At 69.7% G+C, this 50,075-nt stretch carries 48 protein-coding genes (1 of these 48 only partly in view); 21 read left to right on the top strand and 27 right to left on the bottom strand.

Annotated elements, in window-relative coordinates; genetic code table 11:
* The 3 genes from lptF to ACSVC7_RS20035 all read left to right on the top strand — a co-directional run.
* Positions 1 to 288, top strand: the end of a protein-coding gene (gene lptF, locus ACSVC7_RS20025; RefSeq protein WP_448206146.1) for an LPS export ABC transporter permease LptF. Its footprint begins 861 nt before the window's first position; the window shows 288 of its 1,149 coding nt (coding positions 862-1,149); its start codon lies off the left edge, out of view; it ends in the stop codon at positions 286 to 288.
* 15 nt (positions 289 to 303) lie between these two features.
* On the top strand, positions 304 to 1,260 hold the full coding sequence (locus tag ACSVC7_RS20030) for a glycosyltransferase family 9 protein (protein ID WP_448206145.1): 957 nt from the start codon (positions 304 to 306) through the stop codon (positions 1,258 to 1,260).
* Between the two features lie 213 nt (positions 1,261 to 1,473).
* Positions 1,474 to 2,010, top strand: coding sequence for a flagellar biosynthesis regulator FlaF (locus ACSVC7_RS20035; RefSeq protein WP_448206144.1), 537 nt, complete (start codon positions 1,474 to 1,476; stop codon positions 2,008 to 2,010).
* A 42-nt stretch (positions 2,011 to 2,052) separates the two neighbouring features.
* On the opposite strand, the gene ACSVC7_RS20040 is transcribed toward ACSVC7_RS20035, so the two are convergent.
* From ACSVC7_RS20040 to metX, 3 genes are all read right to left on the bottom strand, one after another.
* On the bottom strand, positions 2,053 to 2,649 hold the full coding sequence (locus tag ACSVC7_RS20040; RefSeq protein ID WP_448206143.1) for a PRC-barrel domain-containing protein: 597 nt from the start codon (positions 2,647 to 2,649) through the stop codon (positions 2,053 to 2,055).
* A gap of 82 nt (positions 2,650 to 2,731) precedes the next feature.
* Positions 2,732 to 3,382: a methionine biosynthesis protein MetW gene (metW, locus tag ACSVC7_RS20045; RefSeq protein WP_448206142.1), complete on the bottom strand. Its 651-nt coding sequence runs from the start codon at positions 3,380 to 3,382 to the stop codon at positions 2,732 to 2,734.
* Positions 3,383 to 3,399: 17 nt separating this feature from the next.
* On the bottom strand, positions 3,400 to 4,620 hold the full coding sequence (metX, locus tag ACSVC7_RS20050; protein ID WP_448206141.1) for a homoserine O-acetyltransferase MetX: 1,221 nt from the start codon (positions 4,618 to 4,620) through the stop codon (positions 3,400 to 3,402).
* Positions 4,621 to 4,755: 135 nt separating this feature from the next.
* Between metX and ACSVC7_RS20055 the strand changes: the two genes are divergently transcribed.
* Both ACSVC7_RS20055 and hisC read left to right on the top strand, forming a co-directional pair.
* Entirely contained in the window at positions 4,756 to 5,664 is a 909-nt protein-coding gene (locus tag ACSVC7_RS20055; protein ID WP_448206140.1) for a chorismate mutase, read from the top strand.
* Positions 5,665 to 5,672: 8 nt separating this feature from the next.
* On the top strand, positions 5,673 to 6,764 hold the full coding sequence (gene hisC / locus ACSVC7_RS20060) for a histidinol-phosphate transaminase (RefSeq protein ID WP_448206139.1): 1,092 nt from the start codon (positions 5,673 to 5,675) through the stop codon (positions 6,762 to 6,764).
* A gap of 9 nt (positions 6,765 to 6,773) precedes the next feature.
* On the opposite strand, the gene ACSVC7_RS20065 is transcribed toward hisC, so the two are convergent.
* Entirely contained in the window at positions 6,774 to 7,088 is a 315-nt protein-coding gene (locus tag ACSVC7_RS20065; RefSeq protein ID WP_448206138.1) for a CcdB family protein, read from the bottom strand.
* The gene (locus tag ACSVC7_RS20070; RefSeq protein WP_448206137.1) at positions 7,088 to 7,264 is read right to left on the bottom strand and encodes a type II toxin-antitoxin system CcdA family antitoxin; all 177 of its coding nucleotides are present in this window, start codon (positions 7,262 to 7,264) and stop codon (positions 7,088 to 7,090) included. The genes ACSVC7_RS20065 and ACSVC7_RS20070 overlap by 1 nt, the downstream gene beginning before the upstream one ends.
* Before the next feature lie 156 nt (positions 7,265 to 7,420).
* Between ACSVC7_RS20070 and ACSVC7_RS20075 the strand changes: the two genes are divergently transcribed.
* Positions 7,421 to 8,326: a prephenate/arogenate dehydrogenase family protein gene (locus ACSVC7_RS20075; protein ID WP_448206136.1), complete on the top strand. Its 906-nt coding sequence runs from the start codon at positions 7,421 to 7,423 to the stop codon at positions 8,324 to 8,326.
* Between the two features lie 3 nt (positions 8,327 to 8,329).
* Here ACSVC7_RS20075 and ACSVC7_RS20080 read toward each other — a convergent pair whose 3' ends face one another.
* Positions 8,330 to 9,343 (bottom strand): DUF2125 domain-containing protein, encoded by a 1,014-nt coding sequence (locus ACSVC7_RS20080; protein WP_448206135.1) that lies wholly within the window; start codon positions 9,341 to 9,343, stop codon positions 8,330 to 8,332.
* Between the two features lie 107 nt (positions 9,344 to 9,450).
* On the opposite strand from ACSVC7_RS20080, the gene ACSVC7_RS20085 reads away from it, so the two are divergent.
* On the top strand, positions 9,451 to 10,116 hold the full coding sequence (locus ACSVC7_RS20085) for a gamma-glutamylcyclotransferase (protein WP_448206134.1): 666 nt from the start codon (positions 9,451 to 9,453) through the stop codon (positions 10,114 to 10,116).
* Between the two features lie 41 nt (positions 10,117 to 10,157).
* On the opposite strand, the gene ACSVC7_RS20090 is transcribed toward ACSVC7_RS20085, so the two are convergent.
* Positions 10,158 to 11,030 carry a LysR family transcriptional regulator gene (locus tag ACSVC7_RS20090; RefSeq protein WP_448206133.1) on the bottom strand — a complete coding sequence of 291 codons (873 nt, stop codon included), beginning with the start codon at positions 11,028 to 11,030 and terminating at the stop codon, positions 10,158 to 10,160.
* Positions 11,031 to 11,154: 124 nt separating this feature from the next.
* On the opposite strand from ACSVC7_RS20090, the gene ACSVC7_RS20095 reads away from it, so the two are divergent.
* From ACSVC7_RS20095 to hypD, 4 genes are all read left to right on the top strand, one after another.
* Positions 11,155 to 12,129 carry a quinone oxidoreductase family protein gene (locus ACSVC7_RS20095; RefSeq protein ID WP_448206132.1) on the top strand — a complete coding sequence of 325 codons (975 nt, stop codon included), beginning with the start codon at positions 11,155 to 11,157 and terminating at the stop codon, positions 12,127 to 12,129.
* 38 nt (positions 12,130 to 12,167) lie between these two features.
* A complete protein-coding gene (locus tag ACSVC7_RS20100) occupies positions 12,168 to 14,102 on the top strand; it encodes a M1 family metallopeptidase (RefSeq protein WP_448206131.1) in 1,935 nt (644 codons plus the stop codon).
* A gap of 96 nt (positions 14,103 to 14,198) precedes the next feature.
* On the top strand, positions 14,199 to 14,837 hold the full coding sequence (locus tag ACSVC7_RS20105; protein WP_448206130.1) for an SH3 domain-containing protein: 639 nt from the start codon (positions 14,199 to 14,201) through the stop codon (positions 14,835 to 14,837).
* Positions 14,838 to 14,953: 116 nt separating this feature from the next.
* Positions 14,954 to 16,099 (top strand): hydrogenase formation protein HypD, encoded by a 1,146-nt coding sequence (gene hypD / locus ACSVC7_RS20110; RefSeq protein WP_448206129.1) that lies wholly within the window; start codon positions 14,954 to 14,956, stop codon positions 16,097 to 16,099.
* A 243-nt stretch (positions 16,100 to 16,342) separates the two neighbouring features.
* Here hypD and ACSVC7_RS20115 read toward each other — a convergent pair whose 3' ends face one another.
* Together ACSVC7_RS20115 and rnhB are read right to left on the bottom strand one after the other, a co-directional pair.
* On the bottom strand, positions 16,343 to 17,428 hold the full coding sequence (locus tag ACSVC7_RS20115; protein ID WP_448206128.1) for a site-specific DNA-methyltransferase: 1,086 nt from the start codon (positions 17,426 to 17,428) through the stop codon (positions 16,343 to 16,345).
* 91 nt (positions 17,429 to 17,519) lie between these two features.
* Positions 17,520 to 18,194, bottom strand: a complete 675-nt coding sequence (gene rnhB / locus ACSVC7_RS20120) for a ribonuclease HII (protein ID WP_448206127.1) — start codon at positions 18,192 to 18,194, stop codon at positions 17,520 to 17,522.
* A 125-nt stretch (positions 18,195 to 18,319) separates the two neighbouring features.
* Between rnhB and ACSVC7_RS20125 the strand changes: the two genes are divergently transcribed.
* Complete coding sequence (locus ACSVC7_RS20125; protein ID WP_448206126.1) at positions 18,320 to 18,820, top strand: YchJ family protein; 501 nt, start codon at positions 18,320 to 18,322, stop codon at positions 18,818 to 18,820.
* Positions 18,821 to 19,044: 224 nt separating this feature from the next.
* On the top strand, positions 19,045 to 19,611 hold the full coding sequence (locus ACSVC7_RS20130; RefSeq protein ID WP_448206125.1) for a cold-shock protein: 567 nt from the start codon (positions 19,045 to 19,047) through the stop codon (positions 19,609 to 19,611).
* Between the two features lie 306 nt (positions 19,612 to 19,917).
* On the opposite strand, the gene ACSVC7_RS20135 is transcribed toward ACSVC7_RS20130, so the two are convergent.
* From ACSVC7_RS20135 to ACSVC7_RS20180, 10 genes are all read right to left on the bottom strand, one after another.
* Positions 19,918 to 21,354, bottom strand: a complete 1,437-nt coding sequence (locus ACSVC7_RS20135; RefSeq protein ID WP_448206124.1) for a S41 family peptidase — start codon at positions 21,352 to 21,354, stop codon at positions 19,918 to 19,920.
* A 334-nt stretch (positions 21,355 to 21,688) separates the two neighbouring features.
* Positions 21,689 to 22,411 carry a sugar transferase gene (locus tag ACSVC7_RS20140; RefSeq protein ID WP_448206123.1) on the bottom strand — a complete coding sequence of 241 codons (723 nt, stop codon included), beginning with the start codon at positions 22,409 to 22,411 and terminating at the stop codon, positions 21,689 to 21,691.
* 151 nt (positions 22,412 to 22,562) lie between these two features.
* Positions 22,563 to 23,609: a hydrogenase expression/formation protein HypE gene (gene hypE / locus ACSVC7_RS20145; protein ID WP_448206122.1), complete on the bottom strand. Its 1,047-nt coding sequence runs from the start codon at positions 23,607 to 23,609 to the stop codon at positions 22,563 to 22,565.
* A 13-nt stretch (positions 23,610 to 23,622) separates the two neighbouring features.
* Entirely contained in the window at positions 23,623 to 23,865 is a 243-nt protein-coding gene (locus ACSVC7_RS20150; protein WP_448206121.1) for a HypC/HybG/HupF family hydrogenase formation chaperone, read from the bottom strand.
* 14 nt (positions 23,866 to 23,879) lie between these two features.
* Entirely contained in the window at positions 23,880 to 26,276 is a 2,397-nt protein-coding gene (locus ACSVC7_RS20155; protein ID WP_448206120.1) for a carbamoyltransferase HypF, read from the bottom strand.
* Positions 26,273 to 27,256 carry a hydrogenase nickel incorporation protein HypB gene (gene hypB / locus ACSVC7_RS20160; protein ID WP_448206119.1) on the bottom strand — a complete coding sequence of 328 codons (984 nt, stop codon included), beginning with the start codon at positions 27,254 to 27,256 and terminating at the stop codon, positions 26,273 to 26,275. Before hypB ends, ACSVC7_RS20155 begins: the two co-directional genes overlap by 4 nt.
* Positions 27,256 to 27,597 (bottom strand): hydrogenase maturation nickel metallochaperone HypA, encoded by a 342-nt coding sequence (gene hypA, locus ACSVC7_RS20165; RefSeq protein ID WP_448206118.1) that lies wholly within the window; start codon positions 27,595 to 27,597, stop codon positions 27,256 to 27,258. Before hypA ends, hypB begins: the two co-directional genes overlap by 1 nt.
* 4 nt (positions 27,598 to 27,601) lie before the next feature.
* Positions 27,602 to 28,777: a nickel-dependent hydrogenase large subunit gene (locus ACSVC7_RS20170; RefSeq protein ID WP_448206117.1), complete on the bottom strand. Its 1,176-nt coding sequence runs from the start codon at positions 28,775 to 28,777 to the stop codon at positions 27,602 to 27,604.
* The gene (gene hybE, locus ACSVC7_RS20175) at positions 28,774 to 29,463 is read right to left on the bottom strand and encodes a [NiFe]-hydrogenase assembly chaperone HybE (RefSeq protein WP_448206116.1); all 690 of its coding nucleotides are present in this window, start codon (positions 29,461 to 29,463) and stop codon (positions 28,774 to 28,776) included. Before hybE ends, ACSVC7_RS20170 begins: the two co-directional genes overlap by 4 nt.
* Positions 29,460 to 29,735: a HypC/HybG/HupF family hydrogenase formation chaperone gene (locus ACSVC7_RS20180; protein ID WP_448206115.1), complete on the bottom strand. Its 276-nt coding sequence runs from the start codon at positions 29,733 to 29,735 to the stop codon at positions 29,460 to 29,462. The genes hybE and ACSVC7_RS20180 overlap by 4 nt, the downstream gene beginning before the upstream one ends.
* Before the next feature lie 218 nt (positions 29,736 to 29,953).
* On the opposite strand from ACSVC7_RS20180, the gene ACSVC7_RS20185 reads away from it, so the two are divergent.
* Together ACSVC7_RS20185 and ACSVC7_RS20190 are read left to right on the top strand one after the other, a co-directional pair.
* Complete coding sequence (locus tag ACSVC7_RS20185) at positions 29,954 to 30,556, top strand: HupE/UreJ family protein (protein WP_448206114.1); 603 nt, start codon at positions 29,954 to 29,956, stop codon at positions 30,554 to 30,556.
* A gap of 188 nt (positions 30,557 to 30,744) precedes the next feature.
* Complete coding sequence (locus ACSVC7_RS20190; RefSeq protein WP_448206113.1) at positions 30,745 to 31,740, top strand: MBL fold metallo-hydrolase; 996 nt, start codon at positions 30,745 to 30,747, stop codon at positions 31,738 to 31,740.
* Between the two features lie 51 nt (positions 31,741 to 31,791).
* Here the strand turns inward: ACSVC7_RS20190 and ACSVC7_RS20195 are convergent, their stop codons facing one another.
* The 7 genes from ACSVC7_RS20195 to ACSVC7_RS20225 all read right to left on the bottom strand — a co-directional run bounded on the left by ACSVC7_RS20195 (position 31,792) and on the right by ACSVC7_RS20225 (position 41,498).
* Complete coding sequence (locus ACSVC7_RS20195; RefSeq protein WP_448206112.1) at positions 31,792 to 33,468, bottom strand: methyl-accepting chemotaxis protein; 1,677 nt, start codon at positions 33,466 to 33,468, stop codon at positions 31,792 to 31,794.
* Between the two features lie 135 nt (positions 33,469 to 33,603).
* Positions 33,604 to 34,083, bottom strand: coding sequence for a HyaD/HybD family hydrogenase maturation endopeptidase (locus ACSVC7_RS20200; RefSeq protein ID WP_448206111.1), 480 nt, complete (start codon positions 34,081 to 34,083; stop codon positions 33,604 to 33,606).
* Between the two features lie 161 nt (positions 34,084 to 34,244).
* Positions 34,245 to 35,951 (bottom strand): nickel-dependent hydrogenase large subunit, encoded by a 1,707-nt coding sequence (locus ACSVC7_RS20205; protein WP_448206110.1) that lies wholly within the window; start codon positions 35,949 to 35,951, stop codon positions 34,245 to 34,247.
* Between the two features lie 18 nt (positions 35,952 to 35,969).
* Positions 35,970 to 37,166, bottom strand: coding sequence for a Ni/Fe-hydrogenase cytochrome b subunit (gene hybB, locus ACSVC7_RS20210; RefSeq protein WP_448206109.1), 1,197 nt, complete (start codon positions 37,164 to 37,166; stop codon positions 35,970 to 35,972).
* A gap of 9 nt (positions 37,167 to 37,175) precedes the next feature.
* Positions 37,176 to 38,243, bottom strand: a complete 1,068-nt coding sequence (gene hybA / locus ACSVC7_RS20215) for a hydrogenase 2 operon protein HybA (RefSeq protein ID WP_448206108.1) — start codon at positions 38,241 to 38,243, stop codon at positions 37,176 to 37,178.
* 8 nt (positions 38,244 to 38,251) lie between these two features.
* Complete coding sequence (locus ACSVC7_RS20220; protein ID WP_448206107.1) at positions 38,252 to 39,415, bottom strand: hydrogenase small subunit; 1,164 nt, start codon at positions 39,413 to 39,415, stop codon at positions 38,252 to 38,254.
* 400 nt (positions 39,416 to 39,815) lie between these two features.
* On the bottom strand, positions 39,816 to 41,498 hold the full coding sequence (locus ACSVC7_RS20225; protein WP_448206106.1) for a methyl-accepting chemotaxis protein: 1,683 nt from the start codon (positions 41,496 to 41,498) through the stop codon (positions 39,816 to 39,818).
* 287 nt (positions 41,499 to 41,785) lie between these two features.
* On the opposite strand from ACSVC7_RS20225, the gene ACSVC7_RS20230 reads away from it, so the two are divergent.
* The 4 genes from ACSVC7_RS20230 to ACSVC7_RS20245 all read left to right on the top strand — a co-directional run bounded on the left by ACSVC7_RS20230 (position 41,786) and on the right by ACSVC7_RS20245 (position 45,910).
* Positions 41,786 to 42,232 (top strand): hypothetical protein, encoded by a 447-nt coding sequence (locus tag ACSVC7_RS20230; protein WP_448206105.1) that lies wholly within the window; start codon positions 41,786 to 41,788, stop codon positions 42,230 to 42,232.
* A gap of 85 nt (positions 42,233 to 42,317) precedes the next feature.
* Complete coding sequence (locus ACSVC7_RS20235) at positions 42,318 to 43,232, top strand: DUF1176 domain-containing protein (protein ID WP_448206104.1); 915 nt, start codon at positions 42,318 to 42,320, stop codon at positions 43,230 to 43,232.
* 79 nt (positions 43,233 to 43,311) lie between these two features.
* A complete protein-coding gene (gene ade / locus ACSVC7_RS20240; protein WP_448206103.1) occupies positions 43,312 to 45,021 on the top strand; it encodes an adenine deaminase in 1,710 nt (569 codons plus the stop codon).
* A 184-nt stretch (positions 45,022 to 45,205) separates the two neighbouring features.
* Positions 45,206 to 45,910 carry a hypothetical protein gene (locus ACSVC7_RS20245; protein WP_448206102.1) on the top strand — a complete coding sequence of 235 codons (705 nt, stop codon included), beginning with the start codon at positions 45,206 to 45,208 and terminating at the stop codon, positions 45,908 to 45,910.
* On the opposite strand, the gene ACSVC7_RS20250 is transcribed toward ACSVC7_RS20245, so the two are convergent.
* Positions 45,907 to 47,013: a serine hydrolase domain-containing protein gene (locus tag ACSVC7_RS20250; protein ID WP_448206101.1), complete on the bottom strand. Its 1,107-nt coding sequence runs from the start codon at positions 47,011 to 47,013 to the stop codon at positions 45,907 to 45,909. The genes ACSVC7_RS20245 and ACSVC7_RS20250 overlap by 4 nt on opposite strands.
* A 226-nt stretch (positions 47,014 to 47,239) precedes the next feature.
* Here ACSVC7_RS20250 and yddG point away from each other — a divergent pair, with 226 nt between their 5' ends.
* Positions 47,240 to 48,139, top strand: a complete 900-nt coding sequence (gene yddG, locus ACSVC7_RS20255; RefSeq protein WP_448206100.1) for an aromatic amino acid exporter YddG — start codon at positions 47,240 to 47,242, stop codon at positions 48,137 to 48,139.
* Positions 48,140 to 48,230: 91 nt separating this feature from the next.
* Positions 48,231 to 49,976, top strand: a complete 1,746-nt coding sequence (locus ACSVC7_RS20260) for an ABC transporter ATP-binding protein/permease (RefSeq protein WP_448206099.1) — start codon at positions 48,231 to 48,233, stop codon at positions 49,974 to 49,976.
* Positions 49,977 to 50,075: the final 99 nt, after the last annotated feature.

A 50,075-nucleotide genomic window follows, 5' to 3' on the forward strand; every position in this document is an offset into this window, starting at 1 on the left:
TACACCATGGTGGCGCTGGCCTGCCTGCTGTCGGGCGAGTTCAACCGGCGCGGCCAGGCGTCGCGCGTCACCACGGCGGTCCTGATCGTGATGGGCATCCAGTCGGCCGTGCTGGGCCTGACCAGCCTCGCCGCCAAGGTGATCGTGCTGGTCCCGCTGCTGTACCTGCTGCCGCTGCTGGCGCTGGGGCCGGCGGCCTGGGTGCTGTCGCGCAACCTGAGCCGGCGCCCCCAAGGCGGCGGTCCAGGCGGCGGTGAGGTCGGCGCCGGCGGTGCGACGGCTGGGTAGGGACGGCGGACGGCCTTGCGCATCCTGTTCATCACCTCAAACCGCCTGGGCGACGCGGTGCTGTCCACCGGCCTGCTCGGCCATCTGGTGGACTCGTATCCGGGCGCCCGGCTGACGGTGGCCTGCGGGCCGCTGCCGGCCCCGCTGTTCCGCGCGGTGCCGGGGCTGGAGCGGTTGATCCCCATCCCGAAACGCTCCTTCGCGCGGCACTGGTTGGACCTGTGGCGGGCCTGCGTGGGCACCCGCTGGGACCTCGTGGTCGATCTGCGCAACTCCGCCGTGGGGCGCCTGATCCCGGCCAAGCGCCGCTTCTTCCACGCCCGCGCGCCCGAACTGCACAAGGTGGAGGAGATCGGCTGCGTGCTCGGCCTGTCGCCGCCGCCGTCCCCGCGGCTGTGGATCGACTCGGCGGCCGAGGCGGAGGCCGACCGGCTGCTGCCCTCCGGCGCCGTGCCCTTCCTGGCGGTGGGGCCGACGGCGAACTGGCCCGGCAAGGAATGGCCGGTGGAACGCTTCGCTGAGCTTGCAACGCGCCTGACGGCGCCCGGCGCCGCGCTGGCCGGCGCCCGCGTCGCCGTGCTGGCCGCCGGACCGGAGCGCGAGCGCGCCCTGCCGCTGCTTAAGTCTCTGGGCGCCCGCGCCATCGACCTGACGGGGCGCACCGACCCGCTGACCGCCGCCGCCTGCGTGCGGCGCGCGGCGCTGTATGTCGGCAACGACTCCGGCCTGATGCACATCGCCGCCGCCGCCGGCACGCCGACGCTGGGCCTGTTCGGGCCGGGCTTCCCGGAAACCTACGGCCCCTGGGGCGACCGGGCGCGGCTGGTCACCAGCACGGTGCCGCGGGCGGAGCTGCTGGCCCGGCAGAAGGCCGACCCGAAGGCCAGCGGCCTGATGGACGGCATCGCCGTGGACGCGGTCGAACGGGTCGCGCTGGAGCTGCTGGAGCAGGTCGCGCCGGCCTGCGCCTGAAGCCGCCGTCGCGGCCCGCAAGGGCCGAAGCCTGCTTGGCGTGTGAACGCAGCGGCCCGAATTTTTCGGACCGCGCCTAAGTCGTGACAAAGTCTCGCTAAACTCCCGAAATAGTCCGGTCAAGTTGACAAAATCGGGGTAATCGCCGACAATCCGGGCACTCGCACCTGAGCGAACATACCTTTGTCCGACAGGCTGCCCCGAGGGTTTGGAATGAAGCCGACACCGACATACGCAAACAAACCGACCTCGGACAATCCTCGCGATGTCGAGGCTTGGGCATTGGCGGAGGCGGCGCGCCGCCTGATCGAGGCCGGTCGCAATCCCGATAATGTCGAGGCGCTGCGCGCGGCGTTGCAGCTGAACCAGCGCCTTTGGACGATCTTCCAGGCCGCGATGACCGAAGAGGACTGCGGCCATCCGCCGGAGGTCCGGACGAACATCGCCGCCCTGTCGCTGCTGGTGGACCGCGAAACGGTCGCCCGCCTCATCGACCTGGACGTGTCCAAGCTGGAGACGCTTGTGGCCATCAACCGGTCGGTGGCCAGCGGCCTGACGGCGCGCCCCGACGCGGCCCAGGCGGCTGCCCAAGCCCCTGCCCCTGCCCAGCCGGCGGCTCCGGCCCCGCAGCAGGCGGCTCCGCAAGCGGCCCCCTACGGGGCGGCGCCGAACCGCCCGCCGATGGCTCCGCCGGCCCCGCCCAAGGACGGCCCCCCGGCGCAGCGCCAGTCGCTGAGCATCTCGATCTGACGAACGAAAAAGCCGGCGCCCTTCAGGGGCGCCGGTTTTGTTTCAGGGCTTGCCGACCAGGGTCTTCTCGTCGTCGCGGTAGGTGTATTCCGGGGCGCGGGCGAGGTCGCCGGAGGGCACGTCCAGGGTGACGGCCGCGGGCTTGCTGCCGTCCGACGTGCCGGCGGCAAGATCCGTGCGCAGCATGCTCAGGGGCACCGACAGCAGCTTCTTGTCCGTACCGACCTCCGCGTTCGGCGCCAGGATGATGCGGTTGACCTGACCGTCCGCGTCGCCCAGCGTGAAGTCCTTGATCTGCCCGCCGGGCTGTCCGTCGCGGGTGCGCACCTCCCGCCCGACCAGAGTGCGCGCCTCGTCGGCGGTGAGAAGGTGCGGGACGGCGGCGACCGAGGGTGCGGGGCGCTGCATCTCGTCGGACGGGGCGTTGCCGCTGACCCCGGACGGCGAGGTCGTCGGCTCGGTCGTCGCCTTGTCCTCGGGGCGCGGCGCGGTCATCAGCGGGGGCTGCGACGCGCCGGACGTGCCTTCGGTGACGGTGGGCTGGGGTGGCGGGGCGGTGGTTTGGGCCGGCGCCGCGGTCGCCAGGACGGCGGCGGCCAGGGCGGTGGCGGCCGATGCGGCCAGGGTGGCGAGGCGCATGGTGCAAAGCTCCCGTTGGACGGACCTTGCCCTTAAACACCACCGGTGGGGTTTGGGTTGCGTGGAACCGCGCTGCCGGGGTTTAAGACCGGCGCAGCAGGAAGACGCCCTGCTCGCCCAGCAGGTTGGCGAAGCCGGAATGGGCGCGGCCGGTGATGCGGCCGGCGCGGTCCACGATCAGGCAGCGCTCGATGGCGATGCCCATCTCCTCGGTCAGGGCCACCAGATCCTTGATCGTGCAGAAATGGATGTTGGGCGTTTCCCACCACTGATAGCCCAGCTTTTCCGTCACCGGCATGCGCCCGGTCACCAGAAGCTGCAGCCGGATGCGCCAATAGCCGAAGTTCGGCACCGACACGATGGCCCGCCGGCCGATGCGCGTCAGGTTCTCCAGCACCGTGCGCGGCTCGCGCATGGCCTGAAGCGTCTGGCTGAGGATGACGTAGTCGAAGGCGTGGTCGGGATAGTCCTTCAGGTCCGTCTCGGCGTCGCCCTGGATGACGGGCAACCCCTGCTTCACGCAGCGGTGCACGCCGTCCATGCTGAGTTCGATGCCGCGCCCGTCCACGTCCTTCTTGTGGGCGAGATGGGCCAGCAGCGCCCCGTCGCCGCAGCCGACGTCCAGCACGCGGCGTCCCGGCTCGACCATGTCGGCGATCAGCTTCAGGTCGAGGCGGATCCCGTTTCCATTGGCGGGGCGGATGGCGGCGGCGGTGTCGTCGAGGAGGCTCATGGGAGTTCGATGCTCGTTCAACGGGCCGCGGTCAGGCCCCGGTGCAGGCCCCGGTGCTCCGCGCAGCCTTCCAGGAAGCCGCGGATCACCTGATGGAACTCCGGCTCGTCCAGCAGGAAGGCGTCGTGGCCCTTGTCGGTCTGGATTTCCACGAAGCTGACGTTGGCGGCCACCGCGTTCAGCGCGTGCACGATGGCCCGCGATTCCGACGTCGGGAACAGCCAGTCGCTGGAGAAGCTGGCGAGGCAGAAGCGCACCGGCGTGCGCCGCCCGTCCTTGATGAAGGCATTGGACAGCGTCCCGCCCCCGTGATCCGCGGCGAGGTCGAAATAGTCCATCGCCCGCGTGATGTAGAGGTAGGAGTTGGCGTCGAATCGCTCCACGAAGGTGATGCCCTGGTGGCGCAGGTAGCTTTCCACCTGGAAATCGGCGTCGAACCCGTAGGTGACCGCCTGCCGGTTCTGCAGGGCGCGGCCGAACTTGCGGTGCAGGGCCGGCTCCGACAGGTAGGTGATGTGCGCGGCCATGCGCGCCACCGCCAGCCCGCGGTGCGGCCGCGTGCCGTCCAGCAGGTAGTTGCCGCCGCACCAGTCCGGGTCGGCCATGATGGCTTGGCGTCCGACCTCGTGGAAGGCGATGTTCTGCGCCGAATGGCGCGCGGCCGTGGCGATGGGCACGGCGGAATAGACCGACTCGGGATAGGCGACCGCCCATTGCAGCACCTGCATGCCGCCCATGGAGCCGCCGACCACGCAGAACAGCTGCTCGATCCCCAGATGCTCGACCAGCAGCTTCTGCGCGCGCACCATGTCGCCGATGGTGATCACCGGGAAGTCCAGCCCGAAGGGCTTGCCCGTCGCCGGGTTGACCTCCTTCGGGCCGGTGGAGCCCATGCAGCCGCCGATCACGTTGGAACAGATGACGAAATAGCGGTCGGTGTCCACCGGCCGGCCGGGGCCGACCAGCATCTCCCACCAACCGGACTTGCCGGTGATGGGGTGCTGGTCCAGCACGTAATGGTCGCCGGTCAGCGCGTGGCAGACGAGGACGGCGTTGGACCGGTCGGCGTTCAGCGTGCCGTAGGTCTGATAGGCGATCTGGAACGGCCCCAGCTCCGCCCCGCTGTCGAGGCGCATCGGCCGGTCCACGCCGAGCGTCACGCGGTGGCCGGGCAGGGACCCCCCGTCTGCCGCCATGGCGTCGGCAGGCGCGGCGTCGGCGGGATTCGACGCGGACATGGCGGTTCGCAGGACCTTTGGAAAACGGGAGCGTATAGCTACGGAGCAAGGCTCGGAGGTGTCAACGTTTTCTTTGATTTTAGGGAGCATGCGGACTACTACTATCCGGCTTTGGATTCGATGGTTCCCCGCCCCATGCCCGCGCCCAAGTCCCCGCTCGATGATCTGCGCCGCGAGATCGATCACATCGACGACGCGATTCACGACCTGCTGATGCGCCGCGCGGCCGTCGTGGAGCGCGTCGGCATCGTCAAGGGACAGATCGACGCCCAGAACGGCGTGCCGGCGGGAACCCAGCCGATCTTCCTGCGCCCCGCGCGCGAGGCGGTGATCCTGCGCCGCCTGATGGCGCGCCACGCCGGCTCCTTCCCTGCCCAGGCCATCGTCCGCATGTGGCGGGAGATGATCACGGCGCTGACCCGCATCCAGGGGCCCTTCGCCGTCGCCGTCTACGCGCCGGAGGACCGGCGCGGCTTCTGGGACGTCGCCCGCGACCATTTCGGCAGCGTCGTGCCGATGAGCGCCGTCAACACCCCCGTCGCCGCTATCCGCGCGGTGTCGGAGGGGAACGCCACGGTGGGCGTGGTGCCCTACCCGGCGGAAGACGACGCCGATCCGTGGTGGCGCTTCCTGCTGTCGTCCGACGCGCGCACGCTGCGGGTCGTGGCGCGGCTGCCCTTCGGCGGGCGCGGCAACGCCCGTGGCGAGGACCGCGACGCGCTGGCCGTGGCGCTGGTCCCGCACGAGCCGACCGGCGACGACCGCTCCCTGCTGGGGATCGAGCTGGGCGGCGACCTCAGCCGCGGCCGGCTGAAGGACCATCTGGAGACCTGCGGCCTGCCGCCCACGGGCTTCTGCACCTGGCACGCCAAGGACCCGTCCGGCCCGTCCGTCCATCTGGTGGAAATCGCCGACTTCGTCGATTCCACCGACCCGCGCCTGTCCGCCTTCGCCGAACGGCTGGGCGAGATTCCGGTGCGGGTCACCATCGTGGGCGGTTACGCCGTCCCGCTTCACCTTTCCCAAGACGCCCGCAAGGTCTGAGACCCGTCATGACCCAGTCGAACGGCCCGGCTCCCCGCCCGGGGATTCTCGATATCGCCGCTTATGTCGGCGGCGAGCACGCGGGGCACATCCGCCTCGCCTCCAACGAAGGCGCGCTCGGCCCCAGCCCGCGCGCCGTGGAGGCGTACAAGAGCGTCGCCGGAGAGCTGCACCGCTATCCCGACGGCGGCTCGGCCCAGCTGCGCAAGACCATCGCGGCGCGCTTCGGCCTGGACGCGGAGCGGATCGTCTGCGGCGCCGGCTCCGACGAGCTGATCAGCCTGCTCATCCGCGCCTACGCGGGGCCGGGCGACGAGGTTCTGTACCCCGAGCACGGGTTCCTTATGTACCCGATCGGCGCCAAGTCGGTCGGCGCCACCCCGGTGAAGGCGCCGGAGACGAACCTGACCACCGACGTGGACAACCTGTTGGCCCGCGTGACGCCGCGCACCAAGCTGGTCTTCGTCGCCAACCCGAACAACCCGACCGGCACCTACATCACCGCCGACGAGATGGCCCGCCTGCACGCCGGGCTGCCGTCCAACGTGCTGCTGGTGATCGACGCGGCTTACGCCGAGTACATGAGCCGCAACGATTATTCGGCCGGGCAGGAGCTGGTGGACCGCCACCCCAACGTGGTGATGACCCGCACCTTCTCGAAGATCTTCGCGCTGGGCTCGCTCCGCCTCGGCTGGGCCTACTGCCCGGCGGCGGTCGCCGACGTGCTGAACCGCGTGCGCGGCCCCTTCAACGTCTCCGCCGCGGCCCAGGCGGCCGGCGTGGCGGCGTTGGAGGACACGGAGTTCCTGGAGCGCTCCCGCACCCACAACGAACAGTGGCGGACGTGGTTCGCGGCGGAGGTCGAGGCGCTGGGCCTGAAGACCCACCCCAGCGTGACCAACTTCATCCTGGTGGACTTCGCCGGCCAGACGCCCGGCAAGGACGACGCCGAAGCGGCCCGCCAGTTCCTCAAAGGGCGCGGCATCCTGGTCCGCCAGATGCCCTCCTACGGCCTGCCGAGCTGCCTGCGCGTCACCATCGGCACGGAGTCCGAAATGCGCGAGGTCGTGACGGCGCTGAAGGACTTCCTGGCGGCGTGAGCGATCCCGCTACACGCCGGTCAGCAGCAGGTCCATGGCCGCGATGATGTCGTGACGATGCTCGGCGAGGTTGACAACGACCTCGCCGAGGTCGCGTTTGGACACGCCGGCGATGGCGTTGGGCATCATCACCACGTCGATGTTCTCGACCCTGAAGCGCGGGTTCAGGCGGCCGATGCCCTGGCGCAACTCATCCGCCCGGCGCAATGGAACCACGGCAATCGGTTCCAGGCCGGCCAGCAGGTCGCATTGGACGATCAGCACATAAGGCGTGGTCGCGCGGGTGCGCGGCGATGGATTGCGCCGGACGTCGAATTGCGCCATCAGAAGGAACGCAGATCGTCGCCGAAGGCGCCTTCGTCTTCGACCAACCGGTTCTGATAAGTGATGGCCTCCGCGTTCTCGGCAAGCCACGCGGCTTCGTCCGGCCGGTAGGGCTTCGCGGGCGTCTCCGTCCGGCCGGTGAGCGGCACGGGTTTGCGCGGAGGAAGGGCGTTCATCGGTCGGCGCCTGAGGTCGCAGCGGATGCCCTTACACTATGCTCAGGGCACCCGCACGGCAAGTGGGAGGCGCGCGGCAAACTTTCGCTTGGTCATGGGCTGCCTTGGTGCTTTATAGCGGGGCGCTTTGCAACCATTCCGCAATCGGTGCCTACCATGAGCGACACCGCCACTCCCCTGGCTGCCCCCCTGTTCGATCGCGTTGCCATCCTCGGCATCGGCCTGATCGGTTCCTCGCTGGCGCGGGCGCTCTCTCATTATGGGGTGGCGCGGCATGTGGTCTGCGCCGACCGCAGCGCGGAGGCCTGCGCCAAGGCGATGGAACTGGGCATCGTGGAGCGGGCGACGACCGATCTGGCGCAGGCGCTGGACGGGGCCGATCTGGTCATCCTGGCCACGCCGGTCGGCAGCTTCGCCGAGGTGGGCGAGCGCATCGGCCCGCTGCTGCGTCCCGGCACCATCGTCACCGACGTCGGTTCGGTGAAGCAGGCGGTGCTGCGCGACGTCGGCCCGCACATTCCCGACGGCGTGCACCTGATCCCCGGCCACCCGGTCGCGGGTACGGAGCATTCCGGCCCCGAGGCCGGCTTCGCCACCCTGTTCCAGGGCCGCTGGTGCATCGTCACCCCGCCGTCCGGCGCGCAGGAGGCGGCGGTGGAGAAGGTCGTCGAGATGTGGCGCCGGGTCGGCTCGACCGTCGAGATCATGGATGCGAACCACCATGACCGTGTGCTCGCCATCACCTCGCACCTGCCGCACCTGATCGCCTACACCATCGTCGGCACCGCGTCGGACCTGGAGGACGACACCAAGTCCGAGGTCATCAAGTTCTCGGCGGGCGGCTTCCGCGACTTCACCCGCATTGCGGCCAGCGATCCGGTGATGTGGCGCGACATCTTCATGAACAACCGGGAAGCCGTGCTGGAAATCCTCCAGCGCTTCACGGAGGACCTGACCGCGCTTCAGCGCGCCATCCGCTGGGGTGAGGGGCAGGTGTTGCAGGACCACTTCACCAAGACCCGCGCCATCCGACGTGGCATCATCGACGCCAAGCAGGCGTGAGGATCACCACACGACCGGCGGCAGTGCTGCGACCTTCAGCGGCCCGAGGAACAGGGAGCGGTTCTGCACGGTGACCGGCGCGGTCAGCACCGGCTCGCCGCCGGGTTCGGCGGGGCGGGCGAGCATGGTCAGCATGGTGCGGGCCAGCGCCAGTTCCTTCGGGCGGAAGAAGCCTTGCAGGGCGTCCAGCACCGCCTGGAAGCCGCGCACCTCGGCGGTCAGGGCGGCCTGTGGCTGAAGCGTGCCGTCCAGCGCCAGCGTGCCGTTCATCGCCAGCTTCAGCGGCCCCCAGTCCAGCTTCAGGCTGTCCAACTCCACGGTTCCGCCATCGCGGCTCCAGGCCGACAGGCTGGCCGGCTCCGGCTTCGGCGGGCGGCCGAGCACGCGGGCGGACAGCAGCGCCTGCTCCACCTTGCGGCCGAGCGAGCCGGGCGTGTCCTCCGGCAGGGTCACGCCGCTGGCTGTCAGGGAAACGGACAGGCCGGTGTCGGTGTGGCCGGCGGGCGGTTCGGGCGGCTGGGTCGCGGTCAGGTCCAGCGCCGCGACGGGCAGCGGCATCGCGTTCGGCTGCGCGACGAGGTCGGTGAAGCCCAGGCGAAGCTCCACCGGCTGGCCGGCGAGCGTCAGCAGGACATGGCCCTGCCCGCCGCCCTTGGCCAGCAGGTCCAGCGGCGGCTGGCTGGCCGAGACCAGCGACAGCTTTTGCTCGCCGGGCAGGGACAGCGCGATGCGGGTGTGGTTCCAGGGCGGCGCCTCGGCCACTAGCCGGGTCCCCTGCCACTCCGCACCGCGCGTGGCGAGGTGCGGGGCCTCCAGCGCGGCGCGGATCACCAGGGGGTAGCCGCCGACGGTCAGCCCGCGATGCTCGACCAGCGCGCCGTTGGCCCGCTGGTCCTCGATCCAGGCGAGCACGCCGCGTTCCACCGCCGACGCGGCCTGCCACCACCAGACCGAGTAGGCGCCGACCAGGACTGCCAAGGCGGCGAGAGCGAAACCGAAGACCTTACCGATGCGCATGTGTGGCATTTCCGTTGGATGATCCCCACCTTATAGCGGGCGGTGGGGGACCGTGCTAGGCTTCACCGGGTCGGCGCAAAGTCGCGCCTGCTGCTTTGTTTTGGGACATGCTGCTCGATACGCAATCTCCTGTTGCCGAGCTTCCGGTCGCCGCGTCGCCGCACGCACCGGCATCCGCTACTCCCTGGTCCAAAGATCTGGGGTTCAAGGATCTGGGGTCCAAGGATCTGGCCGTCGCGCTCGGCGCCGACCTGTGGGTCTTCGCCTACGGCTCGCTGATGTGGAATCCCGGATTTCCGTTCCTGGAGAAGCGTCCGGCGGTCATCGGCGGCTATCACCGGCGCTTCTGCGTGTCCTCGCACCGTTACCGCGGAACGCCGGAGCGGCCGGGGCTGGTGCTGGGCCTTGACCGTGGCGGCTCTTGCCGGGGCATCGCCTTCCGGGTGGAGACCGCCCATGTGCCCGCGACCCTCGACTATCTGTGGGAGCGGGAGATGATCAACCGCGTCTACCGGCCCAAGCTGCTGCCCGTGCGGCTGTGCGACGGCGGGGATACGGTGACCGCCTGCACCTTCGTGGTGGACCGCGAGCACCGGCAATATTGCGGTTGCCTCGACGAGGCGACCATGGCGGAGCGCATCGCCGGCTGCTGCGGCGAGCGCGGCCCGAACCTGGAATACCTCGCCAACACCGTCGCGCATCTGGAAGAACTGGGCATCCGCGACAAGCGCCTCTCCAGCCTGCTGAAAGCGGTGAGGGAGAGGGTTGGCTGAGGTATGGGTTGGGTTTCGCTTTCGCTTTCGCTTAACCCGACCTACCGGTCTCCTTCCAAAAGCTCCCTGTTTCCGTCGATCATCGCGATCAGCGTGTCCATGACCGCGCGCACCCGGCCAGCGCGGCGGAGGTCGTTGTGGACGAGCAGCCACAGCTCCCGCCCCCCCGGCGCCGGTTCGGTGGGGACGTGGACCAGGCCCGGGTCGGGCCGGCCCAGGAAATGGGGCAGGGCGGCGATTCCCAGCCCGGCGCGGGCGGCGGCGGCGAGGCTCGCGAGGTCGTTGGCGCGGAAGACAAAGGGGCGGCCCGCCGCGACGCCGCGCAGCCAGCGCTGCTGCGGAACATGGTCCAGGCTCTCGTCATAGCCGACGAAGCCCCAGTCCGCTTCCGCGCGCTTTTCCAGATAGGACGGTGAGGCGTAGAGGCCGTAGCCCATGGTGCCCAGGCGGCGGCTGACCAGCCCTTCCTGATCCGGCCGGTTCAGGCGGACGGCCAAGTCGGCCTCCCGCCGGGTCAGGCTGGCGGCGCGGGCATCGCCGACCAGTTCCAGCACGATCTGGGGAAAGCGCTCGCGAAACGGCCCGAGCCTGGGCGCGATGAAGGCGCTGGCGAAAACGGGCGGGGCGGACAGGCGCACCGTTCCCGACGGCTCTCCGGGCTGGCCCTGCGCGAAGCGCTCGATGGCGAAGGCGTCCTCCTCCAGCCGGGCGGCCAGGGCCGCGACCTCTTCCCCCTCCGGCGTGAGGGCGTAGCCGCGCGGCAGGCGGTCGAACAGCTTTATTCCCAAGCGGGATTCCAGCGCCGCGACCCGGCGCGCCACCGTGGTGTGATCGACGCGCAGCCGCCGCGCGGTGGCCGACAGGCTGCCGTTGCGCGCCAGCTCGATGAAGAAGCGCAGGTCGTCCCAGTCCATGCTCCGCTTCCATGCTCCGCTCTGTGGAAAAATGCTCAGAAGGTGGGGGAGTTTGCCGGATATCCGTGCGGAAAGCCACGGGGTAGCGTCGGGCCATCGCACATCGCTTTATGGAGACAAGGCCATGACCCGCGCCATCCGCCTGCACCGCCCCGGCGGCCCGGAACACCTGCATCTGGACCGCATCGACCTGCCCGCTCCCGGACCGGGCGAACTGCGCATCCGCCACGCGGCGGTGGGGGTGAACTATGTGGACGTCTACCACCGCACCGGCCTCTACCCGCTGCCGGCCCTGCCCGCCGTGATCGGCGTCGAGGGCGCCGGCGTGGTCGAGGCGGTCGGGCCGGGCGTCGCCGGTCTCGCGGCGGGCGACCGCGTCGCCTGGGCCGGTCTGCCGGCCGGCGGCTATGCCGATGCCCGCATCCTGCCCGCCGAGCGCGCCGTTCCGCTGCCGGACGGGGTGGAGGAGGTCACCGCCGCCTCCCTGCTGCTGCGCGGGATCACGGCGCACATGCTGGTGAACCGCGTCTGGCCGGTCGGGCCGGGGACGACCCTGCTGGTCCACGCCGCCGCGGGCGGCCTCGGGCTGGTGCTGACGCAGTGGGCGAAGGGGCTGGGCGCCACCGTCATCGGCACGGTCGGCAGCGCGGAAAAGGCGGAGATCGCCCGCGCCCACGGCCTCGACCACGCCATCCTCTACCGGGAGGAGGATTTCGTTGCCCGGACCCGCGATTTGACCGGCGGAGCGGGGGTGGACTTCGCGGTGGACGGCATCGGCGCCGACACCTTCCGCCGCACGCTGGACGCCGTCCGCCCCTTCGGCATGGTGGCGAGCGTCGGGCAGGCCGGCGGTCCGGTGGCTCCGGTCGAACTGGCGGAGATCGGTCCGCGCCGTTCGCTCAGCCTGTCGCGGCCCAGCGTCTTCGCCTACATGAGCGACACCGCCACCTACCGCGCGGCGGCCACGGAGGTCCTGCGGCGTGTGGCGGACGGCTTGCGCGCCGGACCGGTCAACACCCTTCCGCTGGAGCAGGCCGCCGAGGCCCACCGTGCGCTGGAAAGCCGCAACACCGCCGGCGCGCTGGTGCTGGTGCCGTAATCCTGGCGCTGAAGCTGGGGGGCCTTATATGGAAGGGCATGCGGACTCCCCTGCTTGCCCTTCTGGCTCTGCTCGCCGCCGCCCCCGCCTGGGCCGCCGGCTTCCACCACGACCTGGACGTGACGCTCGACCCGCCCGCGCGGCGGCTGGAGGCGGTGGACCGGCTGCGCCTGCCGGCGGGGACGCATGTCCTGCGCTTGGCGCCCGGTTTGACGGTGTCCGAGGCGACGGCCGGTGGAAAATCCCTGACCGTGGACCGGCGCGGCGAGGCGTTGCGCCTCATCGTGCCGGAGGGGGCGGGGGAGGTGGTGCTGCGCTACGCCGGCACGCTGCTGCCCCTGTCGCAGGAGGGACGCGGCGACGGCCCGATGGCGGGCGAGGAGGGCGCCTATCTGCCGGGCGGCAGCGGCTGGCTGCCCTCCGGCGGGGACGAACCGCCGACCTGGCGGCTGGCCATCCGCGTTCCGGCCCCCTTCACGGCGGTGGCGACCGGCCGGCTGGTCGAGGAGATGCGCGAGGGCGGGTACCGAGCCGTCTTCACCGAGGACCGCCCGGTCGAGGAGCCATCCCTCTTCGCCGGGTCCTGGCAGGTGGCGGAACGCATGCACGGGGACCTGCGCCTGCGCGCCTATTTGCACCCCGAACAGGCCGGGCTGGCCGACGACTACCTGGACCTGACCGCCCGCACCATCGACGAGCAGTCGCGGCGGATCGGCCCCTATCCCTTCGCGGGCTTTTCCATCGTGTCGGCGCCGCTGCCGGTGGGGCTGGGCTTTCCGGGGCTGACCTACATCGGGCGTCCAGTGCTGCCGCTGCCCTTCATCCGGGCGCAGTCGCTGCCGCACGAGATCCTGCACAACTGGTGGGGCAACGGCGTGCGGGTGGGCGAGGGCGGCAACTGGTGCGAGGGGCTGACCACCTTCATGGCCGACTACGCCGCCGCCGAGGCGCGCGGACCCGACGCGGCGCGGGCGATGCGCCTGGACTGGCTGCGCGACTACGCCGCCCTGCCGGCCGACCGCGATTCCGCCCTGACCGCCTTCCGCGCGAAGGTGCACGACGCCTCGCAGATCGTCGGCTACGGTAAGGCCGCCATGCTGTTCCACATGCTGCGCGCGGAGATCGGGGAGGACGCTTTCCTGAGCGGCATCCGCCGCTTCTGGGCCGACCAGCAATTCAAGGACGCGGGCTGGGCCGACCTGCGGGGGGCTTTCGAAACAGCGTCGGGCCGCGACCTCGGCCCCTTCTTCGACCAGTGGCTGACCCGCACCGGCGCGCCCACGCTGCGGCTGGAGGGCGCGAAGGCGGAGGGCAACGCCGTGACCGTCACCCTGCGCCAGGGCTCCCCCACCTACGCGCTGACCGTGCCCGTGGACGTGGAAACGGCGGCGGGCGTGGAGCGCCACACCGTCCGCCTCGACGGGCGGGAGGCGACGGCCACCCTACCGACCAGCGCGGCGCCGAAGGCGGTGTCCGTGGACCCCGGCTTCGAGCTGTTCCGCCGGCTGGCGCCGGGCGAGGCGCCGCCGATCCTGCGCGACGTGACGCTCGATCACGCCACGAACACGGTGCTCGCCGCCGACGGGGCGGCGGGGGAGGCCGCCCGCGCGCTGGCCGAGCGTCTAGCGGACGGCAAGCTCCGCATTGTCGCCCCGGACCGCACCAGTGCCACCGCTCCGCTCGCCCTGATCGGCACGACGGAGGGGGTGGAGCGGCTGCTCGCCCTCTACCGCCTGCCGCCCGTGCCGGAGACCCTCGCCAAGCGCGGCACGGCGCGGGTCTGGGCCTTCCGCACACCGCAGGGGCGGGCGGTGCTGGCCGTGGCGGGGGATGACGCGACGGCCTTGCAGGCTCTGCTGCGTCCGCTTCCCCATTATGGCCGGCAGAGCTGGCTGGTGTTCGAGGGCGCCAAGGCCGCCGACCGGGGCGTCTGGCCGGCCGGGGAGAGCCCGCTGCGACTCTCCTTGGAATAGGCATCTTTCGAACAGGCACCTTTGGACCATACACCCCTCCTCGCGTGTTGATGGGGGAAACGGCGCGCGTGGCGCGCGCTTTGCGGGAGGATGGTCATGTCACGGACAGCGAAGGTTTTTGGACGTGCCCTGTTGGGCGTCGGCATGGCGGCGATGCTGGCCCTGCCGGCGGCGGCGTCGCCCGGCGACATTCACACGGTGACCGGCGAGAAGGTGAACCTGCGCGCCGCCCCGTCGGACGACGCCTCGATCCGCTCCACGGTCGGGCGCGGCGACGAGGTGATCGAGTTGAAGCAGGAGGGCAACTGGCTCGGCGTGCGGTCCCTGCGCACGGGCGAGGAGGGCTGGGTCTTCGCCGACCTCGTCAAGCGGCGCACGCCCAGCACCCTCAGCGGTGCCGTCGCCCCGTCGGAGGCCGGGTTCGGGCGCATTTCGTCCGGCTTCGACAATCTGCTGGCGAACATCAACAGCCAGCTCGGCTACCGCTTCGCAGAGCGGGTGGAGCAGACGGCCAACGGCGGCCTGCGCGTGATCCCGACGCAGGAATGGCTCTACAACACCAGCCGCGAGGCCAAGATCTACGCGGCCCTGGCGCTCTACGAAATGTGGAAGAACCATAACAACGGGCGCCCGGTGAACGTGGCGCTGGGCTCCCCCAACGCCTCGGCCATCGGCATCGAGGACACCAACCGCGGGCCGGAGCTGGCCTTTCCCATGATGGGCGCCTCGCGGTAGCGCGGACCGGCGCGGGGGGCGTCGCGTCCCCCGCGCCGTTCATTTTTGATCCGCATCAACGCTGTCCCCGCCCCAACGCGGCCAAATGCCGCGGAACGATCGAACGGGCGAGGGCGATGAAGTACGTCGAAGAATTCCGCGACGCGGGGCTGGCCCGCGGCATCGCCGCCGCCATCGGGCGCGAGGCGGCGACCGGCCGCTCCTATCACCTGATGGAGTTCTGCGGCGGGCACACCCACGCCATATCCCGCTACGGCATCCCGGATCTGCTGCCGGCCAACGTCCGGATGATCCACGGGCCGGGCTGCCCGGTCTGCGTGCTGCCGGTGGGGCGCATCGACGACGCGGTCTTCCTCGCGAAGCAGCCGGGGGTGATCCTGTGCACCTACGGCGACGTGCTGCGCGTGCCGGGGTCGGGGCGCGTCAGCCTGCTGAAGGCCAAGGCGCAGGGGGCCGACGTGCGCATGGTCCTGTCCACCATGGACGCCCTGCGCGTCGCGGAGGAAAATCCGGGCCGCGAGGTCGTCTTCTTCGCCATCGGCTTCGAGACCACGACCCCGCCCACGGCGCTGGCCATTCGCGCGGCGCAGGCGAAGGGCCTGAAGAACTTCAGCGTCTGCTGCAACCATGTCCTGACGCCCTCGGCCATCCAGGGCATCCTGGACAGCCCGGAGGTGCGGGACCAAGGCTCCCTGGCGCTGGACGGGCTGGTCGGGCCGGCCCACGTCTCCGTCGTCATCGGCAGCCGCCCGTATGAGCGTTTCGCGGCGGACTACCGCAAGCCCATCGTCGTCGCGGGGTTCGAGCCGCTGGACGTGCTCCAGGCGATCCTGATGCTGGTGCGTCAGGTGAACGAGGGCCGCGCGGAGGTGGAGAACCAGTACACCCGCGCCGTCACCCCCGAGGGCAACCGCAAGGCGCAGCAGATCGTCGCCGACGTGTTCGAGACGCGGCCGAGCTTCGAATGGCGGGGTCTCGGCTCCATTCCCCACAGTGGCCTGCGCATCCGGGAGGCCTACGGGGCGTTCGACGCGGAGCGGCGCTTCGCCGTCCCCGGCCTCGCCGTGCCCGACCACAAGGGCTGCGACTGCGGGGCGATCCTGCGCGGGGTGAAGAAGCCCAGCGACTGCAAGCTGTTCGGCACGGTCTGCACGCCGGAGAGCCCCATGGGCTCCTGCATGGTGTCGGCGGAGGGTGGCTGCGCGGCCCACTACACTTACGGGCGCTTCCGCGATCACCGGACGGCGGAGGCTGGTGCGTGATGTTCGAAAGCAACAAAAAAGCCCTTCTCCCCTTGGGGGAGAAGGGTTGGGATGAGGGGTCGTTACCGCTCGAAGAGCGGGAAAAGACCGGCCGGCATTCGCCGGCTGCCACCCTCACCCCACCCCCTCTCCCCTCAAGGGAGAGGGGCTTTTCGTATTAGGATCAGGTGCTTACCGTGCTCAAAAAACTGTGCGTTTCTTTGGACGCACGAGAGAACATAGAAGCCGTCAGACGGCCACTCTTTACAGCGGCGCTTCGGAGCGGATGCGCTCGCGCAGCACGTCGATGGGGCGCAGGTCGTCGCCCTCCTCGTAGTGCCAGAAGGTCCAGCCGTTGCAGGCCGGCAGGCCGGCCATAGCCGCACCCACCTGATGGATGGAGCCGCGATGGTCGCCGCGCGGGCCGGAGCCGATCAGTGTGCCGTCGGCGCGCACGCGGGCGGCGAGGCGGCGGCGCTGGTCGAACAGTGTGGTGCCCGGGCGCAGCAGCCCACGTTCCACCACCCAGCCGAAGGGGATGCGCGGGGCCGACCGTTTCGGCGGCGTGTCGAGCACGGACAGGTCCGGCGCTTCCTCCACCGCCGCGATGCGGGCCGTGGCGGCCTTCACATAGCTGTCGTCGCGCTCCAGCCCGATCCAGTTGCGGCCCAGCCGCTTGGCGACGGCGCCCGTGGTGCCGGTGCCGAAGAAGGGATCCAGCACCGTGTCGCCCGGCCTCGAGGAGGACAGCAGAACGCGGTAGAGCAGCGCCTCCGGCTTCTGCGTCGGGTGGGCCTTGCGGCCTTCCTCATCGCGCAGGCGCTCCGCCCCGTTGCAGATCGGCAGCAGCCAGTCGCTGCGCATCTGCAGGTCGTCGTTCAGCGCCTTCATGGCGTCGTAGTTGAAGCGGTAGCGCGCGTCCTTGTCGCGCGACGCCCAGATCATCGTTTCATGCGCGTTGGCGAAACGCGTGCCGCGGAAGTTCGGCATCGGGTTCGTCTTGCGCCACACGATGTCGTTCAGAATCCAGAAGCCCAGATTCTGCAACGTCGCGCCGACACGGAAGATGTTGTGGTAGCTGCCGATGACCCACAACGATCCCTCGGGCTTCAGGATGCGCCGCGCGGCGGCGAGCCAGTCGCGCGTGAAGCGGTCGTAGGCCTCGAAATCCTCGAACTTGTCCCAGTCCTCTTCCACCCCGTCCACACGGGAATGGTTCGGCCGCAAGAGTTCGCCCCCCAATTGGAGGTTATAGGGCGGATCGGCAAAGATAAGATCGACCGATTCGGCCGGCAATTCATTCATCAGGGCGATACAATCGCCCACGAGAATTTTGTTCAGGGGGAGCATTGACGCAACCAACAGCAGCGACTCACTCGCTGGGACAATGATTCGGCGCCGAGTCGCCGTCAACTGGTTTCTTGCCTCGAAATTGCGGCGGTCAGCCCTCCAGGGCTTTTTGCGCCCGCACTGGTGCAAAACTGACTCGGTGGTGCGGGGTGACGCCATGCCGGCGCAGGGCCTCCAGATGCTCCGGCGTGGGATAGCCGGCGTTGCGGTCCCAGCCGTACTGCGGGTGCCGTTCGGACAGCCGGGCCATCTCCCGGTCGCGCGCCACCTTGGCGATGATGGAGGCGGCGGCGATGGACTGGCTGCGCCCGTCGCCCTTCACGATCGCCTCCGCATGGCAGGGCAGGTCCGGCTTGAACTTGCCGTCGATCAGCGCGACGGCCGGCGGCTCGCCCGGCAGCGCCTCGTAGGCGCGCTTCATGGCGAGCAGCGTCGCCTTGTGGATGTTGAGCGCGTCGATCTCCTCGGCGCTGGCCTCGGCGAGCGCCACGGCGAGCGCGTGGGCGCGGATCTGCGGCTCCAGCTCCTCGCGGGCGCGCGGGCTCAGCGCCTTGCTGTCGTTGATGGCGCGGGCGAGTTGCTCCGGCAGGCCCTCCGGCGGCAGCACCACGGCGGCGGCGACCACCGGGCCGGCCAGCGGACCGCGCCCCACCTCGTCGATGCCACAGACCCGCCGCCCCTGGCCGAGCGCCGTTTCGAAGGACAGGTCGGGCTGGGGGCGGGGCGCCTTGGTACGAGAGGCTTTGGGGGCGGCGTTCTTGCTCATCGGTCGGTCTTCGTTCCGGGTCGCGGGTGCGGGGCGGCGCAGTCTAGCCCAACGGCCTACGGATAGTCTTGGCGTCTGCGGGCGGCTGCGCTATGCATGGCGCCCTCAAGACGAGAGGCCCTGACATGACCGCCGTTTCCACGACCGATTGCCCCTGCCGTTCCGGCAAGGCCCTGGACGCCTGCTGCGGCCCCTACCTCGACGGCACCGCGCCCGCGCCGACGGCCGAAGCGCTGATGCGCTCGCGCTATTCGGCCTTCGCCACCGGCAGGATCGACTACCTGCAGGAAACCCTGCTGCCGGAGACGCGCGAGGACTTCAACCGCGAGGAGATCGAGGCCTGGGCCAAGAACAGCGTCTGGACCGGCGTCGAGATCCGCTCCACCGAAGCCGGCGGGGTGGATGACGAGGAGGGCGTGGTGGAGTTCGTCGCCAACTTCACCACGCACGGGAAGCCGCAGAAGCACCACGAGACCAGCCGCTTCGCCAAGCGCGACGGCCGCTGGTTCTATGTGGACGGCGTGCTCGGCGCCCGCCCGCGCAGCGGCCCCAAGGTCGGCCGCAACGAGCCCTGCCCCTGCGGCAGCGGCAAGAAGTACAAGAAGTGCTGCGGCGGGGCGGCCTGACGCCGGCCCGACGCTGGACTGCCTCCCGAGTCTCGCCGAATTTCCCGGCAATTGAGACATTTTTGGTCGTTTGGCGGCGCTGAACGGCCATTCGGGGGAGGGTTTGTCGAATCTTTCGTGCCCGACCGCCGTTCTCAATTGAAAAGCACGGCGGAACGGATCATCTTCGAGGCGCCGTGTCTCGTTCGGTGGGACACGGCCTATCACGACAGATGAGACCACGTATGTTCGACCGTCCGCAGCGCAACAACTTCCGCGCTCCCGAGATCACCCAGCGCAACATCCGCGCCACCGTCAAGTGGTTCAACGCGACGAAGGGCTTTGGCTTCGTCACGCCCGACGACGGCACCCCGGATGCTTTCCTGCATTCCACCGTTCTGCAGTTCTGCGGACACGACAGCCTGCCCGAAGGTGCCACCATCACCTGTGACCTGTCCCGTGGCCCGAAGGGCCCGCAGGTCGCCACCATCCACGACGTCGACACCTCGACCGCCAGCGAATCCCCGCGTCCGTCCCGCGCTCCGCGCAGCGACAGCTACGGCGGTGGCTTCAGCAGCGGCGGCGGCTACGGCGGCGGTGCGGAAGAGACGGTCGACGGCACCGTGAAGTGGTTCAACGTGTCCAAGGGCTTCGGCTTCATCGCCCCGTCCACGGGCGGCAAGGACATTTTCGTGCACATCCGCGCCCTGGAGCGTTCGGGCCTGGACGTGCTCGCCGACGGCGAGCAGGTTCGGGTGACCGTCCGTCAGGGCGTCAAGGGTCCGGAAGCGCAGCGCGTCGAAGTGGTCTGACGTCGAACAGGCCGGTCCGGCGGGGAAGGGGCGGACCTTTCCCGGCCGGCCGGCCCGCGGAAGCATCTCTTCTTTGAGTGCCGGCCGATCCGTTCACAAGGGTTCGGCCGGACGTTGCCAAAAGAAAAGCCCCCTGCTCCGGTCGAGCGGGGGGCTTTTTTTGTTCGCGGTTCGGGCTTCGCTGCTTCGTAGCGTCGTAGGTTGGGTCAAGCGAAGCGCGACCCAACACGCTTCCCAACGGGGGAATGTTGGGTTTCGCTTGGCGCTCAACCCAACCTACAACTACGGTTTACGCCGCCTCAGGCGTTACGGCCGGCCGATCAGGGTGCCCATCAGGCGGGTGCGGATCGCGGCGACGGCGCATTCCAGGGGGCGGTCGGAGTCCGGCTTGGGCGGGGTGACGGCCACGTCCGGGCACAGGTCCTCCATCTTCCACGCGCGTGCCGGCGGCGGGGGCGGGGCGTTGGGGTCGCAGGTGGCCGGGTCGGGGTGGGTTTCCTCGGCGTTGTCGTTGGCCGGCTTGATCTCCAGGTTCGGCGACACGCCGAAGCAGTCGACCAGCGCGCCCGACGGGCGGAAATAGCGCGCCGTGGTCAGGCGGATGCCGATGTCCCCGGTCAGCGACGAGATGGTCTGGACCGAGCCCTTGCCGTAGCTGCGCGTGCCGAACAGCAGCGCCCGGCTGTGGTCCTGCAGGGCGCCCGCGACGATCTCCGACGCCGAGGCCGAGCCGCTGTTGATCAGCATCACGATGGGCAGCCCGGCCATCAGGTCGCCCGGCGTGCCGGTGTAGCGGCGGTTCTCGTCCGGGTCGCGGCCCCGCACGGACACGATGTCCACCGCCTCCAGGAAGCGATCGGCGACGTTCACCGCCTGATCGAGCAGACCGCCGGGGTTGTTGCGCAGGTCGAGCACCGCGCCGGCCAGCTTGCCGTTGGTCTGGCGGCGCATGTCCTCCACCGCCTCGTCCAGCGCGTGGGAGGTCTGCTGGTTGAAGGCGGCGATGCGGATGTAGGCCACGTCGCCCTCCAGCCGGTAGCGCACCGGCTGGATCTTCACCACCGCGCGCGTCAGCGACACGCGGAAGGGCGAGGGCTCGGCCCCGTTGGCCCCCCCGGTGGACCCGTTGCGGCGCATGGTCAGGGCAACCGAGGTGCCGACCGGGCCGCGCATGCGGGCCACGGCGTCGCGCAGGTTCATGCCCTTCACCTGCGTGTCGTCGATCTTGGCGATCAGGTCGCCGGTGCGCAGGCCGGCGCGGGCGGCGGGCGAGCCGTCGATGGGCGACACGACGCGGATCAGCCCGCTGTCGTCGTCCATCGTCACCTCGATGCCCAGGCCGCCGAACTCGCCCTGCGTCTGTTCCCGCATGTAGCGGAAATGTTCGGAATCCAGGAAGCTGGAATAGGGGTCGAGCGAGGACAGCATGCTGTCCAGCGCCGCCTCCGTCAGGACGCGGTCGGTGGCGCCCGGCTCGTCCTTCTTCTTTTTCTGAAGGCCGACCACCGCCTTGTCCACCAGCGCCTGCGGCGTGGAGGGCTTCACATGCTCCGCCAGCACGCGGCGCATCACATCGGCGAACAGGATGTAGTTGCGGTCGGACGTGGAGGGGGGCGCCGTGGTGCCCTTCACCTTGGCGAATTCCTGGCGGTACCGCTCAAGCGCCGCGCTGGTGTCGGCGCGGGACGAAGGCGCCACGGCGCACGCCGGCCCCATCGCCACCATCAGCAGCAACAGTGCCATCAGCACCTTCGCCATCCTGCGCCCCTCTCGACAGGCCGGCCCGGCCGGCAGATTCACAGACATCGAGCCTACTATACCAGGGGTTTCGCCTGCCGGAAGTTCAAGGCCGCAGCGTACGTACTTCCGGATGGCATGGAACAGCCTTCCGGCCGGCCCTTACGGCCGCCGCCCCGCAACCTAGCACGTCGGTCAAGCAATCTCAAATTCTGCCCCGAGCGACCACCGCCCGCGATCCGCGGCGATGGACCGTTCGCGTGAGAACGGATATGGGCGTCGCTGCGGCTCCGCCCATTCCCCCTTGCGGGGGAGGGGCATGACGCTGTGATTCTACACCTTAATAGGCACCTTTCCCGCTGACCATCACGCCGACGGTGCGCAGCAGGATGCGGATGTCGCCCCACAGGCTCCAGCCCAGCAGATAGGCGGTGTCGAGTTGCACCCGGCGCCCGTAGTCCACGTCGTTGCGCCCGCTGACCTGCCACAGCCCCGTCAGGCCGGGACGGCACTGCATGTAGAAGGGGAAGCAGGCGTGGTAGCGGGCCACCTCCTCCTGCACGATGGGGCGGGGGCCGACGAGGCTCATGTCGCCGGACAGCACGTTCAGGAGCTGCGGCAGCTCGTCCAGGCTGGTCCGCCGCAGGAAGCGGCCGATCCAGGTGATGCGCGGGTCGTTGCGCAGCTTGCGCGTCGCGGCCCATTCGGCGCGGGCCTCGGCGTCGCGGGCCATGAGACTGTCGAACACCTCATGCGCGTTGACGACCATGGAGCGGAACTTCCAGCAGGTGAAGTCCCGCCCGTCCGCCCCCACGCGCCGGTGCCCGAACACGGCCGGGCCGCCGTCCATCACGATGAACAGGGCGACCAGCAGCATCAGCGGCCCGAACATCAGCAGGAGGGCCACGGCCCCCACCACGTCGAAGGCCCGCTTCACCCGGTTGCGGTGCAGCGGCGCGCCGATCGGCAGCCGGGCGACCAACTCCGCGGCGGAGGCGGTGCCGGCGAGCGCGCCGGGCTCCAGCGGAGTTGCACCCAACTGGACGGACTGCGGAATTCCCATGGCTTCCTCGTGCACGCAAAGGCCGGTGTTCGGCCGTGGCAACAGGCGGAAGCGCGTCAGGGGTCCGTCGCATCGACACGGGGAGGCCAAATCCGTGGCGGTACGTCGGCGGGCAGGGGAGGGCCGATCGGAGCAACCCGTCCGAAAACGGTCAGCAAATCCGGGGAAGCTGCTCGCCCGACAACCAGTCGACGATGCGCTTGCCGCCGAAGCGCGTTTCCATCTGCACGAAGCGGTGGCCGTCCTCCACCACCGTCCCGACGGCGGCGGCCTCGGCCCCCAACGGGTGGGCGCGCATGGCGGCGAGCAGCCGGTCGGCGTCCTCCGCCGCGCAGATGGCGATCAGCTTGCCCTCGTTGGCGACGTAGAGCGGGTCGAGGCCCAGCAGCTCGCAGGCGGCGGCGACCTCCGCCCGCATGGGGATGTCGGCCTCGCGCAGCATCATGCCGACGCCCGACTGGTGGGCGATTTCGTTCAGCGTGGTGGCGAGCCCGCCGCGCGTCGGGTCGCGCAGCACATGCACGTCCGGCACCGCCGTCACCATTGCGGCGACGAGGCCGTTCAGGGCGGCGCTGTCCGATTGGATGGCCGTCTCGAAGCTCAAATTCTCGCGGGTGGACATGATGGCGACGCCGTGGTCGCCCATGGTGCCGCTGACCAGGATGACGTCGCCGGGCCGCGCCCGCTCGCCGGACGGCGCCACGCCCGGCGGCACCACGCCGATGCCCGTGGTGGTGATGAAGACGCCGTCACCCTTGCCGCGCTCCACCACCTTGGTGTCGCCGGTGACGATGGACACGCCGGCCTCGCGCGCCGCATTCGCCATGCTGTCCACCAGCCGCTTCAGGTCGGCCAGCGGAAAGCCTTCCTCCAGGATGAAGCCGGCGGTCAGGTACAGCGGTTTGGCGCCGGCCATGGCGATGTCGTTCACCGTGCCGTGCACGGCCAGCGACCCGATGTCCCCGCCGGGGAAGAACAGCGGCGACACGACGAAGCCGTCCGTCGTCATGACCACGCGCCCGGCCGGCAGGTCGAAGGCCGCCTGATCGTTGCCCTGGTCGAGCAGCGGGTTGGCGAAGGCCGCCGCGAACAGCTCCCGCACCAGTTGGGCCATGGCCTTGCCGCCCGACCCGTGGCTCATGTCCACGGCCCCGTTGGCGAGGTCGAGCTTGCGGGTGAACAGGCGGCGGTCGGACATGATGGGGTTCCCGTTATTCGGCGGCGGTCATTTCGGAGGGCAGGGTGCCGGCCTCGGCGAGCGCGGCGAGCGTGCGTTCGGCCTCCTCCGGGTCGAGCTTGGAGAGGGCGTAGCCGACGTGGACGATCACGTAGTCGCCGACCTCCACCCCCTCCACCAGGGACAGGGAGCAGGCGACCTTCACCCCGCCCAGGCTGACGGTCGCGCGGTCGTCGTCCAGCAGCTCCACGACGCGGGCGGGCACGGCAAGGCACATCGGCGTGATCCTCTCTACAGCAGCGTTTGCGCGGCGACCCAGGCCTGGCCGAGGCTGAGGCCGCCGTCGTTGGCCGGCGCCCGGCGGGGCAGCAGCGCCGTGATCCCGCGCGCGGCGAAGCCGGCCGTCAGCCCCTCCGCCAGCACCGCGTTCATCAGGCAGCCGCCCGACAGGGCGATCCGGTCGAGGCCGCGCGCTGCCAGCTCGGGCATCGCCCAATCCACCAGCGCCGCGGCCAGGGTGCCATGGAACCGGTCCGCACCGTCCTGCGCATTGATCTGCAACAAACTTTCCAGCAGGGGGGTGAGGTCCAGCACGCTGTTCGCGATCTGCCAGCCGTCTTCCAGCACGGTCGGGCTGCGGACCAGCGATTCCAGCACCATGGGCGCCTCGCCCTCGAAGCCCGCGACGGGGCGGACGCCCAGCAGCCCGCAGGCGGCGTCGAACCAGCGTCCGCAGGAGGTCGTCTGCGGCGCGTTGAACCCCGCCTCGATCATCCGCCGCACGCCCTCCGCCGGGCCGTGCTCCTGAAGGCGCGGAGCGATCTCGTCACCACGCCCCATGCGGGCCAGCGCCGCCGCCGCCATGCGCCAGGGCTGGCGGGCGGCCACGTCGCCGCCGGGCTGGGCGAGCGGCGCGAGATGGCCGATCCGCTCGCAGCGGGGGCCGTCCGCCAGCAGCATTTCCCCACCCCAGGAGCCGCCGTCGCTGCCCAGCCCGAACCCGTCGAGCGCGAGGCCGAGGACCGGACCGTCAATTCCATGCTCCGCCAGCACGGCGGCGACGTGGGCGTGGTGGTGCTGCACCGGCACGGTCGGCAGGGCGAGGCTTTCGGCGAAGCGGCTGCTCTGGAAATCCGGATGCAGGTCGTGGGCGACGGCCACCGGCTCCACCTCCAGGATGCGGCGCAGATGGGCGACGGTCTCCTCCAGGAAGTCCAGCGTGGCGGCGTTGTCGAGGTCGCCGATGTGCTGGCTGAGGAAGGCCTCGGCCCCGCGCGTCAGGCAGACGGTGGTCTTCAGGTGCCCGCCCACGGCCAGGACCGGCGGAACGGGGCGCGGAAGGCGGATCGGCACCGGCACATGCCCGCGCCCGCGCCGCAGGAAGGCCGGCGCGCCAGCCACCACGCGCATCACGCTGTCGTCGGCGCGGACGAGGATGTCGCGGTCGTGGTCCACGATCAGGTCGGCGATGCCGGACAGGCGCTCCCGAGCCTCCGCGTTGCCGATGGCGAGCGGTTCCCCGCCGGGGTTAGCGGAGGTCATGACCAGGGCGAGGTCCTGGGGCTCCTCCAGCCACGCGGTGCCGTTCGGCCGGCCGGCGGCCTCGTGGAAGAGGAGATAATGGATCGGCGTGTAGGGCAGCATGACGCCCAGCCACGCGAGGTCCGGGGCGATGGCGGGGGGGAGTTGTGCTGCGTGTTGCCCCCTCCCTCCCACGGCTTCGCCGCGGGTCCCTCCCTCCCCCGCTTCGCGGGAGAGGGCAAGTTCACTCCCTCTCCCGCGAAGCTCTCGCGCAAACCTTCGGTTTGCGCTGACGCGGCAGGCGGACCTTCGGTCCGCTGAGAGCGGGGGAGGGTTGGGGAGGGGGCATTCCCGCCGACGCAGCAGCACGATCGGCCGCTCTACCCCCTCCAGCAGCGCGCGCTCCACCTCCCCAACCTCCGCGAACCGCTCGGCCGAAGCCGCGTTGGCGACCATCAGGGCGAAGGGCTTGCCGTTGCGCTGCTTGCGGGCGCGCAGCCGCTCGACCGCCGCCGCGTCGAAGGCATCGCAGGCGAGGTGGAAGCCGCCCAGCCCCTTGATGGCGACGATCTTCCCGGCGCGCAGGGCGGCCAGAATTTCCTCGATGGGGTGGGACAGGGTCGGGCCGCAGGCGGGGCAGGCGGTCGGCTGGGCGTGGAAGCGGCGGTTGGCGGGATCGGCGTACTCGGCGGCGCAGTCCGGGCACAGGGGGAAGCCCGCCATCGCGGTGTGCGGCCGGTCGTAGGGCAGCCGGCGCGTGATGGTGAAGCGCGGGCCGCAGTGGGTGCAGTTCAGGAACGGGTAGCGGTGGCGGCGGTCGCGCGGGTCGAACAACTCGGCAAGGCAGGCCGGGCAGACGGCGGCGTCGGCGGTGACGCCGGTGGTCACGGCCCCGCCCTGGGAGGCACGGATGATGAAGCCGCTTTCCCCGTCCCGGCCGGCGATGTCCGAGACCTCCACCGTGTCGATGCGGGCGAGCGGCGGGGCCTCGCCCCTCAGGGCGGTCAGGAACGGGGCGAGGGCGTCGCCTTGCACCTCGGCCAGCACGCCTTCGCCGTCGTTCAGCACCCAGCCGGTCAGGCCCAGGCGGTGCGCCAGCCCGTGGACGAAGGGCCGGAAGCCGACGCCCTGCACCTGCCCACGGACGCGGACACGGATCCGCGTCACCGCGCCGCGCGCGCCTTGGCGAGACCGTCCTCGATCCAGGCGTACCAGTCCTCCAGCCCCTGCCCGCCGGTGGCGGAGACCTCGATCACCCGCAGCGACGGCTTCAGGCGGCGGGCGTAGTCGATCATGCGCGCCACGTCGAAGGTCAGGTGCGGCAGCAGGTCCACCTTGTTGACCAGCAGCAGGTCGGCCGCCGCGAACATGGCGGGATACTTCAGGGGCTTGTCCTCGCCCTCCGTCACCGACAGGACGACGACCTTGTGCGCTTCGCCCAGGTCGAAGCCGGCGGGGCAGACGAGGTTGCCGACATTCTCGATGAACAGCACGCTGCCGTTCTCCACCGGCAGCCGCCCGACGGCCTGGGTCACCATCTGGGCATCCAGGTGGCAGCCCTTGCCGGTGTTGACCTGGATGGCCGGAGTGCCGGTGGCGCGGATGCGGTCGGCGTCGAAGCTGGTCTGCTGGTCGCCCTCGATCACCGCCATGGGAAAGCGGCCCTTCAGGTCGGTCAGCGTGCGGGTCAGCAGGGTCGTCTTCCCCGAACCGGGGCTGGACATCAGGTTCAGCACGAACACGCCCTTCGCCGCGAACAACTGGCGGTTCACGGCCGCGAAGCTGTCGTTCTTGGCGAGGATGTCCTGCTCGATGGTGACCAGCCGCGCCTGCGACATACCCGGAACCTCGGTCCCGGCGGGTCCTTGGCTCAGGTCCAGGGTGCCGTGGTCGTGATGATGGTGGTGCCCGTGGTCATGGTCGTGATCGTGGTGATGGTGGCCGTGATCGTGGCCCGCGTGATCATCATGATGGTGATGATGATGCCCGTGGCTGTGGCGGTAGACCTTGCCGTCCGGGCCGATGTGCTCGTGATCGTGCCCATGATCATGATGATGGTCATGATCGTGGTGATGATGGTGATGGCCGTGCGAATGGCCGCCTTCGATTTTCGTTTCGCCTTCGGCGCAGCCGCAGACCGTGCACATCACTCGACCTCCAGTTCCTTCACGCGCAACTCTTCGCCGCCGGTCACGACGAGCTGGTGCCCGCCGCAGTCGGGGCAGGGATCGGACCGCTCGACGAGCGGGACCGGCTTTTCGCAGGACAGGCAGAAGGCCTGACCGGGCGGGCGTTCGATCTCCAGGGCGGCGCCCTCGGCGACGGTGCCGCGGCTGACCGCCTCGAAGCCGAACTCTATCGCCTCGGGTTCGACGTGGGAAAGGGTCCCGATCACCAGACGGACCGTCTTCACCCGCGCGAAGCCCTGGGCCGCCGCCTGGTCCCGGATCACGTCGATGATGCCCTGGCTGAGCGCCAGCTCGTGCATGGGGTCAGTCCTCCCGGTCAATGGTGATGGCGCAGGCCACGCAGGGGGCGAGCGCGGTGACCAGCATTCCGGCGCGTTCCGGCAAGGCCTCGTCCGCCGCCGCGCCCGTCAGGCCACGGGCGAGCGGCCCGTCGGCGGCGAAGTTCCATTCCGTGGGGGCGACGGTGCGGTGCTCGGCGATCCGTCCACCCTCCAGCCGCACCCAGTGGGCCAGTCGCCCGCGCGCCGTCTCGATGGCGCCGCTGCCCTGGCCGGGACCGCCTTCGGCCCGGACGGGATCGGCGGCTTGCAGGCCGTCGGTCAGCAGCGCCATGCGGTCGGGAAGGTCGGCCAGTTCGACCAGCCGGGCGGCGATGTGGGCGGCGACTCCCGGCCCATGGCGGTCCAGCAGCGCGGCCACCAGCGGATGGGTGCGCTGGCGGGCCAGCGGGCCGGTGTGGGCCGGGGCGCCGTCCTGATGGGGGGCCGTCGAAAAGTCGGACGAGGCCGCCAGCCGGTCGCCGAACCACGCGGGCGGGTGCCCGGCCAGCGGCGCCACACCGCTGGCGCCGAAGCCGGCCATGTCCGGGGCCAGCGCCCGCCGCATCATGCGCGCGGCGGGCGTTGCGCCTTCGGTCGCCCAAGCGCCGAGATCCGTGGTGTCGGACGGGGGCGGTCCGTCGAAAACGGCGGAATGCAGACGCTCGCGGAACCGGGCGACGGCCTCGTCCAGCGCGTCGCGGTCGGGCCGCAGGGAGCCGCCGCCGAGCGTCAGCCCGTCGCCGGCGGGATAGAGGGCCTTGGACACGGACTGGGCGGCGGTGCGGATCGGTGCCAAGGCCTTCGGCTGCGGCTCCTCGCCCCGCCGCTTCGGCCAGTCCATCAGGGCTTGCCACGCGTGGCTGTCGGCCGTCTCCACGGCAACCAGCAGGGCGCGGGCGCGGGCGTGCGGCGTGGCGTCGATGCCGAGCGCCGCCTCCAGCGCTCCGGCCGCGGCCAGCGCCTGGGCGGTGCCGCACAGGCTGAACAGCAGCGGCACGAGGCGAACCGCCTCCTCTGGCGTGCGTCCGGCCAGCGCGCGGGCGGCGGCGGGGCGGCGGACGGCGACCGTCGCGGCGCTCACCCGCCCGCCGGACACGGCGAGGCGCACGCTGACGGTGCCTTCCAATCCCTCGCCCAAACCCCCGCCAGACTCACTCATCGGCGCCGGCCCCCAAACAGGGAGCGGCGGGAGAGGGCGGGCGTGGTCTCCTTCGCAGGAGCCGGTTCCGGGGATTCGGGCACCGGCGCGCGCATCAGCTGGTCGAGCGCCAGTTCGGCGGCGGCCCGCGCGTCGTCCTGACTGGTGAAAACATTCATGGCGGAGACCAGCGGGATCACCGCCAGCGTCCCCAGCGCGCCCACCCGTGCGGCCGTGAAGTGATAGGCGCCGGACGGCAGGGCGATGTCCGTCTTGTCGCCGTCGCGCAAGCCCGCCCAGGCGACCGGGTCGTGCGGGATCAGCACGGCGTTCAGGAACCAGGGGGCGATGACACAGCCGATCCAGCCCGGCCCGTGGGGGCGGAAGCCCAGGGCCTCCACCGACAGGGCGGCGTTGCAGATGGGCACGTCGGCCATGTCGCGCTCCGCGATCAGCCGGTAGGCGGCGACCAGGGCGGCGACGCGCAACGCCATGGGGTCGGCGCCGGCGGTGTCCGGAATCGTGAAGCCGTGCTGCGGGCCGCCGCAGCCGGGGCAGCGCCAATAGTCGGGCAGGCGGCCGAACGGCGTGCCGGGCGGCACCTCCCGCGCCGGGTCGCCGGCCGCCGGGTCATAGACGGTGCCGCAGGTCCCGCAGGAAAGCCGGGCGTCCGCCGCGAATCCGGCTTCCAGGGCGGTTGCGCTCAACGCGGCTCTCCGGGGGCCAGCAGGTCGGCGAACAGGTGGTCGGTGTTCTCGCCGCGCGCGGCCAGCAGGATGGCGTCCAGCGCGTTGTTCAGCGGTTCCAGCTCGTCCTCGTCCAGCGCGCGGACGGCGTTGTCCATGTGCACCAGCACCCAGCCGCCGGGCGGCACCTCGTCGATCAGCATGACGTTGACGCGCCGCTGCTCGCCCCGGCCGGAGCAGAGCGCCGTGAAGCCGTCGGTCTCAAGAACCTGCATCGGAATGCCGAGACACATGCGCCCTTCCTTAACCCGCATACTTTCGGGGAACCTGCGGCATCTTGACCGGGGGCCGCGCCCGCACATTGATGTGCGTCAAACATTCGTCTCCGGCGCGCTTTCCGCGCCGCCGCCCATTTTCAATCGATGTCGATCTGTTAAAGTGGCGAACTCTTTGCGTGCGATGGGAAGGGGTCGGTCGCGCGCCGCACTATGAACTGCTGGGGAATGCTCGGATGAAACGTTTCGCTTTCGCGTCGGCGGCGGTGGCCGCAGCCCTCGCCGTGCTGCCCAACGCGGCGCTTGCCCACACCTTCGGTGCCCACGACGCCGGGCTCGTCCACGGTTTCCTGCATCCGGTCGGCGGCTGGGACCACCTGCTGGCCATGGTCGCCGTCGGCCTGTGGGCCGCGCAGCGCGGCGGCGCCGCCCTGTGGCTGCTGCCGGCCAGCTTCGTCAGCGCCATGATCGGCGGCGGCCTGATCGGCCTGTCCGGCGTGGAACTGCCGTCGGTGGAGCTGGGCATTGCCCTGTCGGTGGCCGTGCTCGGCGGTTTGGTCGCGCTGCAGTCGCGCCTGCCGCTGCTGGCCTCGGCCGGGATGGTCGCCCTGTTCGCCCTGTTCCACGGCCACGCCCACGGCGCGGAGATGCCGGAAGCGGCCCAGCCGCTGCTCTACGGCCTGGGCTTCGCCGTCTCGACCGCGCTGCTGCACGGCGCCGGCATCGGCGCGGCGCTGTCGCTGCGCCGCTTCGCCGAGGGTCGCACGGGCACGCTGGCGCTGCGCGGCGCCGGCGCCCTGATCGGTCTGGCGGGTGCGGCGCTGCTCGCGCTCGGCTGATCGGCACCGAAGCGCCCGATTCGGACAAGGAGGCCCGGCGGAATCACCCGCCGGGCCTTTTTGTTTGTGCGCGAATTCCAAAAATTCGCCGAAAAACCATAGGTTTAGCGCGATGCGCCACGCGCGCTTTCCCGGCGGTGAACAGGCGGTCATTCTGGCCGCCGTTTCGCTTCATGGGAATCGCGTTCATGACACTGTCGAGACTGGCCGCCCTGCGCGGCGCTCTCCTTGCCTTGGCCCTTGCCGTTCCGGCGGTCTCCGTCGTGGCGCCCGCCCAGGCCGCGGCGCCGGCCCAGCAGCGGACCCAGGCGCCGGGCTTCTACCGCATGGGGCTGGGCGATTTCGAGGTCACCGCGCTCTACGACGGCTACATCGACCTGGACCGCAAGCTGCTGGTCGGCGCCAGCGCGGAGGACGTGCAGAGCCTGCTGGCCCGCATGTTCCTGGCCGAAACGCAGGGCGTGCAGACGGCGGTCAACGCCTACCTCGTGCACACCGGGACGAACCTTGTGCTGGTGGACACGGGCACGGCCAAGGCCTTCGGCCCGTCGCTGGGCTACATCGCCGACAACATCCGCGCGGCCGGCTACGACCCCGCGCAGGTGGACACGGTGCTGCTGACCCATCTGCACCCCGACCACGCCAACGGGCTGCTGGGCGCTGACGGCAAGATGGCCTTCCCGAACGCCGAGGTGCGCGTGGCCAAGGCCGACGCCGACTTCTGGCTGAGCGAGGAGGTGGCCGCCAAGGCGCCGGCCGACGCGCAGCCCTTCTACGCCATGGCGCGCGCCGCGGTGGCGCCCTACGCCGCGGCGGGCAAGCTGAAGCCCTATCAGCCCGGCGAGGCGCTGCTGCCGGGTGTGGCGAGCGTGGCGGCCTACGGTCACACGCCGGGCCACAGCGGTTACCTGTTCAGCTCCGGCAAGCAGAGCATCCTGGTGTGGGGCGACATCGTCCACAGCCACGCGGTGCAGTTCGCCCGCCCGGACGTGGCGATGGACTTCGACGTGGACAAGGAACAGGCGGTCGCCACCCGGAAGAAGCTGTTCGCCGACGCGGCGGCGCAGACGCTGTGGGTGGCCGGCGCGCACCTGCCCTTCCCCGGCATCGGCCACGTTCGGGCCGAGGCGAACGGCTACGCCTGGGTGCCGGTGGAATACGGCCCGATCCGCACCGACCGGTAAAGCAAAGCAAGGCGTTGCGCCGCCGCCGCGCGGCGCAACGTCCGCTTGCCATTACCCCTGCCGGACGATCGACAGGAAGCTGTTGACCTCGTTCGCCAGGGTCTGCGATTCGCCCTGCAGCGCCTGCGCGGCGGTCAGCAGGTCCTCGGCGTTGGCGCCGGTTTCGCTGGCTTGGCGGGACACGCCGTCGATGCTGGCCGACACGGCGTGGGTGCCGGTGGAGGCTTCCTGCACGTTGCGGGCGATCTCGCGGGTCGCGGCCCCCTGCTGGTCCACGGCGGAGGCCACGGTGCCGGTGATGTCGCTGATGCGGCGGATGGTGTCCACGATGGTGGAGATGGCGTCCACCGCCTTGTGGGTCTCGTCCTGGATGCCGGCGACCTGGTTCTGGATGTCCTCCGTGGCCTTGGCCGTCTGGTTGGCGAGGTTCTTCACCTCCTGCGCCACGACCGCGAAGCCCTTGCCCGCCTCACCCGCGCGCGCCGCCTCGATGGTGGCGTTCAGCGCCAGAAGGTTCGTCTGCGCGGCGATGGAGTTGATCAGCTCCACCACTTCGCCGATGCGGTTGGCGGCGTCAGCGAGGCCCTGGACGGTGGTGTTGGTGGCCTGCGCCTCGTCCACCGCGCGGTCGGCGACCTGGGTCGCCTCGCCCACATGGCGGCTGATTTCGCTGATGGAGGCGGTCAGCTCCTCCGCGGCGGCGGCGACCGTCTCCACGTTGCTGGACGCCTGCAACGAGGCGGAGGAGACGGTGGACACGGCCTCCTGCGTGTTTTCCGCGCTGCTCGACAGCCGTTCCGCGTTGCTGCGCATGCGTTGGGCGGAGTCGGTGACGGAGCGCACCACCACGTCGATCTTGCCCGCGAAGCTCTGGGTTGCCCGGTCGATTTCCGTGCGGCGGCGGGCCTGCTCGGCCTCCGCCTCGCGCTGACGGCGGGCGAGATCCTCGGCGGCGGCAAGGCTGTCCTTGAAGCCGGCCACGGCCCGCGCCATGCCGCCGATCTCGTCGGTGCGGTCGGTGTCGCCGACGGCGACGGAGAAATCCTTGCGCCCCATCGCGGCCATCACGTCGGACAGACGGTGCAGCGCGCGCATCTGGCCTTTCACGTAGAAGAAGGTCAGGATGCACAGCATGGCGCCCACAGCCAGCGACACCGCGCCGACGCGCCAGCCGAGTTGGTCGATGATCGCGTAGAACTCGCCGGCCGGCATACCGACGGCGATGGCGCCGATGGTCTTGCCCGCGCTGTCCTTCAGCGCGACGTAGGAAACCAGATAATTGACGCCCAGGACCGGATATTCCCCGCGGAAGCTTTCCCCGCGCGTGATGACGCGCTGGTAGACGTCATCGGGCATCTTGCTGCCGACGGCACGGCTGCCGTCCTTCGAAATCAGGGTCGTCGCGATCCGGGTGTTGTCGCGGAAGATGGAAACGTTGATCCCCAGCGCCGCCTTGACGCGGTCGACCGCCGTGAAGTTCTCCTCCAGATTCACGCCCCCGACGGAAAGCTTGCCGTTGGCGAGCTGGAAAGGCTCGTTCTTCGGGTTGATGATTTCGGTCGCGACGCGGGTGTTCGTGTCCTGCCGTTCGATCTCCTGACGCTTCAGGTCGCCGGCGACGAAGTAAAGCGCCACGAAGACGGTGACGGCGCAACTGATGAGCGTGCCAATGATGTTGAGGGCGACCAGCTTCTGATTGAAGGTCAGCCGGCTGAAAAAGCGGCCCATTATGCAGGCTCCTGCCCAAAGGCTTGTCGGTGTTTTGATGCGGTGCGAAAAGACCCCGGGGCCGCAAGGTATATGGGCTGTTCCCGCACCGCAACAGACCGGGACATTATGTCCTGGGCATTGTGTTTAGGAGTATCACGCCTTCGGCGTGGGCGTCACGCCGTGCCGGTGCAGTTCTTCGCCGATCAGGCCCACCATCTCCGGGATCTTCGCCTTGACCTCCGGCGACATCATCAGGCCGGTGCCCAGCGCCAGCGGCACGCAGCCGATGAGCGTTACCGACTGAGGCGCCTCGTCCTGCAAGCGGAGCGAGGCCAGCAGGTCGCACAGGCCGAGCTGGTGCGGCGACAGCTTGCCCTTGAAGTAGGCCGGCACCTCCTCCCCGCGCAGCACCGTCACGGTGGCGGGGGGCGCCCCGGTCTTCACCGCGTCCACGGCGATCAGGTGATCGTGGCTGGCGATCAGGTCCAGCATGTCCATGCCGCAGGTGCCGCCGTCCACGACGCTGACGTGGTCGGGCACAGCCCAGGCTGCGTCGAACGCCTCCATGGCGTGCACGCCCACCCCTTCGTCCATCAGGAGGATGTTGCCGAGGCCGAGGACGAGGATGGACATGGGGGCAGGCTCCGTTCGGGAAGGATGGGGGACGGCGATACCGGGAATTGGCGGGACGCGCCGTGAACTGGATCAAAAAGGAATAGGGCAGGGGCGCGGCGACGAAAAAGCCCCCCTTCCACGGGGGAAGAGGGGCCGTTCCGAGTGCGTCAAGGTAAGGGTCAGACGACCTTCACCTGATAGTTCGACTTCGTCTCCGTGTCGGTCAGGTGCACGGCGCAGGCCAGGCACGGGTCGAAGCTGTGCAGGGTGCGGATGATCTCCAGCGGCTGGTCGGGGACCGCCACCGGGTTGTCGAGCAGTGCCGCCTCGTAGGCGGAGATGCGGCCTTCCTCGTCGCGCGGGCCGGCGTTCCAGGTGGTCGGCACGACCGCCTGGTAGTTCTTGATCTTGCCGTTCTCGATCACGACCCAGTGCGAGAGCATGCCGCGCGGCGCCTCGTGGAAGCCGAAGCCGCGGATCTCACCCTTCGGGAACACCGGCTTGTTGAAGGTCGTGGTGTCGCCCTTCGCGATGTTCTCCATCAGCAGCTTCCACTGGTTCTGCAGCTCTTCGTGCAGGACCACGCAGCGCACCGCGCGGGCGGCGTGGCGGCCGATGGTGGAGTGCAGGGCGTCGATGCCGACCTTGCTGCCCAGATGCTTCGAAATGGTGTCGAGCACCGAATGCACCCAGAACTGCGTGCGCTGGTGGCCCGATGCGTACATGCCCAGCACGTTGGCCAGCGGGCCGACCTGGGCGCGCTTGTCGTAGAAGGTCGGCGACTTGATCCAGCTGTACTTGCCCTCGTCCTGCCAGTCCGTGTACTGCGGGATCGTCTCGCCGTCGTACGGGTGCAGGGGACCCTTGCCGCCCTGGTACCAGGCGTGCTTGACGCTCTCCTTCACGCCCTTTTCGAAATACGGGTCGTGGAAGCCCTTCACCGGGGTGAAGCCCTTCACCACGTCGCCGTTCTCGATGAAGCCGGCGGGCAGGGCGAAGACGGTGCCCTTGGTGTCCAGCGGCATGTCGGGGATGGACAGGTAGTTGACCACGCCCCGGCCATACTGCGTCCAGTCGGCGTAGAAGGCGCCGATGGCCGCCACGTCCGGCAGGTAGACGGCGGTGATGAAGTCGCCCACCTCGTCGATCAGCTGCTTGATGTACATCAGCTTTTCGAGCGTCAGGGTGGACTGGCTGTCCATGTTGATCGGGTTGGTGACGCCGCCCACGGCCATGTTCTGGATGTGCGGGGTCTTGGAGCCCAGGATCGCCACCACCTTGTTCATGCGCCGCTGGTAGTCCAGCGCCTGGAGGTAGTGCGCGGCGGCCATCAGGTTGGCCTCCGGCGTCAGCTTCATCGCCGGGTGGCCCCAGTAGCCGGAGCCGAAGATGCCCAGCTGGCCGGAGTTGATGAAGGACTGAAGCTTCTTCTGCGCGATGGTGAATTCCTGGACGCTGTTCTTCGGCCAGTCGGAGATGGACTGGGCGAGCTTCGCGGTCGCCGCCGGGTCGGCCTTCAGGGCCGAGGCGATGTCCACGAAGTCGAGCGCCGACAGGTGGTAGAAGTGGACGATGTGATCGTGGACGTTGTGCGCGCCCTGGATCATGTTGCGGATGTACTGCGCGTTCAGCGGCACTTCCAGATTCAGCGCGTTTTCCACCGCGCGGACGGAGGTGATCGCGTGCACGGTGGTGCAGACGCCGCAGATGCGCTGGGCGAACACCCAGGCGTCGCGCGGGTCCTTGCCCTGCAGGATCAGTTCGATGCCGCGCCACATCTGGCCCGACGCCCAGGCCTTGGTGACCTTGCCGCCGTCCACTTCGCAATCGACCCGCAGATGACCCTCGATGCGGGTGACCGGATCAACAACAACTCGCTGAGCCATAACGATACTCTCCTAAACTCAGCCGTGCTCGGGATGGACGGCGTGCAGGACGGGCAGCTTCTTCACGAAGACGAGATACAGGGCGATCTCCAGCGCGAAGACGCCGACGGTGACCATGATTTCCTTGACCGACGGGAAGTAGTGCCAAGGACCGACCGACGGCGTGAAGCCGATGAGGTAGACGTTCAGGCGGTACAGGATGCCGGCCGCCAGCAGCATGGAGGAGGAGACGAACAGCGCGCGGGAACGGCCGCGGTTCGCCTTCGGGATCAGCAGGACGAGGCCGCCGACCATCAGCACCGTCTCCGCCCAGAACCAGCCGGCCTGCGGGCCGCCGAAGATCTGGCCGAACTGGCCGCGCACGATCAGGTCGACGACGCGCAGCGCCACGAAGACCGACGCGACCACCAGCATCAGGCCGGCCAGTTTCTTCAGAACCGGCGTTTCCATCGGGCGGCGGAAGTTCAGCGAGGACAGCACCGATTCCCAGACCACGATGGCGAAGCCCATCAGCACGGCGGTCAGCAGGAAGAAGACCGGCAGCATCTGGGTCTGCCACAGCGGCGACAGCTTGTGCCCGACGATGACCATCATGGTGCCGAGCGAGGACTGGTGCATCGTCGGCAGCAGCACGCCCAGCGCGATGAAGACCCACAGCACCTTGTTCAGCTTCTGCCGCAGCCCTTCGATGCCGAAGCGCTCGAGGAAGGCCGGGGCGAACTCCACGACCAGAACCAGCGTGTAGGTCGCCACGCACAGGCCGACTTCCAGCATCACGGAGTTCGGCTGCGCGTACCAGGGCATCATCAGGTGGTAGAAGTGCCAGTAGCGGCCGAGGTCGATCAGCACCGCCGCGCCGGCGAGGCCGTAGCCGAACAGGCTGGCCATGACCGCCGGGCGGACCATCGGGTGGTACTCGCCCTTGTTCAGGATGTAGCAGAGCAGCGCCATGACGTAGCCGGCGCAGCCGAAGGCCGAGCCGATGACCACGTCGATGGCGACCCAGATGCCCCACGGGTAGCCGTCGGACAGGTTCGTCACCGCCCCCAGCCCATGGCCGTACCGCTGCGCCAGGATGAAGGCGGCGATCACGACCAGGACGGCGCAGACGAGGAAGGGCAGGGTCAGGATACGGCCGCCCAAGGCCTCATGGGCGTGGTGCACGCCCTCGGCCTTGACGGCTTGCGGCTGATGTTCTTGCACGTATGCAGACATGATCGCCCCTCACTCGTCCGTGTGGTTCTTGGTGTTGCGGTGCGCCAGATAGGCGAGGCCCGCGAACACCGTGGCGGGGCCGATCATGCCGGCATACAGCGTGTGCTGGATGCCTTCCGACAGGGTCGGATAGCCGGTCTCCGGCACGTTGGTCGGCATGTTCAGCTTGTCGAAGGGCACCGCCGACACGGCCAGGCACTGGGTGCCGCCCAGCTCCTTCTCGCCGTAGATGTGCGGCTGGTAGGCGGCCTCCACGAGCTTCTCGTGGCCGGAGCGCGCGCCGCCGACCTTGCCGGCGATGTCGCCGCGCGGGTAGTGCGCATACTCGCCCGGCTTCAGCGCGGTGCGGCGCTTGGCCTCCTTCAGCAGATCCTCCGACCGGCCGAACAGCGTGGCGCCGGTGGGGCAGACGTCGGCGCAGCCCGGCAGCTCGTCCTTGACGAGGCGCTGCTTGCAGAGCTGGCACTTCTTAATCTCGCCGAAGGCGTCGTTGTAGTCGTACTTCGGCACGCCGAACGGGCAGGACAGCACGCAGTAGCGGCAGCCGATGCAGGCGTCCGGGTTGTGGCTGACGATGCCGCTCTTCGGGTCCTTCGTCATCGCCGACACCGGGCAGACCGATACGCAGGACGGGTCGGCGCAGTGCAGGCATTGGCGCTTGATGAAGGCGAAGCCGTTCTCGGCCGAATCCTTCTTGGCGGCGGTGCCGTGGGTGTAGGCCTTGATGACGTTCAGCGTCTTGGCCGACAGCTCCACCGGCGTGTCCCAGGTGGGATTGCCGGGGGCGCCGTTCCACGCCTGCTGCTGCGGCCCGACCTCGGGCGGCATGTGGTTGACGTCCTTGCAGGCCGTCACGCAGGCCTTGCAGCCGATGCACAGCGTGCTGTCGTACAGCAGGCCGACGGCCTCGGGCGGCAGGGGCTTGGGCGGGCGCTGGAGGGCGTTGGCCTCCGGCGGGGACGCGACGACCGTGGTGCAGGCCGCCGCCGTCGCGGCGGCGGTGCCCTTGACCGCGTTCCTCAGGAAGCCGCGCCGGGATACCGAGGTCTTTTTCTCAGGTGTCTTTTTCTCGGGCATGCCCCACCTCACTCGGCCGGGGTGGAGTGGGACTCGGTCTTCTCGTCCTGCTTGCCGAGGCGGCTGGAGATCACGGCACCGGCGCCCACGGCGGCGCCGGCGATGCCCGCGACCACCGCCGCAGCGCCGGCCGAGATGCCCTCGCCCTTGTCGGTGGCGACCGGCGGGTAGCTGTTCGGCGGGGCGACGGACTTCAGGGTCGCCAGCTCATGGATGCCCTTGGTGAAGCCCACGCCCTTCTCGGTGCAGCCGAAGCAGGGATGGCCGGTGCCGACCGGCCAGGTGCCCTGGCCCACGTCGTTGAAGCCGACCGACGGGCAGTTCGCGTAGGTCTCCGGACCCTTGCAGCCCAGCTTGTACAGGCAGTAGCCCTGGCGGTGGCCGTAGTCGCCGAACTCCATGGCGAAGCGGCCGGCGTCGAAATGCGGGCGGCGCTCGCAGTTCTCGTGGATCAGGCGGCCGTAGGCGAACTTCGGGCGCATCTTGTCGTCCAGCTCCGGCAGCTTGCCGAAGGTGACGAAGTGCAGCACGAGCGACAGGAAATTGTACGGGTTCGGCGGGCAGCCGGGGACGGTGACGACCGGCTTGTCCTTGATGATCTCGTTCAGGCCGACCGCACCCGTCGGGTTCACGCCGGTGGACGGCCAGCCGCCCCAGGAGGCGCAGGAGCCGATGGAGATCACCGCCGCCGCACCCTTGGCGCATTCCAGAACCGCCTCGCGGTAGGTCTTGCCGGCGACCTTGCAGTAGACGCCGCCGTCCTTGGTCGGCACGGCGCCGTCGGTGACCATCAGGTACTTGCCCCAGTTGGCCTTCATGGCCTGCTGCTTCCAGTTCTCGGCCTGGTGGCCGGCCCCGGTCATCAGCGTCTCGTTGTAGTCGAGCGAGATCGTGTCGAGGATCAGCGTCTCAAGCGTCGGGTGGTTGGTGCGCAGCAGCGTCTCGGTGCAGCCGGTGCAGGCCTGGCCGGACAGCCAGATCACCGTGGGACGCGGGGCGGCCACGGCGGCGTTGGCGATCTTCACGCCGAAGGCGGGGGACAACCCCAGCGTCGCGGCCACGCCGGTGCAGTACGTCAGGAATTCCCGGCGCGACATGCCGGCGAGCGCACCTTCGTACTCGTCGAGATTGCCGATCTGTTCGGCGTCGAGATCCACATGACCGTCGGGCATGATTTCCCCCAAAGACCCCTTGCGATGGACCGCGCCGCCCGGTGCCGGACGCCGCATGCGCGACACGCCACGACGCATCGCGGCACGCTGTGGGGCAGGCCGTGGTGCGTTCTTTGTCCCCATATTTTATATGGGTATTCAGGCGCGAAGCGCGCGGCGCCATTGCACCAGTTGTGACCAAGCCGGGGCATTGATCTACATCAAACGTGCGAAACAGCGCGCAACCATCGAACTTCGCAGGCGCAGCAATCGCAACGATGCATCGTGACTTGCGAACACCGCGCGAGCCCTCAACGGGTACACCCTGCAAGAGGCCATCGGAAAAGAAAAAAGCCCTTCCCCGGTGTGGGGAAAGGCTTTTCAACAGGCGCGGGGACGTGCGGAAATCGACCGCAGGGCTTCAGACCGCCTTCATCTGGCGGGCGAAGTCGTCCACGTCGCTTTGCAGGGTGCGGGCATGGACGCTCAGCCCCTGCGCGGCGCCGAGCAGGCCGCCGGCGGCCTCGCCGGTGCGGTTGGCCGCTTCGGACACGCCGGTGATGGTGGTGGATACCTCCCGCGTGCCGGCGGCGGCCTCCTGGACGTTGCGGGCGATCTCGCGGGTGGCGGAGCCCTGTTCCTCGACCGCCGCCGCGACGCCGGTGCTGATGTCGTTGATGCGCTCGATGGTGCCGACGATGCCGCTGATGGCGCCGACGGCCTGCTGGGTTTCCGCCTGGATCGCCACGATCTGGGCCGAGATTTCCTCGGTGGCCTTGGCGGTCTGGTTGGCGAGGTTCTTGACCTCCGACGCGACGACCGCGAAGCCCTTGCCGGCTTCACCGGCGCGGGCTGCTTCGATGGTCGCGTTCAGCGCCAGCAGGTTGGTCTGGCTGGCGATCTCGGTGATCAGGTTCACCACCGCGCCGATCTTCTCCGCCGCCTGGGCGAGGCCCTGGATGGTGGCGTTGGTGCGCTGGGCCTCATGCTCGGCCTCGCTGGCGATGCGGGCGGCCTCGCCGATGCGGGCGCTGATCTCGCCGATGGAGGAGGTCAGCTCCTCCGCCGCGGTCGCAACCGTCTGCACGTTCCCCGTCGCCTGCTCCGCAGCGGCGGCCACGGTGGAGGAGCGGTGGGAGGCGTCTTCCGCCGCGTGGGTCAGCGACTCGGCGTTGGAGCGGATGTTGTCGGCTTCCCCATTCAGGGTGCGGCACAGGCCGCTCATCTTGTCGGCGAAGCTGCGGGTCAGGGCTTCCAGCCGCTCCTGGCGCTGCTGGCGGGCGGCGATGTCCTGGCGTTCCTGCTCGGCCAGATCCTGCGCGCGCTTCAGCCCGTCGCGGAAGACCAGCACGGCGCGCGCCATGTCGCCGATCTCGTCGGTGTTGTCGGTGCTGGGCACCGTCGCGGCCATGTTGCCCCCGGCGATGTCCGTCATCGCCGTGGTCATGCGCAGGATCGGCCGGGCGATCATGCCCCGCGCGACCACCACCGCCAGCAGGATGCCGAAGGCCACGCCGCCGAGCCCGAAGACCGCCATGATCATCGTCCAGCGGCTCTGCGCCGCCATCATCTCGTCGTGCAGGCGGTCAACCTGTTTGTTCTGCTGGGCGGACAGGGACTCCAGCGCCGAGTTCAGGGCCTGCCGGTTGGCCCGGTTGGCGTCGTTGTCGCCGAAGACGCGGGCTTCCGCGGCGCCCTTGTCGCGGGCGATGCGGACCAGGTCGGTGCGGAAGCGGATGAACTCCTCCGCCTTGGCCGCGACCGGGTCCAGCGCGGCGCGCCCCTCCGGCGGGGTCAGGGCCTTCAGCTCGCCCAGACGGTCCCCCAGCGTCTTCAGGCTGGCGAGCAGGGGCTTGCCGAACTTTTCCACCTCCGCCGCGTCCTTGGCCATGTAGACGCCGCGCGAGTCCATGACGACGGCCAGCACGTGGCCGTTGATCTGCTCACCCAGGATTTGCCGGTCGCCGGCCTTCTCGATGGCTTCGGACTTGCCCGACAGGTCGTGCATGGCGACCAGCCCCAGCAGGCCGGTGACCGCGGCGACCGCGACCTGGAGGCCGACGAGCAGATAGACCTTCGGCCCGATCTTTAGATTTCTAAGCATGCTCAGCATCGTTGGACGTCCCCCGTGATGGCGCTCTTATGGCGCTTTTGGGGTAACAATAGTGGGGACGTCGTTTGTTTCCGAACAGTTAAATGAGCCTATGACAACTCGCCGCTGACGCTTTGGGAAGCGTACTTACCTTTTGCGTATTGATTTTGAGATGAATTGTTCAGGACGGCACAGTGGTGCTGGACCCCAGGGCGGGAATAAGGGGCTATCGCCGGGTGTTGATGAAGGTGAAGGCAGGATTTCCCCTGCCCCAGATCCCTCGACCCAGCGGGTCCGCCATGTCCGCCACCGCAGCCCCCCGTCCCATCCTCCTCCTCGCCTCGGCGCTCCTGGCCTTGTCCGCCTGCAACGTCAGCAGCCTGCGGGTTTCGGCGGTCGAGGAGTATCCGTCCGCCGGCTATGGATACGGGGGATACGGATACGGGGCGCCGGTCCATCCGTACGGTTACGGGACGTACGGGTACGGAGTGCCGGCCTACCGCGTGGTCCCGAAGTCCTACTGGGGTTACCCGGACTATCACAGCCCGCTCTATGGCGGCGGGCACTTCGGCGGTGGCGACCATTGGCGGGAGGACCGGTTCGGCTGGGGCTCCTCCCACCGGGAAAACCGGTACGCCAACAACGGCCGTTGCGACGATGCCCGCTACCGCACCTCCAACGGCGGCCGCGCCGCACCCGGCAGCGACGAGCGGGACTGCCGGCGCTTCGGTGACGGGCGGAAGTAGGGCGGGCTGACGTAGAATTCGCTCCCGCGCCGGGGTGGCCGGGGGTAGGGTGGGGACCTGTTTTCCGCGTCCGAACGACGGTCCCATGCGCCACGCCCTCGCCGCCCTCCTCGTCTTCCTGCCGCTGACCGCGACCGCCGCTCCTAACACCACGAAGGGTCCCAGCTTCGACTGCGCGCGGGCTTCCCAGCCCGTGGAGAAGGCGGTCTGCGCGGACGACGCGTTGGCGGCCATGGACCGGTTGCTCGACCGGGCCTACCGCATGGCGCTCGACGGGGTGCCGGCGGAACAGGCGGCCTCGCTGAAGGGCGATCAGGTGCGCTGGCTGCTGGAACGAACCCGCGCCTTCAAGGCCGCGAACGAGGACCGGGCGGCGCTGATGTCGCTGTACGACCAGCGGCTGCGCGCGGTGATCGCCAAGGCCGGCCCGCGCATCCTGCCGGCGGCGCTGGAGCGCGCCCAGGCCATCGATCCGCTGGCCGAGGCCGGGCGGGACGCGGAGGAGGAAGCGGCCTTCGTCGCCTACACCCTGACCAGCCTCCACCCGGACCCGCCCGTTCCCGGCGCCGGGGGCGAGGCGGAGGTGATGTCCCCCTATGAGCGCTACGCCGGCTTTACCTACGCGGCCCCGCTGCCGGCCCCAACACCGGACGACCGGCTGTTCGTGGCGGTCGCGGTGGATTGCGGCGCTTATCAGTGCTCCTACACCCCCTTTCTGGTGAACAAGCCCAAGGGAACGGCCGAGCGGCTGGCGGTGGAGGTCGTGGAGAACGGCAAGCGCCGGCTCGATTTGAACGCCGTCCCGGTCGGCATCCCCTCGGTGCGGGGCGACGTGGTGGAAATCTTCGAGCAGGCGCGCGGCTCCGGCGACTGCGGGGTGAAGTGGCGCTACCGCGTCGAGGGCGCCGCGCTGGCTCTGGTCCAGTCCGTCGAAAAGCAGGCCTGCGACGGCAAGGACTGGAGCGGCGCCGTCACCCGGAGTTACGGAAAACGCGATTGACGGCCATCCAGCCGGCCTCCACCTGTAGATTCTGGAGCAGGGCCCGGAACAGGGCCCGAAACAGGGAAAAGGTGGGGCGATGGCGGTCGGCCGTGACGATCTGAAGAAGCGCATCGGGCAGGCCCTGGGGGAGACCAGGGCCGACCTGGTCATCAAGAACACCCGGTTCCTCAACGTCGTGACCGGCGAGATCGCCGAGGGCGACATCGCCGTCTGCGGCGACCGGATCGTCGGCACCTACGAATCCTACGACGGGGTGGAGGAGATCGACGGGCGCGGCCTGACCGTGGTGCCCGGCTTCATCGACACCCACGTCCACTGCGAATCCACCTGCGTCACGCCGCTGGAGTTCGACCGTTGCGTCCTGCCGCGCGGCACCACCACGGCCATCTGCGACCCGCACGAGATCTGCAACGTCCTGGGCGAAAACGGCCTGCGCTATTTCCTGGAGTGCGCGGAGGGGACCGCGCTGGACCTGCGTGTGCAGCTGTCCTCCTGCGTGCCGGCGACGGAGCTGGAGACCTCCGGCGCGCGGCTGGAGGCGCCGGACCTCGTGCGCCACAAGGACCACCCGAAGGTGCTGGGGCTGGCGGAATTCATGAACTTCCCCGGCGTCTTCCACAAGATCGACAGCGTGCTGGACAAGCTGGCCGCCTTCGACGGCCGGCACATCGACGGCCACGCCCCACTGCTCAGCGGGCGGGAGCTGAACGCCTATCTCTCCTGCGGCATCCGCAACTGCCACGAGACGACCAGCGTGCCGGAGGCGATGGAGAAGCTGCGCAAGGGCATGCAGGTGCTGATCCGCGACGGGTCGGTGTCCAAGGACGTGCACGCGCTGGCCCCGGTCATCCAGCCGGAAACCTCCCCCTTCCTCGGCTTCTGCACCGACGACCGCAACCCCCTCGACATCGCGGAGGAGGGGCACATGGACCACCTGATCCGCAGCGCCATCCGGCTCGGCGCGCCGGTGGCCCATGTCTACCGCGCGGCCACATGGTCGGCGGCGCGCGGCTTCGGCCTGTTCGACCGGGGGCTCGTCGCGCCGGGGCAGCGCGCCGACCTCGTGCTGCTCGACGATCTGGAGACCTGCGCGGTCAACCGCGTCATCCGCAACGGGCGGGTGGTGACGGCGGAGAGCTTCGCCGGCCGCCCGTCCATAGAACCGGTGGGGCTGGAATCGGTGAAGCTGCATCCCGTCACGGCGGTGGATTTCGCGGTGCCGGCCGGCGGCTCCGTCCAGTCGGTGATCGGCGTGCTGCCGGGCAAGATCATCACCGAGCATCTGCGGCTTGAGGTGCCGGCCCGGAACGGTCATCTCGTCGCCGATCCCCAGCGCGACATCCTGAAGATCTGCGTCTTCGCCCGCCACGGCACCAACCAGAATGTCGGGCGCGGCTTCGCCAAGGGCTTTGGTTTTGTGGAGGGAGCGCTGGCCTCCTCCGTCGGGCACGACAGCCACAACATCTGCGTGGTGGGGGCCAGCGACGAGGACATGGCGATTGCCGTCAACCGCCTGATCGAGCTTCAGGGCGGCTTCGTCGCCGTGCGGAACGGCCGGGTGGTGGGCGAACTGGCCCTGCCGCTTGCTGGCCTGATGAGCCTGGAGCCCTTCGAGACGGTGGAGCGCCGCCTGCGCACGCTCCGCGCCAGCGTCAAGGAGATGGGCTGCCCGCTGGCTGAACCGTTCCTGCAACTGGCCTTCCTGCCGCTGCCGGTCATCCCGCACCTAAAGATCACCGACCGTGGTCTGGTGGACGTGGACAGGTTCGAGCTGGTGGCGGCCTGAAAAATCCCTTTCCCATCGGAGTTGGGCGCGGGGGGAAAAATTTGCCGAGGCTGTGCAGCTCTTGCCTGTGTCCGGCCGCGTGCGCCGTCGCTAACGCCTTGATGCGCAACGCAACCCGTGTGGCACGGCTCCTGCAACCCTCTGGCGAAGCGCCCCAAACGGGCGCGTGCCGGAGGGAAGAAGAATGGTCGGACTGAGCGACATCGGCAGCATGGCCCAGAGCCTTCAGGCGTCCATCGACGCCGCGATGAAGCGCGTGCAGGACCAAGCCAAGAACACCAAGGACGACAAGCCCGCCGGCAAGGTCCAGCAATACGAACAGAACGTCCGCAAGTCGGCGCTGAACACCGCGCCGATGGCCACCAACATCGGCACGCTGGTGAAGGACACCAGCCGGCTGAACGTCTTCAGCTCGCTGGCGGCCAACGACCCGGCGGACTTCTACAAGTTCACCGTGACGACGAAGGGCGAGGTCGCTCTCGGCCGCGTCGGCGACGCCGACGTGCGCATCCAGCTGATGGACAAGCAGGGCAAGGTCGTCGCCGACAGCAACAAGGACGCCGGTGCCACCTATGACGCCTACAAGAAGCTGGAAAAGGGCGAACTGACCGTCGACCGGGGCGACTACACGGTGCGCATCGCCCGCGACAAGGACGTACCGGTCAAGGACCCGAAGAATTACGGCGTCCAGCTGAAGATGGGCACCTACAGCAAGGACTACGACACCATCGCCAAGCAGCCGGCCAAGGGCGACAACCCCTTCCAGAACTCCCCTCAGCTCCAGCGCCTGTCCGCCCTGCTCGGCACCTCGTCCTCCTCCTCGTCGGGCGCGCTCAACCTCCTCAACGGCGGGGGCGGCCGCGGGTCCCTGCTGAACGGGCTGTTTTAACGCGCGCTCGGTGCGAAGAGTCGCCGGGCGATCAGCGCGCCGACGTCGTCCTCGGTGTTTTCGTCACCATTCAGAAGAAGGACGGTCAGGGCGTCGCGGTCGGGATAGTACCAGAACTCCGACCGGAAGCCCGCCAGACGGCCGCCGTGTCCCCAGCGCGGCCCCCAGTCGGAATGTTCGACCACCAGCCCGTAGCCATAGCCTTCCTCCGCCTCGCCGGCCCGGTCGATGAGCATCTCGCGCAGCAGCACGGGGTTGAGCAGAGCGCCCGGCGTGCGGAACAGCGCCTGGGCGAAGCGTTCCAGGTCGGCCGCCGTGGTGGTGACCGGCGCGTCGCCCAGCGGGCTTGAATAGCCGAACAGACTGGCGTCCGCGCGCTTTCCCTTTGCGTCGGGCCGCCGGTAGCCGCGCGCCACGCCCGGGTCCTCCGGGTTCGCTCCCACCGTGGTGTCCTGCATGCCGGCCGGGCGAAGCACCCGCTCCGCCAGCGCCTCCGCGAACGGCCGGCGGTCCACGTGCTCCAGGATGTGGCCCAGCAGGATGTAGTTGGTGTTCGAATAAGCATACTCGCCCCGCTTGGTCGGCTGGCGGCAGGGCATGAGGCGAAGAACATCGTCCGCCGTCCAATGCGGGTCGGGATGCTCGTCCGTCGTCGCGCGGCTGTTGCGCAGGCAGTCGGGGATGCCGGAGCGGTGCGACAACAGATCGGCCACCGTGGCGCCCTTCAGGTTGGGCAGGCGCGCCGCGTCGGGATGGTCGACAAGGGGCAGGGCCGGGTCTGCCAGCCCGAACAGGCCGTCCTGGATCAGCCGCAGCACCGCGACCGCCGTCAGCATCTTGCCGGTGGAGGCGATGTGCAAGCGCGTCTCGGCGGTCATCGGGCGTCCGCTGCGCAGATCGGCGATGCCGGCGGCGACCACCTCCCGCCGGTCGGGGGTGGACAGCAGGAGAACGCCGCCGGGAATGTCGTAGCGCCGCAGGACATCGTCCAGCACGGCGCGCAGGTCGGCTGCGGCGCGCGCGGGTGGCGGGGCCGTCAGGAACGCCAGGACCATAAGCAGGATCGGAAGAAACCGGCGGACGAAGATGCGCAACGTGTCCATGGCCCTGCCGTTTCAATTTCCGATGTTTGCGGCCCCCGATGTTTGTGGCACAGGCCACGTCCACCACGGACGGAAGTGACGCCGAAACGATCGCTTCGAAATTACATTGGATTTTCGCCGTCTTCCATAGGTTTGTTCCAAGGGGTGACAATCCTGGTTTGGGCAAGGTGCGGGAGAGTTCCTTCGGGGATTGCACGGGCGCCATCTGCTGGGCTAAGCACACGGGATGACGACCGACACTCTCGCCGCACCCGCCGCCCACGTCCGCCGCGCCACCGCCATCGGCGGCGTCGCCATCCTCCTGTGGTCCACGCTGGCTCTGCTGACGGCGCTGTCGCAGAGGATTCCGCCGTTCCAGCTTCTGGCGATGTCCTTCGGAATCAGCTTCGTGATTTGCACGGCGGCGAACGCGGCGCGCGGAAAGGACGTGCTCCGCGCCATGCGCCAGCCCTGGCCGGTCTGGCTGCTGGGGGTGGCGGGGCTGTTCGGCTACCACTTCTTCTATTATCTGGCCTTCTATCTGGCCCCGCAGGCCAAGATCGAGGTCAACCTGCTGAACTACCTGTGGCCGCTGCTGATCGTGCTGTTCTCGGCCCTGCTGCCGGGGGAGAGGCTGAAGCGCGGGCATGTGGTGGGGGCGCTGTGCGGGCTGGCCGGCACGGTGCTGATCGTGGCGGGAAGCGGCGTGTCGGTGGAGGCCGGCGCCCTGCCGGGCTACCTGTCGGCGCTGGCCTGCGCGGTGACCTGGGCGGCCTATTCGGTGCTGTCGCGCCGCTTCGGCAACGTCCCGACGGAGGCGGTCGGCGGCTTCTGCCTCGCCACCGCGGTGCTGGCCGCGCTCTGCCACCCGATCTTCGAGACGACGGTCGTGCCCACGGCGGCGGAGTGGCTGACCGTGCTCGCCATGGGGGTCGGGCCGGTGGGGGCCGCCTTCTTCGTGTGGGACCACGGGGTGAAGCGCGGCGACATTCGGGCACTGGGCGTCCTGTCCTACGCCACGCCGCTGACCTCGACCTTCCTGCTGATCCTGTTCGGGCAGGCGACGGGCGGCTGGACCGTGTGGGCGGCTTGCGCGCTGATCGTCGGCGGCGCGCTTCTGGCCAGCCGCGACGTGCTGCGCGGGTGAGCGGTATCCGGTGACAGAGATTTCATAAGCTTTTCAGGTTTAGGGGTGGTAATCGGCGGCTAGGTTCCAATCACTGCCGAGGCTCCACCCGATGACCCGCCGCATCGCCGTGCTCTCCGCCTTTCTGAAGGACGTGTGGACGCTGACCCGTCCCTATTGGTCGTCGGAGGAGCGCTGGGCCGCGCGCGGGTTGCTGGCGGTGATCGTCGCGCTGAATCTGGGCGTGGTCTTCATCAACGTCTGGCTGACCCAGGTCAACGGCGACATCTTCAACGCGCTGGAGCAGAAGGATCAGGGCGCCTTCGTCGAGCAGCTGCTGCTGTTCGGTGGGCTGGCGCTGGTCTACATCGCGGTGGCGGTGTACCGGCTGTACCTGAACCAGATGCTGCAAATCCGCTGGCGCCGCTGGCTGACGGAGCGGTATCTGGGCGAATGGACGGGCGGGCAGACCTACTACCGCCTCCAGTTCGCGTCGGAGCCGACCGACAACCCCGACCAGCGTATCGCGGAGGATCTGCGCGGCTTCGTGCAGCTGACGCTCAGCCTGACGCTGGGCTTCCTGACGAACCTCGTCACGCTGGCCTCCTTCCTGGCGATGCTGTGGAGCCTGTCGGGCGAACTGACGGTGCCGCTGTTCGGGACGGAGATCGCCATTCCCGGCTACATGGTCTGGGTGGCGCTGCTCTACGCCGTCGTCGGCACATGGCTGACCCACCGCATCGGCCGGCCGCTCGCCAAGCTGAACTTCGACCAGCAGCGCTACGAGGCCGACTTCCGCTTCGCGCTCGTCCGCCTGCGCGAAAACGCGGAGAGCATCGCCCTGCAAGGCGGCGAGCCGCAGGAGCGGCGCGGCTTCGCCCAGCGCTTCGCCCGCGTGGTGGACAACTGGTGGGCCATCATGCGCACGCAGAAGCGGCTGGTGTGGTTCACCTCCGGCTACGATCAGGTGGCGATCATCTTTCCGCTGCTGGTCGCGGCCCCGCGCTATTTTTCCGGCGCCATCCCGCTGGGCGCGCTGATGCAGACCTCGCAGGCCTTCGGGCAGGTGCAGGGCAGCCTGTCCTGGTTCATCGAGGGCTACGTGAACCTGACCGACTGGCACGCCACCACCAGCCGCCTGATCGGCTTCCACCGCGCCGTGCAGGCGATCCAGGCGGCTGGCCGCGAGGCGCCGCAGATCGCCCGCGCGGCCGGTCCGGACGCGGCCCTGCGGCTGGACGGCGTGACGCTGGCCCTTCCGCAGCAAGCCAAGCCGCTGCTGCGCGCCGACCTGACCGTGCGGCCGGGCGAGCGGGTGCTGGTCACCGGCGCCTCCGGCTCCGGCAAAAGCACGCTGTTCCGCGCCGTGGCCGGCATCTGGCCCTTTGGCGAGGGCCGCGTGGACCTGCCGAAGGGAGCGGAAGCGATGTTCCTGCCGCAGAAGCCCTACATGCCCATCGGCAGCCTGCGCGCCGCCGTGGCCTACCCCGCCGCGCCCGATGCCGTCGCGGACGAGGCGCTACGCGAGGCGCTGGACGCCGTCGGCCTGCCGTCCTTCGCCGACCGCCTCGACGAAGAGGATCACTGGGCGCAACGCCTGTCCGGCGGCGAGCAGCAGCGCATAGCCTTCGCCCGCGCCCTGCTGCACAAGCCCGACTGGCTGTTCCTCGACGAGGCCACCTCCGCCTGCGACCCGGAGACCGAGGCACGGCTCTACGGCCTGCTGGCGGAGCGCCTGCCCGGCACGATCGTGCTCAGCATCGGCCACCGCGCCAGCCTCGCCGCGTACCATGACCGGCGGGTCGAGGTGCGGGCAGGGGAGGATGGCGTGGGGACGTTGCGCGCGGCGGAGGCGTAACTACTCACGGGGCTGGCTGAGCCTGGGCTGTTGTCGAGGCGCTGCGCGCATTGGGGGTGGTTGGCGATCCGGTGTTGCGTTTGGTTGGCCGGACGTGAG

This window comes from Azospirillum mesophilum, from assembly GCF_053470405.2.

Excerpts from the sequence above, each read along its gene's own strand:
- ACSVC7_RS20035 (WP_448206144.1), top strand. The coding sequence starts at position 1,474 with ATGAAGCCGACACCGACATACGCAAACAAACCGACCTCGGACAATCCT.
- ACSVC7_RS20040 (WP_448206143.1), bottom strand. The coding sequence starts at position 2,649 with ATGCGCCTCGCCACCCTGGCCGCATCGGCCGCCACCGCCCTGGCCGCC.
- metW (WP_448206142.1), bottom strand. The coding sequence starts at position 3,382 with ATGAGCCTCCTCGACGACACCGCCGCCGCCATCCGCCCCGCCAATGGA.
- metX (WP_448206141.1), bottom strand. The coding sequence starts at position 4,620 with ATGTCCGCGTCGAATCCCGCCGACGCCGCGCCTGCCGACGCCATGGCG.
- ACSVC7_RS20055 (WP_448206140.1), top strand. The coding sequence starts at position 4,756 with ATGCCCGCGCCCAAGTCCCCGCTCGATGATCTGCGCCGCGAGATCGAT.
- hisC (WP_448206139.1), top strand. The coding sequence starts at position 5,673 with ATGACCCAGTCGAACGGCCCGGCTCCCCGCCCGGGGATTCTCGATATC.
- ACSVC7_RS20065 (WP_448206138.1), bottom strand. The coding sequence starts at position 7,088 with ATGGCGCAATTCGACGTCCGGCGCAATCCATCGCCGCGCACCCGCGCG.
- ACSVC7_RS20070 (WP_448206137.1), bottom strand. The coding sequence starts at position 7,264 with ATGAACGCCCTTCCTCCGCGCAAACCCGTGCCGCTCACCGGCCGGACG.
- ACSVC7_RS20075 (WP_448206136.1), top strand. The coding sequence starts at position 7,421 with ATGAGCGACACCGCCACTCCCCTGGCTGCCCCCCTGTTCGATCGCGTT.
- ACSVC7_RS20080 (WP_448206135.1), bottom strand. The coding sequence starts at position 9,343 with ATGCGCATCGGTAAGGTCTTCGGTTTCGCTCTCGCCGCCTTGGCAGTC.
- ACSVC7_RS20085 (WP_448206134.1), top strand. The coding sequence starts at position 9,451 with ATGCTGCTCGATACGCAATCTCCTGTTGCCGAGCTTCCGGTCGCCGCG.
- ACSVC7_RS20090 (WP_448206133.1), bottom strand. The coding sequence starts at position 11,030 with ATGGACTGGGACGACCTGCGCTTCTTCATCGAGCTGGCGCGCAACGGC.
- ACSVC7_RS20095 (WP_448206132.1), top strand. The coding sequence starts at position 11,155 with ATGACCCGCGCCATCCGCCTGCACCGCCCCGGCGGCCCGGAACACCTG.
- ACSVC7_RS20100 (WP_448206131.1), top strand. The coding sequence starts at position 12,168 with ATGCGGACTCCCCTGCTTGCCCTTCTGGCTCTGCTCGCCGCCGCCCCC.
- ACSVC7_RS20105 (WP_448206130.1), top strand. The coding sequence starts at position 14,199 with ATGTCACGGACAGCGAAGGTTTTTGGACGTGCCCTGTTGGGCGTCGGC.
- hypD (WP_448206129.1), top strand. The coding sequence starts at position 14,954 with ATGAAGTACGTCGAAGAATTCCGCGACGCGGGGCTGGCCCGCGGCATC.
- ACSVC7_RS20115 (WP_448206128.1), bottom strand. The coding sequence starts at position 17,428 with ATGCTCCCCCTGAACAAAATTCTCGTGGGCGATTGTATCGCCCTGATG.
- rnhB (WP_448206127.1), bottom strand. The coding sequence starts at position 18,194 with ATGAGCAAGAACGCCGCCCCCAAAGCCTCTCGTACCAAGGCGCCCCGC.
- ACSVC7_RS20125 (WP_448206126.1), top strand. The coding sequence starts at position 18,320 with ATGACCGCCGTTTCCACGACCGATTGCCCCTGCCGTTCCGGCAAGGCC.
- ACSVC7_RS20130 (WP_448206125.1), top strand. The coding sequence starts at position 19,045 with ATGTTCGACCGTCCGCAGCGCAACAACTTCCGCGCTCCCGAGATCACC.
- ACSVC7_RS20135 (WP_448206124.1), bottom strand. The coding sequence starts at position 21,354 with ATGGCACTGTTGCTGCTGATGGTGGCGATGGGGCCGGCGTGCGCCGTG.
- ACSVC7_RS20140 (WP_448206123.1), bottom strand. The coding sequence starts at position 22,411 with ATGGGAATTCCGCAGTCCGTCCAGTTGGGTGCAACTCCGCTGGAGCCC.
- hypE (WP_448206122.1), bottom strand. The coding sequence starts at position 23,609 with ATGTCCGACCGCCGCCTGTTCACCCGCAAGCTCGACCTCGCCAACGGG.
- ACSVC7_RS20150 (WP_448206121.1), bottom strand. The coding sequence starts at position 23,865 with ATGTGCCTTGCCGTGCCCGCCCGCGTCGTGGAGCTGCTGGACGACGAC.
- hypB (WP_448206119.1), bottom strand. The coding sequence starts at position 27,256 with ATGTGCACGGTCTGCGGCTGCGCCGAAGGCGAAACGAAAATCGAAGGC.
- hypA (WP_448206118.1), bottom strand. The coding sequence starts at position 27,597 with ATGCACGAGCTGGCGCTCAGCCAGGGCATCATCGACGTGATCCGGGAC.
- ACSVC7_RS20170 (WP_448206117.1), bottom strand. The coding sequence starts at position 28,777 with ATGAGTGAGTCTGGCGGGGGTTTGGGCGAGGGATTGGAAGGCACCGTC.
- ACSVC7_RS20180 (WP_448206115.1), bottom strand. The coding sequence starts at position 29,735 with ATGTGTCTCGGCATTCCGATGCAGGTTCTTGAGACCGACGGCTTCACG.
- ACSVC7_RS20185 (WP_448206114.1), top strand. The coding sequence starts at position 29,954 with ATGAAACGTTTCGCTTTCGCGTCGGCGGCGGTGGCCGCAGCCCTCGCC.
- ACSVC7_RS20190 (WP_448206113.1), top strand. The coding sequence starts at position 30,745 with ATGACACTGTCGAGACTGGCCGCCCTGCGCGGCGCTCTCCTTGCCTTG.
- ACSVC7_RS20195 (WP_448206112.1), bottom strand. The coding sequence starts at position 33,468 with ATGGGCCGCTTTTTCAGCCGGCTGACCTTCAATCAGAAGCTGGTCGCC.
- ACSVC7_RS20200 (WP_448206111.1), bottom strand. The coding sequence starts at position 34,083 with ATGTCCATCCTCGTCCTCGGCCTCGGCAACATCCTCCTGATGGACGAA.
- ACSVC7_RS20205 (WP_448206110.1), bottom strand. The coding sequence starts at position 35,951 with ATGGCTCAGCGAGTTGTTGTTGATCCGGTCACCCGCATCGAGGGTCAT.
- hybB (WP_448206109.1), bottom strand. The coding sequence starts at position 37,166 with ATGTCTGCATACGTGCAAGAACATCAGCCGCAAGCCGTCAAGGCCGAG.
- hybA (WP_448206108.1), bottom strand. The coding sequence starts at position 38,243 with ATGCCCGAGAAAAAGACACCTGAGAAAAAGACCTCGGTATCCCGGCGC.
- ACSVC7_RS20220 (WP_448206107.1), bottom strand. The coding sequence starts at position 39,415 with ATGCCCGACGGTCATGTGGATCTCGACGCCGAACAGATCGGCAATCTC.
- ACSVC7_RS20225 (WP_448206106.1), bottom strand. The coding sequence starts at position 41,498 with ATGCTTAGAAATCTAAAGATCGGGCCGAAGGTCTATCTGCTCGTCGGC.
- ACSVC7_RS20230 (WP_448206105.1), top strand. The coding sequence starts at position 41,786 with ATGTCCGCCACCGCAGCCCCCCGTCCCATCCTCCTCCTCGCCTCGGCG.
- ACSVC7_RS20235 (WP_448206104.1), top strand. The coding sequence starts at position 42,318 with ATGCGCCACGCCCTCGCCGCCCTCCTCGTCTTCCTGCCGCTGACCGCG.
- ade (WP_448206103.1), top strand. The coding sequence starts at position 43,312 with ATGGCGGTCGGCCGTGACGATCTGAAGAAGCGCATCGGGCAGGCCCTG.
- ACSVC7_RS20245 (WP_448206102.1), top strand. The coding sequence starts at position 45,206 with ATGGTCGGACTGAGCGACATCGGCAGCATGGCCCAGAGCCTTCAGGCG.
- ACSVC7_RS20250 (WP_448206101.1), bottom strand. The coding sequence starts at position 47,013 with ATGGACACGTTGCGCATCTTCGTCCGCCGGTTTCTTCCGATCCTGCTT.
- yddG (WP_448206100.1), top strand. The coding sequence starts at position 47,240 with ATGACGACCGACACTCTCGCCGCACCCGCCGCCCACGTCCGCCGCGCC.
- ACSVC7_RS20260 (WP_448206099.1), top strand. The coding sequence starts at position 48,231 with ATGACCCGCCGCATCGCCGTGCTCTCCGCCTTTCTGAAGGACGTGTGG.